This window comes from Reyranella sp. (genome assembly GCF_004297265.1).
GTDB lineage: Bacteria > Pseudomonadota > Alphaproteobacteria > Reyranellales > Reyranellaceae > Reyranella.
In genome coordinates this window covers 1-53,709 of record NZ_SCUT01000009.1, presented here as the reverse complement: position 1 = coordinate 53,709, position 53,709 = coordinate 1, and the positions used below count along the sequence as shown (strand labels likewise).

General features: G+C 65.8%; 65 protein-coding genes (1 of these 65 only partly in view). 46 read left to right on the top strand and 19 right to left on the bottom strand.

Going from position 1 to position 53,709, the window contains the following annotated elements:
- Both EPO41_RS03135 and EPO41_RS03130 read right to left on the bottom strand, forming a co-directional pair.
- Positions 1–476, bottom strand: the 5' portion of a protein-coding gene (locus tag EPO41_RS03135) for a DUF1062 domain-containing protein (protein ID WP_296320251.1). Its footprint begins 151 nt before the window's first position; only the first 476 of its 627 coding nucleotides appear in the window; it begins with the start codon at positions 474–476; the stop codon falls past the left edge of the window.
- 377 nt (positions 477–853) lie between these two features.
- Positions 854–1,102, bottom strand: coding sequence for a hypothetical protein (locus EPO41_RS03130; protein WP_296320249.1), 249 nt, complete (start codon positions 1,100–1,102; stop codon positions 854–856).
- Positions 1,103–1,349: 247 nt separating this feature from the next.
- Here EPO41_RS03130 and EPO41_RS03125 point away from each other — a divergent pair, with 247 nt between their 5' ends.
- A complete protein-coding gene (locus EPO41_RS03125; RefSeq protein WP_296320246.1) occupies positions 1,350–1,547 on the top strand; it encodes a hypothetical protein in 198 nt (65 codons plus the stop codon).
- A gap of 26 nt (positions 1,548–1,573) precedes the next feature.
- Here EPO41_RS03125 and EPO41_RS03120 read toward each other — a convergent pair whose 3' ends face one another.
- The 4 genes from EPO41_RS03120 to EPO41_RS03105 all read right to left on the bottom strand — a co-directional run bounded on the left by EPO41_RS03120 (position 1,574) and on the right by EPO41_RS03105 (position 5,007).
- Entirely contained in the window at positions 1,574–2,185 is a 612-nt protein-coding gene (locus tag EPO41_RS03120) for a YccF domain-containing protein (protein WP_296320243.1), read from the bottom strand.
- A 138-nt stretch (positions 2,186–2,323) separates the two neighbouring features.
- The gene (locus EPO41_RS03115; protein WP_296320240.1) at positions 2,324–2,446 is read right to left on the bottom strand and encodes a hypothetical protein; all 123 of its coding nucleotides are present in this window, start codon (positions 2,444–2,446) and stop codon (positions 2,324–2,326) included.
- 52 nt (positions 2,447–2,498) lie between these two features.
- Positions 2,499–3,323 carry a response regulator gene (locus EPO41_RS03110; protein WP_296320237.1) on the bottom strand — a complete coding sequence of 275 codons (825 nt, stop codon included), beginning with the start codon at positions 3,321–3,323 and terminating at the stop codon, positions 2,499–2,501.
- 202 nt (positions 3,324–3,525) lie between these two features.
- The gene (locus tag EPO41_RS03105) at positions 3,526–5,007 is read right to left on the bottom strand and encodes a hypothetical protein (RefSeq protein WP_296320234.1); all 1,482 of its coding nucleotides are present in this window, start codon (positions 5,005–5,007) and stop codon (positions 3,526–3,528) included.
- Positions 5,008–5,221: 214 nt separating this feature from the next.
- On the opposite strand from EPO41_RS03105, the gene EPO41_RS03100 reads away from it, so the two are divergent.
- The 4 genes from EPO41_RS03100 (at position 5,222) to EPO41_RS03085 (ending at position 11,054) form a co-directional block, all read left to right on the top strand.
- Positions 5,222–5,737 carry an RNA polymerase sigma factor gene (locus EPO41_RS03100; RefSeq protein WP_296320232.1) on the top strand — a complete coding sequence of 172 codons (516 nt, stop codon included), beginning with the start codon at positions 5,222–5,224 and terminating at the stop codon, positions 5,735–5,737.
- Between the two features lie 102 nt (positions 5,738–5,839).
- On the top strand, positions 5,840–6,814 hold the full coding sequence (locus EPO41_RS03095; RefSeq protein ID WP_296320228.1) for a FecR family protein: 975 nt from the start codon (positions 5,840–5,842) through the stop codon (positions 6,812–6,814).
- A gap of 258 nt (positions 6,815–7,072) precedes the next feature.
- A complete protein-coding gene (locus EPO41_RS03090; protein ID WP_296320226.1) occupies positions 7,073–9,520 on the top strand; it encodes a TonB-dependent receptor in 2,448 nt (815 codons plus the stop codon).
- A 22-nt stretch (positions 9,521–9,542) separates the two neighbouring features.
- Positions 9,543–11,054, top strand: coding sequence for a PepSY-associated TM helix domain-containing protein (locus EPO41_RS03085; protein ID WP_296320225.1), 1,512 nt, complete (start codon positions 9,543–9,545; stop codon positions 11,052–11,054).
- Here the strand turns inward: EPO41_RS03085 and EPO41_RS03080 are convergent.
- The 5 genes from EPO41_RS03080 to nthA all read right to left on the bottom strand — a co-directional run bounded on the left by EPO41_RS03080 (position 11,051) and on the right by nthA (position 13,536).
- The gene (locus EPO41_RS03080) at positions 11,051–11,350 is read right to left on the bottom strand and encodes a PRC-barrel domain containing protein (RefSeq protein WP_296320223.1); all 300 of its coding nucleotides are present in this window, start codon (positions 11,348–11,350) and stop codon (positions 11,051–11,053) included. The two genes, EPO41_RS03085 and EPO41_RS03080, sit on opposite strands and share 4 nt — an antisense overlap.
- Before the next feature lie 68 nt (positions 11,351–11,418).
- Entirely contained in the window at positions 11,419–11,841 is a 423-nt protein-coding gene (locus EPO41_RS03075) for a GFA family protein (RefSeq protein WP_296320221.1), read from the bottom strand.
- Positions 11,838–12,221, bottom strand: a complete 384-nt coding sequence (locus EPO41_RS03070; protein ID WP_296320217.1) for a nitrile hydratase accessory protein — start codon at positions 12,219–12,221, stop codon at positions 11,838–11,840. Before EPO41_RS03070 ends, EPO41_RS03075 begins: the two co-directional genes overlap by 4 nt.
- The gene (nthB, locus tag EPO41_RS03065; protein ID WP_296320214.1) at positions 12,221–12,880 is read right to left on the bottom strand and encodes a nitrile hydratase subunit beta; all 660 of its coding nucleotides are present in this window, start codon (positions 12,878–12,880) and stop codon (positions 12,221–12,223) included. The genes EPO41_RS03070 and nthB overlap by 1 nt, the downstream gene beginning before the upstream one ends.
- Positions 12,877–13,536 carry a nitrile hydratase subunit alpha gene (gene nthA / locus EPO41_RS03060; protein ID WP_296320212.1) on the bottom strand — a complete coding sequence of 220 codons (660 nt, stop codon included), beginning with the start codon at positions 13,534–13,536 and terminating at the stop codon, positions 12,877–12,879. The genes nthB and nthA overlap by 4 nt, the downstream gene beginning before the upstream one ends.
- Positions 13,537–13,805: 269 nt before the next feature.
- Between nthA and EPO41_RS03055 the strand changes: the two genes are divergently transcribed.
- The 4 genes from EPO41_RS03055 to EPO41_RS03040 all read left to right on the top strand — a co-directional run bounded on the left by EPO41_RS03055 (position 13,806) and on the right by EPO41_RS03040 (position 16,217).
- Positions 13,806–14,630, top strand: a complete 825-nt coding sequence (locus tag EPO41_RS03055) for a FecR domain-containing protein (RefSeq protein WP_296320209.1) — start codon at positions 13,806–13,808, stop codon at positions 14,628–14,630.
- A gap of 164 nt (positions 14,631–14,794) precedes the next feature.
- Positions 14,795–15,241 (top strand): Hsp20 family protein, encoded by a 447-nt coding sequence (locus tag EPO41_RS03050; protein ID WP_296320206.1) that lies wholly within the window; start codon positions 14,795–14,797, stop codon positions 15,239–15,241.
- Positions 15,242–15,333: 92 nt separating this feature from the next.
- Positions 15,334–15,852, top strand: a complete 519-nt coding sequence (locus EPO41_RS03045; protein ID WP_296320203.1) for a hypothetical protein — start codon at positions 15,334–15,336, stop codon at positions 15,850–15,852.
- A gap of 122 nt (positions 15,853–15,974) precedes the next feature.
- The gene (locus EPO41_RS03040; protein WP_296320201.1) at positions 15,975–16,217 is read left to right on the top strand and encodes a hypothetical protein; all 243 of its coding nucleotides are present in this window, start codon (positions 15,975–15,977) and stop codon (positions 16,215–16,217) included.
- 6 nt (positions 16,218–16,223) lie between these two features.
- On the opposite strand, the gene EPO41_RS03035 is transcribed toward EPO41_RS03040, so the two are convergent.
- Entirely contained in the window at positions 16,224–17,447 is a 1,224-nt protein-coding gene (locus tag EPO41_RS03035; protein ID WP_296320199.1) for an MFS transporter, read from the bottom strand.
- 107 nt (positions 17,448–17,554) lie between these two features.
- On the opposite strand from EPO41_RS03035, the gene EPO41_RS03030 reads away from it, so the two are divergent.
- A complete protein-coding gene (locus EPO41_RS03030) occupies positions 17,555–18,493 on the top strand; it encodes a LysR substrate-binding domain-containing protein (RefSeq protein WP_296320197.1) in 939 nt (312 codons plus the stop codon).
- Between the two features lie 48 nt (positions 18,494–18,541).
- Here the strand turns inward: EPO41_RS03030 and EPO41_RS03025 are convergent, their stop codons facing one another.
- Entirely contained in the window at positions 18,542–19,171 is a 630-nt protein-coding gene (locus EPO41_RS03025; RefSeq protein ID WP_296320195.1) for a M48 family metallopeptidase, read from the bottom strand.
- Between the two features lie 864 nt (positions 19,172–20,035).
- Here EPO41_RS03025 and EPO41_RS03020 point away from each other — a divergent pair.
- The 3 genes from EPO41_RS03020 to EPO41_RS03010 all read left to right on the top strand — a co-directional run bounded on the left by EPO41_RS03020 (position 20,036) and on the right by EPO41_RS03010 (position 21,928).
- Positions 20,036–20,401 carry a hypothetical protein gene (locus tag EPO41_RS03020; protein ID WP_296320190.1) on the top strand — a complete coding sequence of 122 codons (366 nt, stop codon included), beginning with the start codon at positions 20,036–20,038 and terminating at the stop codon, positions 20,399–20,401.
- A gap of 123 nt (positions 20,402–20,524) precedes the next feature.
- Positions 20,525–21,199: a nitroreductase gene (locus tag EPO41_RS03015; protein ID WP_296320186.1), complete on the top strand. Its 675-nt coding sequence runs from the start codon at positions 20,525–20,527 to the stop codon at positions 21,197–21,199.
- A 12-nt stretch (positions 21,200–21,211) separates the two neighbouring features.
- Entirely contained in the window at positions 21,212–21,928 is a 717-nt protein-coding gene (locus tag EPO41_RS03010; protein ID WP_296320183.1) for a sulfite exporter TauE/SafE family protein, read from the top strand.
- A gap of 16 nt (positions 21,929–21,944) precedes the next feature.
- Here the strand turns inward: EPO41_RS03010 and EPO41_RS03005 are convergent, their stop codons facing one another.
- The 3 genes from EPO41_RS03005 to EPO41_RS02995 form a co-directional block, all read right to left on the bottom strand.
- A complete protein-coding gene (locus EPO41_RS03005) occupies positions 21,945–22,523 on the bottom strand; it encodes a peroxidase-related enzyme (RefSeq protein WP_296320180.1) in 579 nt (192 codons plus the stop codon).
- 56 nt (positions 22,524–22,579) lie between these two features.
- Entirely contained in the window at positions 22,580–23,548 is a 969-nt protein-coding gene (locus EPO41_RS03000; RefSeq protein ID WP_296320176.1) for a hypothetical protein, read from the bottom strand.
- 98 nt (positions 23,549–23,646) lie between these two features.
- A complete protein-coding gene (locus tag EPO41_RS02995) occupies positions 23,647–24,123 on the bottom strand; it encodes a thioesterase family protein (RefSeq protein ID WP_296320172.1) in 477 nt (158 codons plus the stop codon).
- A 142-nt stretch (positions 24,124–24,265) separates the two neighbouring features.
- Between EPO41_RS02995 and EPO41_RS02990 the strand changes: the two genes are divergently transcribed.
- The 7 genes from EPO41_RS02990 (at position 24,266) to EPO41_RS02960 (ending at position 31,994) form a co-directional block, all read left to right on the top strand.
- Positions 24,266–24,682, top strand: a complete 417-nt coding sequence (locus tag EPO41_RS02990; RefSeq protein ID WP_296320169.1) for a hypothetical protein — start codon at positions 24,266–24,268, stop codon at positions 24,680–24,682.
- Between the two features lie 128 nt (positions 24,683–24,810).
- Entirely contained in the window at positions 24,811–25,302 is a 492-nt protein-coding gene (locus EPO41_RS02985) for a sigma-70 family RNA polymerase sigma factor (protein ID WP_296320167.1), read from the top strand.
- An 85-nt stretch (positions 25,303–25,387) separates the two neighbouring features.
- Positions 25,388–26,344, top strand: coding sequence for a FecR domain-containing protein (locus tag EPO41_RS02980; RefSeq protein ID WP_296320164.1), 957 nt, complete (start codon positions 25,388–25,390; stop codon positions 26,342–26,344).
- A 142-nt stretch (positions 26,345–26,486) separates the two neighbouring features.
- On the top strand, positions 26,487–28,979 hold the full coding sequence (locus EPO41_RS02975) for a TonB-dependent receptor (RefSeq protein ID WP_296320161.1): 2,493 nt from the start codon (positions 26,487–26,489) through the stop codon (positions 28,977–28,979).
- A gap of 46 nt (positions 28,980–29,025) precedes the next feature.
- Positions 29,026–30,531: a PepSY-associated TM helix domain-containing protein gene (locus tag EPO41_RS02970; RefSeq protein ID WP_296320160.1), complete on the top strand. Its 1,506-nt coding sequence runs from the start codon at positions 29,026–29,028 to the stop codon at positions 30,529–30,531.
- Positions 30,532–30,623: 92 nt separating this feature from the next.
- Positions 30,624–31,391: an aldolase/citrate lyase family protein gene (locus EPO41_RS02965; protein ID WP_296320157.1), complete on the top strand. Its 768-nt coding sequence runs from the start codon at positions 30,624–30,626 to the stop codon at positions 31,389–31,391.
- 213 nt (positions 31,392–31,604) lie between these two features.
- A complete protein-coding gene (locus tag EPO41_RS02960; RefSeq protein WP_296320155.1) occupies positions 31,605–31,994 on the top strand; it encodes a hypothetical protein in 390 nt (129 codons plus the stop codon).
- Positions 31,995–32,095: 101 nt separating this feature from the next.
- On the opposite strand, the gene EPO41_RS02955 is transcribed toward EPO41_RS02960, so the two are convergent.
- The gene (locus EPO41_RS02955) at positions 32,096–32,278 is read right to left on the bottom strand and encodes a hypothetical protein (protein WP_296320152.1); all 183 of its coding nucleotides are present in this window, start codon (positions 32,276–32,278) and stop codon (positions 32,096–32,098) included.
- Between the two features lie 245 nt (positions 32,279–32,523).
- Here EPO41_RS02955 and EPO41_RS02950 point away from each other — a divergent pair, with 245 nt between their 5' ends.
- The 7 genes from EPO41_RS02950 to EPO41_RS02920 all read left to right on the top strand — a co-directional run bounded on the left by EPO41_RS02950 (position 32,524) and on the right by EPO41_RS02920 (position 37,604).
- A complete protein-coding gene (locus EPO41_RS02950) occupies positions 32,524–32,856 on the top strand; it encodes a hypothetical protein (RefSeq protein ID WP_296320150.1) in 333 nt (110 codons plus the stop codon).
- A 291-nt stretch (positions 32,857–33,147) separates the two neighbouring features.
- Positions 33,148–33,345, top strand: coding sequence for a hypothetical protein (locus tag EPO41_RS02945; protein ID WP_296320147.1), 198 nt, complete (start codon positions 33,148–33,150; stop codon positions 33,343–33,345).
- Between the two features lie 21 nt (positions 33,346–33,366).
- Positions 33,367–33,825, top strand: coding sequence for a hypothetical protein (locus EPO41_RS02940; RefSeq protein ID WP_296320145.1), 459 nt, complete (start codon positions 33,367–33,369; stop codon positions 33,823–33,825).
- A 10-nt stretch (positions 33,826–33,835) separates the two neighbouring features.
- Positions 33,836–34,435 (top strand): cysteine hydrolase, encoded by a 600-nt coding sequence (locus EPO41_RS02935; protein WP_296320142.1) that lies wholly within the window; start codon positions 33,836–33,838, stop codon positions 34,433–34,435.
- Positions 34,436–34,635: 200 nt separating this feature from the next.
- Positions 34,636–36,810, top strand: a complete 2,175-nt coding sequence (locus tag EPO41_RS02930; protein ID WP_296320140.1) for a catalase — start codon at positions 34,636–34,638, stop codon at positions 36,808–36,810.
- Positions 36,811–36,866: 56 nt separating this feature from the next.
- Positions 36,867–37,406 (top strand): hemerythrin domain-containing protein, encoded by a 540-nt coding sequence (locus EPO41_RS02925; RefSeq protein ID WP_296320135.1) that lies wholly within the window; start codon positions 36,867–36,869, stop codon positions 37,404–37,406.
- 12 nt (positions 37,407–37,418) lie between these two features.
- On the top strand, positions 37,419–37,604 hold the full coding sequence (locus EPO41_RS02920; protein WP_296320131.1) for a hypothetical protein: 186 nt from the start codon (positions 37,419–37,421) through the stop codon (positions 37,602–37,604).
- 512 nt (positions 37,605–38,116) lie between these two features.
- On the opposite strand, the gene EPO41_RS02915 is transcribed toward EPO41_RS02920, so the two are convergent.
- Entirely contained in the window at positions 38,117–38,455 is a 339-nt protein-coding gene (locus EPO41_RS02915; RefSeq protein ID WP_296320127.1) for a hypothetical protein, read from the bottom strand.
- A gap of 165 nt (positions 38,456–38,620) precedes the next feature.
- Between EPO41_RS02915 and EPO41_RS02910 the strand changes: the two genes are divergently transcribed.
- The 3 genes from EPO41_RS02910 to EPO41_RS02900 all read left to right on the top strand — a co-directional run bounded on the left by EPO41_RS02910 (position 38,621) and on the right by EPO41_RS02900 (position 40,090).
- Positions 38,621–39,079, top strand: coding sequence for a hypothetical protein (locus EPO41_RS02910; protein ID WP_296320125.1), 459 nt, complete (start codon positions 38,621–38,623; stop codon positions 39,077–39,079).
- A 20-nt stretch (positions 39,080–39,099) separates the two neighbouring features.
- Positions 39,100–39,687, top strand: a complete 588-nt coding sequence (locus tag EPO41_RS02905) for a hypothetical protein (RefSeq protein ID WP_296320121.1) — start codon at positions 39,100–39,102, stop codon at positions 39,685–39,687.
- A gap of 133 nt (positions 39,688–39,820) precedes the next feature.
- Complete coding sequence (locus EPO41_RS02900) at positions 39,821–40,090, top strand: hypothetical protein (protein WP_296320119.1); 270 nt, start codon at positions 39,821–39,823, stop codon at positions 40,088–40,090.
- Between the two features lie 6 nt (positions 40,091–40,096).
- Here EPO41_RS02900 and leuC read toward each other — a convergent pair whose 3' ends face one another.
- Positions 40,097–41,509, bottom strand: a complete 1,413-nt coding sequence (leuC, locus tag EPO41_RS02895) for a 3-isopropylmalate dehydratase large subunit (RefSeq protein ID WP_296320116.1) — start codon at positions 41,507–41,509, stop codon at positions 40,097–40,099.
- 80 nt (positions 41,510–41,589) lie between these two features.
- Here leuC and EPO41_RS02890 point away from each other — a divergent pair, with 80 nt between their 5' ends.
- The 16 genes from EPO41_RS02890 to EPO41_RS02815 form a co-directional block, all read left to right on the top strand.
- Complete coding sequence (locus EPO41_RS02890) at positions 41,590–43,131, top strand: terminase (RefSeq protein WP_296320113.1); 1,542 nt, start codon at positions 41,590–41,592, stop codon at positions 43,129–43,131.
- A gap of 330 nt (positions 43,132–43,461) precedes the next feature.
- Complete coding sequence (locus EPO41_RS02885) at positions 43,462–44,325, top strand: energy transducer TonB (RefSeq protein ID WP_296320111.1); 864 nt, start codon at positions 43,462–43,464, stop codon at positions 44,323–44,325.
- 176 nt (positions 44,326–44,501) lie between these two features.
- Complete coding sequence (locus EPO41_RS02880) at positions 44,502–44,675, top strand: hypothetical protein (protein WP_296320109.1); 174 nt, start codon at positions 44,502–44,504, stop codon at positions 44,673–44,675.
- Positions 44,676–44,704: 29 nt separating this feature from the next.
- Entirely contained in the window at positions 44,705–46,735 is a 2,031-nt protein-coding gene (locus EPO41_RS02875; RefSeq protein ID WP_296320107.1) for a portal protein, read from the top strand.
- A complete protein-coding gene (locus tag EPO41_RS02870; RefSeq protein ID WP_296320104.1) occupies positions 46,728–47,336 on the top strand; it encodes a hypothetical protein in 609 nt (202 codons plus the stop codon). Before EPO41_RS02875 ends, EPO41_RS02870 begins: the two co-directional genes overlap by 8 nt.
- A 12-nt stretch (positions 47,337–47,348) precedes the next feature.
- Positions 47,349–48,368 carry a major capsid protein gene (locus tag EPO41_RS02865; protein ID WP_296320102.1) on the top strand — a complete coding sequence of 340 codons (1,020 nt, stop codon included), beginning with the start codon at positions 47,349–47,351 and terminating at the stop codon, positions 48,366–48,368.
- A 29-nt stretch (positions 48,369–48,397) separates the two neighbouring features.
- Positions 48,398–48,826 (top strand): Bbp16 family capsid cement protein, encoded by a 429-nt coding sequence (locus EPO41_RS02860; RefSeq protein ID WP_296320099.1) that lies wholly within the window; start codon positions 48,398–48,400, stop codon positions 48,824–48,826.
- Between the two features lie 14 nt (positions 48,827–48,840).
- Positions 48,841–49,104, top strand: a complete 264-nt coding sequence (locus EPO41_RS02855) for a hypothetical protein (protein ID WP_296320097.1) — start codon at positions 48,841–48,843, stop codon at positions 49,102–49,104.
- An 85-nt stretch (positions 49,105–49,189) separates the two neighbouring features.
- Complete coding sequence (locus tag EPO41_RS02850; protein ID WP_296320094.1) at positions 49,190–49,555, top strand: hypothetical protein; 366 nt, start codon at positions 49,190–49,192, stop codon at positions 49,553–49,555.
- A gap of 4 nt (positions 49,556–49,559) precedes the next feature.
- The gene (locus EPO41_RS02845) at positions 49,560–50,393 is read left to right on the top strand and encodes a hypothetical protein (protein ID WP_296320091.1); all 834 of its coding nucleotides are present in this window, start codon (positions 49,560–49,562) and stop codon (positions 50,391–50,393) included.
- The gene (locus tag EPO41_RS02840; protein WP_296320088.1) at positions 50,393–50,620 is read left to right on the top strand and encodes a hypothetical protein; all 228 of its coding nucleotides are present in this window, start codon (positions 50,393–50,395) and stop codon (positions 50,618–50,620) included. The genes EPO41_RS02845 and EPO41_RS02840 overlap by 1 nt, the downstream gene beginning before the upstream one ends.
- Positions 50,621–50,622: 2 nt before the next feature.
- Positions 50,623–50,886, top strand: coding sequence for a DUF6127 family protein (locus tag EPO41_RS02835; protein WP_296320086.1), 264 nt, complete (start codon positions 50,623–50,625; stop codon positions 50,884–50,886).
- A gap of 8 nt (positions 50,887–50,894) precedes the next feature.
- The gene (locus tag EPO41_RS02830; protein ID WP_296320083.1) at positions 50,895–51,368 is read left to right on the top strand and encodes a lysozyme; all 474 of its coding nucleotides are present in this window, start codon (positions 50,895–50,897) and stop codon (positions 51,366–51,368) included.
- Positions 51,369–51,911: a hypothetical protein gene (locus EPO41_RS02825; protein WP_296320079.1), complete on the top strand. Its 543-nt coding sequence runs from the start codon at positions 51,369–51,371 to the stop codon at positions 51,909–51,911.
- Positions 51,912–52,532, top strand: a complete 621-nt coding sequence (locus EPO41_RS02820) for a hypothetical protein (protein ID WP_296320077.1) — start codon at positions 51,912–51,914, stop codon at positions 52,530–52,532.
- Positions 52,529–53,709, top strand: a 1,181-nt coding sequence (locus tag EPO41_RS02815) for a ubiquitin-activating E1 FCCH domain-containing protein (protein WP_296320074.1), incomplete at its 3' end; no start/stop codon positions are given. The genes EPO41_RS02820 and EPO41_RS02815, both read left to right, overlap by 4 nt.

Below are 53,709 nucleotides of genomic sequence, written 5' to 3'. Positions count from 1 at the left end.
CGCAACTCACTCGCTAGAAGCCGGTCGGTGCGCAGACCGATCGGGTGCGGTACGCGGCACTCGATCTCCAGTCTCAGCACCGGCATCCGGCGTGGTTCTTCGAGGACGCACTGCGTCACCAGCACGTCGTCGAACTCCTGCATGCGATCGGTCCAGCGCTTCAGCGCGGCGACATCGAAGGCGAGGGTGCGAACGAGGGTGGGGTCGTTCGACTGCAGCGCCCGCAGGTATTCGCGGTCGAGCGTGCCGACGGCGCGGCGCTCGACGATCGGGCGGTTCCAGGTGCCGTCGCAGTCGGCGCATCGGTAGACGAGCCAGGCGTCGACGCGCCGGCCGTTGGCGTTGAGCCGAATGCGGCCGCTGCTGCGGAAGCCGCGCGGGCCGCGGCAGCGGCTGCAATGGAGCCAGGGTTGCGGCTCGGTTCGGGGAGTCATCGTCCACTGCACGCGCAGGGTCTGGGGATGGATATTGGACACGCCGGTTGGATCTTCCCGTTGGGAAGCCCGGCGAGGCGGCGGCTGGAGCGAGGCCCCCTCTGGTCAGGGGCGCGGCGTGGCAGGGATGATCTGAAGCGGACGCGAATGAATGAAGCAGTCCTGGAGGCGGTGGTCAGCGATGCCAAACCGGTCTCGAACCGCCACCCGACGGGCTCACGCGCGCAGGCACTCATGCGCATGCGCAAGGACAGGCGGCGTCGCATCGCGTCGCCGCACGATCGGGGAACTGCTGAGACCGGTGTTACTTAGGCAAGGTGAACTCGGACCGCTTCGTTGCTGGAGGGAGTTGCGTAGCCGAGGGGCATGGGGCTGGCAAGCTATCGTGCCAATCCCGGCCTGTTCTTGGTGTGGCGGGCTCAGTATTTCGTGTCGCCGCCGCCGCTGGCGGCGCCGCGCGCCGAATCTTCCTTGATCCGCTGCTCGAGCATGGTCGAGGAGCTGGTGGCGCCGGTCCAGGTCGCGTTGACGTTGGATCGGACGCCCATGTAGCGCTCCGACGCCGCACCGGTGGCGCCGGGGTTGCCGCCGGTGGTGCCGGCGCTGCCGCCGCTGCTGCAGCCGGCCAGGATCAGGAACATCGCCGCGAACGGCACTTTCATCGACATGGAACCTCCGCTGAAGACATGCTGGTTCCGCCAACAGGCGACCGTTGGCGACGTTGCATGTTTTTCGTTGGACAAGGCGTTGGCAAGGCCCTTGGCGGACCGGCTCTCCTCGGCGCTGCCTTCGGGGGCTGAACCCGGCGAGGCGCTGCCACCCACGCGTTTCGCATATCTGGCGTAGGCGTCTGCAGGTTGCGTCTTGCAGGCGTAGGGTATTGCATGGGGCTGCAGTCCAACGCCGGAGGGGCGCATGGCCATGCAGGACTTCATCCGCCGGAAAAATATCGAGAACCTGACGAAGCAACTCGCGAGCGGGCAGCTCGACGAGGCACAACGCCGCTATGTCCAGCAGAAGCTGGCCGAGGAACTCGCGGAGGACAGGGCTGCGGCGGACGTTCTTCGGCCGCCGGCGGACGGAAGCGGCGGCGGAGACGCGGCTTCCTGCTGATCGCGCGCTCGTTCGGAATGATGGTATCAGCCGCGGCGCCGGTCGATCTCGGCGCGGGCGTTGCGGCGCGCCATCTCTTCGGCGACCGCCGACGGCACGCAGACCTTGTTCACCGGGTTGAGCACGGTGCCGAGCGACTTGGCGATCACCAGGGCAACCGGGATGCCGACGATCGACAGGCACAGCGCGAACACCTGGATCGCGTTCAGGATCACGAACACCACGCCGAACGGCAGGTAGAGGATCATCACCAAGGTCGAGTAGGCGCGCCACACCGGGTTCTGCGGCATGTCGAGATCGGACCTGCTCACCATCTCGTTGCCGAACGGCGCCAGCAGGAACTTGCCGAACTCCATCAGCCCGAGCCCCAGCGGCGCGGTGACGACCAGCAGCGTGAGCAGCAGGCCAAGCAGCCAATAGAAGGCCGCTGTGAGGAACCCGAGGAACGGGATGTGCCACAGAATGTTGCCCAATGTCCGCACCGTCGCTCTCTCCCCTTCGCCGTCCACGGCGTGACCCACCATGCGCCGTCCGCCGGGAGGATGGCAATCGTCGCCGGCGGCGCGCCGCTCGCCGATGATGGCGCAGGGCGAGGCATACTCCGCGCCCGACCGAAACAGGGTCGAGATGCGTTGCATTCCATCACATCGACCATGGCAAAGGCTTCGACAACAAGGCCGCCTGGACTGTCCAGCGCCAGCACCTTGTGTCCGAGTACGTCGCGATCGGTCGAATCACAGCGCGACTTTCAGGCGGCCGGCATCGCCCTCGGCAACCTACCCCTCGGCCAGGACGATCCGCCGGCCCTCCGGAAGGGTGAGCGCCCAGAAAGTCATGGCGGAGGCCGACGGGCCGGTCCATGCGAGCAGCAAGACCAACAGCAGGGCGGCGATGCGCATGGTACGAACCGCCGGAGTATGCGCGCATCGTCCTGGCGCGTGCGCCGCAATGCTAGCCGTGTCCGGCTTCCGGGCGATCGCCATCTCCGGGAACGTCATCCGCCAGGATCACCTTCATTTTCCGGGCAAGGTCTCTCGGGCGATAGGGCTTCACCAGAAGGTTGGTGTTCGGCGTGATGTTGCCTCTCCGGATCAAAGCGTGGGCGAAGTAGCCTGACGTAAAGAGGACCCTGAGGTCGGGCCTGAGCAGCCGCGCCTGTTCCGCAAGCTCGCCGCCATCCATGCCGGGCATCACCACGTCGGTGAAGAGCACATCGATACTGTCGTCACGTCTCAGGATGTCCAGCGCCTCCGCGCCACTCGCAACTGCGAGCACTTCATAGTCCAGGTCCTTGAGCGTGGCCTCGGCCGTCATGCGGACCTGGTCGTCGTCATCGACCACAAGGACCTTGGGAAGCGAGGTGCTCTCGCCGATTGCCGACCCGCGGCCAGCTCGGGGTCCGCTCTGCAGGGCGGCTTCGAGCGACTGCATCATGAGGCCGAACGCGACCAGGTTGCGCCGGGAGTCGCGTAGGGAAATGACGACTTCTCTCAGTGCCCGACGCGCCCCGTTTCTGTGGGTCCGCTGGCAGATCTCTTCGTGCCGGCCCTTCTTGCGGGCTATGGCCAGCGACAGGGGTGCGCCGTCGCAGTCACAGGACTCAGGCGGGAGGATGCTTCCGTAGGCCCGCCCGACCGCCTGGGCCTCTTCGTAGCCGAGCAGGTTCGTCGCCCCGGCATTCCAACTCAAGACTCTGCCGTCCGTATCGAGCAGTACAAGTGCGCAATCCTTGAGGTTGTCGACCATAAGCTGTTTCAAATGATCGTTTGCCGGCATGTCTAATTCCAAACTCCGTAGACGGAACCTAAGGCGTCGCCTCGGGTGTACTACGCAGAGTGAGTGTGACTGGTTTCAATGCTACTGAAGGAACTCACGACGTTGTGAGAATGCCGAGAATGGTTGCGCCGGGATTCAAAGAAATCCGACGCTGCGGCTCCCAGGCTGGAGTGAGCCGGCAGCATTGCGGCCGGCGACCTCCCTACTTGCAGTGAACCTCGATGCGGCGCGGCGGCGTCTTGAACCAGGGCGGCGTGCTGTCCATCGCCGGCTGCGGCCTGGGCCAGGCGCCCGACTTCAGGCGTGCCTCGATCAGCGGAACGAGCTGCTGCAGGATCACCCAACCCTTCATGCGCGTGCCGGGATAGGTCGTGTGGACGCCGTCGGCATAGAGGTCGGGATCGAACGGCATGCGGCCGGCGACGTCGATGAAGTCGATGCCGTGTTCCTGCGTGTATTTCTTCAGCACCCGGTTCTGGAAGTTGGCCAGCCGCTCGAGGTCGCGATAGCGCCAAGGGTACATGTAGAGGTTCAGGTAATCCCAGATCATGCGATTGCGGACCGGGTCGAGCTTCAGCCCGTCCTTCACCATCCACAGGAACGAGGTGACCGCCAGCTCGGCATCGATGGGCTTCAGGTCGGCCTGGATCCGGTCGAGGTCACCCAGGATCTGAGTGAGCGACACCGGCAGGTCCTTGCGCGCGAGGTCGGGATCGGTCTCGGACAGATCCTTCGGCCAGGTGAGCTGGTAGTCGGGCTTGGGCGCCTCCAGTCCTGTGGACGGCAGCTCGTCGGAGGCGCGCAGGACCTGGATGCGGCGCACGATATCCGAATAGCGCGCCAGTACGTTGAGCCACGCAGGTCCAGGCGGCTCGCGCGGCTTCATCGGCTGCGGCTTCTCGCCCTGGGGCATCGACGCCACCAGGCTCTCCAGCCTGAACTGGTTGCCGCCCTCATGATAGATCACCAGGTCCGGCCGCGCCGGCACGATCTCGGTGCGGACGATCGACTCGATTCCCTCGGAGTTGATCGATTCGCGGGCCGCGCTGGCGACCTCGATCTTGAGGTCGGGTCGGTTCTTCGCCGCCCACAGGTTCAGCCAGTGCGCGATGAACTCCGGATAGGAATAGGGCATCTGGTGCGTGTCGGCCGTCGTCGAGGCGCCGGCGAACACGATGCGGATGGTCTTCGGCGCGCGCGCGAAATCGATCGGCGCGCCGCGCCAGCCCAGATCGTTGGTCACCAGCCCGATCGGCGAGGTGGTGTCCGGTCTGAAGCGGAAGGGCGGGTTGGGCTTGCCGTCCTCGGGATCGAAGAGTTCGAGCGAACCCGGCGCGTTGGCGAAGAACGGGCTCTTGCAGGGATCGCCCACCAGCACCGAGTTCCAGATCTTGAAGACCTCGGGGGATTGGAACGGGGTGCCCGCCTTCTGCAGGGTACGGTCGAGCTCCATCGCCTCGGGCGGCACCGGCTTGCGATTGGGCAGCGGCGGCGGATCGCTGAAGAACCAGGCCCGCTCGACCGACGGTGCCCGCGGCACGTCGTCGAGGCGCTCGGCCGTCGTATCGTTGCCGATGTTCACCAGGCGGACGGGCAGTTCGAGCTGGGTGAGGGGCAGTCCTGCCAGGACGCGCGCGGCGCCTTCGGCGAAGATCAACCCGATCAGAATGGTGACGGACACCATGATGGCATTCGCCAACGTTCGACCGTTCAAGGGCTTGTCCTCTGCTGCTGATGCTCCTCGGGAAGCCGTTCTAGGGGGACCGGCGTGCGAGGAAAAGGGCGACATTGTCGCCCGCAGCCGTAGCTGTCAGGGCGTCGACGCGATGCGGACCGATTGATTTCAGGTGACGATCCGCCTATAGGTGTTGCGAATCATTCGCATTTCTGGTCGACTTTTGGCACCCTCGTCCACGTCCCTGTCCGTCTACATCGAGCATCGCGACGACCTGCTGAACTATGCCAACAAGTTCCTGGGCGACCGGGCGGTCGCCGAGGATGTCGTGCAGGAAGCCTGGCTGCGCCTGTCGTCGCGGGACGCCAAGGGGCAGGAGATCGGCCATCCGCTGAGCTACCTCTATTCCATCGTCCGGAACCTGGCGCTCGACTGGGCCAAGCGCCGGGTGAGGGAAGTGCCGCAGTCGCCGGAGAGCGCGACTTGGCAGGTGCTGCCCGCGTCGACCCCGACCGCCGAGGACGTCGTGTTGCAGCGCGACGAGTTCCGGGCGCTGCTCGACGCGATCCAGGAACTGCCCGAACGGACCCAGCTCGCCTTCCGCATGTACAAGCTCGAGGAACGGCCGCTTCAGGAAGTGGCGGACCGTCTCAAACTCTCCGTCCCGCGCACCCACCAGATCGTGGCCGAGGCGCTGGTGCATGCCATGCAGCGCCTGCTCGGCGACGAGGACAGGTAGCGGCAACATTTTTTGCCGGGCGTTCTTAAGTTGGCGCCGCGACAACCGTCTAGGTGTCGGGGAGGATGGCAGCTTCCGCTGCCTCGAACCGGGGAAACCTTCGTGAACGGAACCAACAGCAAGAACAATCCGGTCCGGCTTCAGGCGGCGCACTGGCTCCTGCGGCTCGAAGGGTCTCCCGGCGACGGCGCGCTGCGAAACGAATTCGAGAGCTGGTTGCAGCAGAATGAAGCCCACCGTGCGGCGTTCCGTTCGGCCGAGCACACATGGGCGCGCCTGGGCAAGCTCCCGCCGGAATTGATCGCGACGCCGGCCACGCCCGCCGACATCCTGCCGCTGAAGCCACGCAGGCGACCGCGCATCTTCTGGGCGAGCGCCGGCGCCCTGCTGGCCGCCGCCTGCCTGCTGCTGGTTGCGGCGCCGGTGATTCAGCGCCATCTCGAGGCCGATCACATCACAGGCGTCGCCGAATTGAGCGATGTCGTCCTTCCCGACGGCAGCCTGGCGAGCCTCGATGCCGACAGTGCGATCGCCGTCGACTATTCCGGGGCCGAGCGGAAAGTGATCCTTCTCGCCGGGCAGGCCTTCTTCCAAGTCCATCCGAATCCGGATCGGCCATTCCGGGTGAACGCAGCCGATCTGTCGGTGCGCGTCACGGGCACCGCGTTCAGCGTCGACAAGCTCGCGAGCACGGTGACGGTCGCCGTCCAGTCCGGCACGGTCGAGGTGGCGTCGCCGGGCGTGGCCGAAGTCAGCCGCCTCGGCATGGGCGACCGTCTCGTCTTCGACCGGCAGGCGAGGTCCGCGCGGCAGGAACAGGTCGTGCCGTCCACGGTCGCCTCGTGGCGCTCGCGCCGCCTGGTGGTGCACGACGCCACCGTGGGCGACATGGTGGAGATCCTCGGCCGCTATCTGCCGGGCATGATCGTCGTTCGTGACGGTTCGATGAACGGCCGGTCGATCTCGGGCGTCATCGATCTCACCCAGCCACGCGAAGCATTGAACGCGCTGGCCGAATCCCAGCACGGCAAGCTCAGCCAGATCACGCCCTACCTGTCGGTCATTTCGAAGCGTTAGAGTCTTTCCGCTTCAAGTCGACCCGCACCAACTTATCCTGAGGAGTTCAAGACGCGCTCCGTCGGAGCGCTCCTCAGCATGAGGTTGGCATTCGTGATCCGATCGGACTCGGAATGAGGCTAGGCGCGGCGCGAACTTTTTTGCGATTTCTGCTTAAGTCGAACCGTCCCCATCAGTCTTGTTCCGCGAGTGCGGGCGTGTTGCCCGCGGCGTCGAGTTCCGTGACCCGCCGGCAACGGACTTTCGGGGGAGAAGTCTGTGTTTGCGAGGATCACGGTTGCCGCCGTAGCGGCAGGTTCCCTGATGGCCGGCGACGTGCTCGCTCAGGGCGTCGCGGCTGGCGGACCGCAACAGGCACAGGCCGGCCGCCCGGCGACCTTCAATGTGCCGTCACAGCCACTGGCGCAGGCCCTGACCGCCTTCGGCCAGCAGGCAGGCGTGCAGATCGTCGTCAACAACTCAGCCGTCGCCGGCAAGACGAGCACTGCGATCGGCGGCAGCATGACGGCCGAGCATGCCCTGCAACTGTTGCTCGCGGGAACCGGCGTGACCTTCCGCTTCACCTCGGCCAACACGGTCACGATCTCCGGTGTGCCGGACGCCGGCGGCGCCCTGCAGCTCGATCCCGTGCAGGTACAGGGTGCGTTCATCGTGCCGCCGCAGGCGATGATCGACAACGCGCCCCCGGTCTATGCGGGCGGGCAGGTCGCGACCGGCGGTCAGCTCGGCCTGCTCGGCAATCGCGCCGTGATGGACACGCCGTTCAATCAGTCGAACTACACCGCCAAGAAAGCGCAGGACCAGCAGGCAAAGACCGTGCGAGACGTGCTGATCGACGACCCGTCGGTCCGGATCACCCGGGGCGACAACAGTCCCGGCACCGATCAGGTCAAGATCCGCGGCTTTCCCGTCGACAATTCCGACACCTCGTATGGCGGCCTTTATGGAATGCTGCCCAACTCGTCGATCATGGCGGAGATGGCCGAGCGAGTGGAGGTTCTGAAGGGACCGAGTGCGCTGCTGAACGGCATCCCGCCCTTCGGGTCGATCGGCGGCAATGTCAACGTCGTGCCGAAGCGGGCGCCCAATGAGGATCTGACCCAGGCGACGGCGAGCTACATCTCCGGCAGCCAGTTTGGCGGGCACATCGATTTCGGACGCCGCTTCGGCGAGGACAAGGAATTCGGCGTGCGCTTCAACGGCGTGTTCCGGGGCGGCCAGACCGACATCCAGTACAATGCCGACCAGAGGGCGCTGGCAGTCCTCGGCTTCGATGTCCGCGGCGAGCGCGTGCGGCTCTCGGCCGATCTGGGATACCAGAACCAGTACATTTCGGGCATCACGCCCTACCTGACCCTGGCGCCGGGCGTGCAACTCCCGTATGCGCCGAGCGCCCGCAGCAATCCTACCGCGCAGCCCTGGGGCTTTCAGGGCCGCAAGGATGCCTTCGGCGTTTTCCGGCTCGAGATGGACATCACCGACAACGTCACGCTCTACGCCTCGGCCGGCGCACACGACTACCGGATGGGCGGCCTCTATTCGGCGGCGACGACGATCACGAATTTCAACGGCGCGGGCACGGCGCTGGCGCCGCTCAATTTCAGCCAGTACACGACGAGCCTGACCGCCCAGGGCGGCCTGCGCGCCCTGTTCAGCACGGCCGACGTCAACCACGAGCTTGCGCTCACCGCTTCGACCCTTCAGCAGGACAACGGCCAGGTCAACGTCTCGCAGCCGGGCGGCGCCTTCGCGACCAACATCTACAATTCGACCTTGATCGCGCGGCCGAACATACCGACGCCGGCGGCGAACAAGACCTCGACGTCCGGTTTCAACAGCATTGGCATCGCCGACACGATCTTCTCGCTGAACAACCGCGTCCAGCTCACGGCCGGCCTGCGCGCCCAGAATGTCCAGTCCGCCAATTTCAACGCCGTGACCGGCGCCCTGACGGCCAGCTACGACCAGACCGTCGTCAGCCCGGCCGTGGCGCTGATCGTGAAGCCGCTCGAGAACGTCTCGCTCTACGGCAACTACATCCAGGGCCTGCAGCAGGGTACCGTGGTGCAAGTGCCGTTCGCCAATGCCGGCACGATCCTGCCGCCCTACGTGTCCAATCAGATCGAGGTCGGCGTGAAGGTCGACTGGGGCACCTTCACGACCACCGCGGCGCTGTTCCAGATCACGCAGCCCAGCGTGATCACCAACACGGCGACCAACACGCAGAGCGTGAACGGCCAGCAGGTCAACCAGGGCCTCGAGCTGAACATGTTCGGCGAACCGGCCAAGGGGTTCCGGCTCCTGGGGGGCGCCATGTTCCTCAACCCGGTGCTCGCCAAGACGCAGGGCGGGGCGGCCGATGGCTGGATCGCGCCTTTCACGCCGCAGTTCACGCTGAACCTGTCGGGCGAGGTCGACCTGCCGTTCGTACCGGGCCTCACCCTCGCGGGGCGTGCCATCTACACCGGCCCGCAGTACATCGACACGACCTATCCACGGCGCATGATGCCGCAATGGACCCGCTTCGATCTTGGCGCGCGTTACACGTTCGAGAATCCAGGCGCGAAGGGCAAGATGCTGGTGGCCCGCTTCGACGTCGACAACATCCTCGATGCCAACTACTGGGCGGGCAGCAACCAGACGGCGACGTTCATGTTCCTCGGCGCGCCGCGCACCTTCCGCCTGTCGCTGACGGCGGATTTCTAGCGCTCGGAGGCGCGGGCTCGACATGGAGCAGACCTTCCGCGCCTCCATGAGCTGGCTGCACACCTGGGCGGGCGTCTGCGTCGGCGCGGTGCTGTTCGCGGTCTTCTGGATGGGTACCCTGTCGGTGTTCGACCGTGAGATCGATCGCTGGATGATGCCCGCCACGCGGCTGGTGCCAGCCGAGCTGAAATCGGTCGATGCGCTCGCCCGCGAACTGCAGCCCGTGATCGGTGCATCGCCACAATGGCTTGTTCTCTTTCCAGACGATCGCGAACCCGTCGCCCGGGTTGGCTACCTGGACGGCGCGGGCCGGCTGCGGTACCGCCACGCCGATCCCTCGACGTCGGCCCTTCTTCCGGACGCCGGCACGTGGGGGGGATCGGGATTCATCTATCCGTTCCACGTCAACCTGCACATCAAGGCCTGGTCGCTGGGCCTCTGGATCGTAGGCTTTGCAGGGATGGCGATGCTGGCGCTCTGTGTGTCCGGCGTGGTCATCCATCGGAAGATCTTCGCCGACTTCTTCACCTTCCGGTCCGACCGGAAGCCGCGGCGGGTCGTGCTGGACCTGCACAATGTCACAGGCGTGCTCGGGCTGCCCTTCCACTTCTTCATCACCCTGTCGGGTCTGGTCATCTTCTTCACGGTCTACTTCTCCGGTGCCTGGGAGATGTCCTATCGCGGCGACCGGCAGGCCTTCGTGCAGGAGTCCTACGGCATCTACGGGCGGCCGCGGCTCAACCGGCCGGGGCCGCCCTTGGCATCGCTGGATGCCATGGTCGCGGAGGCATCGCGTCGGTGGGAAGGGGGGACACCGCAATTGTTCCGGGTGTTCCACCGGGGCGACGCCAACGCCTATGTCGAGGTGCGCCGCTCGTTCGTCGACGATCGCGTGACCATGCCGGTCGACGCGCTCTACCTCGACGCCGGCACGGGCGCCATCCTTTCAAGCAACACGGGGAAGCCCGTGATGAACGTCCATCGCTTCATCACCGGGTTCCACTTCATCCAGTTCGATCACTGGAGTCTGCGCTGGCTCTACTTCGCGCTGGGCCTCGCGGGCTGTGTCCTGATCGCCACGGGATTCCTCTTCTGGCTGGAATCGCGCCGCAAGCGCCATACCCAGCTCAGTCTGCGTGGTGTACGCTTCGTCGAGGCGCTGACGGTCGGCTTCGTCAGCGGGATCGTGGCGGCCACGCTCGCCTTCTTCGTCGCCAACAGGCTGTTGCCGCCGAACGCCTCGGCATGGGGCCTCGAACGCCGCGAGCTCGAGATCTGGGCTTTCTACGTGATGTGGCTGCTGACGTTCGTTCACGCGTGGAGCCGTCCGCGCGTGGCCTGGCGGGAGCAGTGCGCGGCAATCGCCGCGCTGGCGGTCGTGGCGGTGACCCTCAACGGGCTCACAACTGGCGATCACCTGTGGCGCAGCCTCTCGCAGCCTCACCTCTGGCCAGTCGCCGGCATGGATTTCTTGCTTCTGTTCGGGGCTGCGGTGGCGGGTTGGACGGCCTCCAGGTTGCAGCGCGCGACCTAGCGGTCGCCGTGCTCGGGCATCGCCTTGAGCTGGTCCTTCGTCCAGCCCGTCACCGCATGGACGTCGCCGTCCTCGTCGCGCATGAAGTCGAGGCCGGCGATCAGGACACCCACCGGCTTGGCACCGATGCCGAGGAAGCCGCCGACATCGATCACGACCTGGGCCGTCGAGCCCGAGCCGTGCAAATGGGCGACCGAGCCGATCTTCTCGTCGCCCGGGCCGTAGATGGTGGCGTCCTTGAGGACTTCCGCGGTGAGTTCTTCGGCCGCCAGGCGGACATGCTTGCTGTGGTCCATGTGCCACTCCTCTCCGGATGGTCAGGATCCGAGTAACCCGCCGGGCGCACAGCCGTTCCCGGCAATCTTCAGTCGGCCGGGATGAACCGCAGTGTGCCGGCCCGCCGCGTGGGCTTGCCGGTGTCGTTGGTATGGTTGATGCCGTCCATGACGGGCACTTCGGCGAAGTCGAACGGGCTGACCCCGTCGAGACAGGCCACGTTCACGGCATAGAGGCTGGTGTCTGATCGCCGCTGGTGATGCGTGTAGATCCCGCAGCGCGAACAGAAGAAGTGCTGTGCCGTCCCGGTGTGGAAGCGGTAGCTGGTCAGCGCCTCCTCGCCCTGCAGGAATTTGATCCCGCCCATCTCCGCCATGGTCACGACGGCGCCACGCATGCGGCAGAAGGAACAGGTGCAGCGGCGGATCGAGTTGAAGCCGTCGCTGAGCGTCACCTCGAAACGCACTGCACCGCAATGGCATCCGCCGGTCCGGATCTTCGCGTCGTTCATCGAAAGTCGTCTGCCCTGAGCTCGATCGTCTGGCCGTGCGGCGTACGATCGGCTGCATGGTCCCAGGCGTGGTAATAGCGGTCGAGCGCTTCCGTCGACGCGATGCCCTTGCGCGCCACGAGCCGTTCGAGTGTCGCCAGCCAGTGGCGATAGTAGGTCGACCCGTCGTCGGGGTCGCCGCCCGCGATGGCGGACTTGATCTGCGCGCCAAGCTCCTCGGCCCACTCGTTCCAGGAAAAGACGCCGCGTTGCTGCAAGGTGAGCACCATGGCGAAAGCCTGGGCCTGCCACGGTTCCGCGAAGACCGGCGCCTCGCCTTCGCAGGGAATACCCGGCAGAGCGTTGAGTGCCTCGCGAATGGATGCGAGATCCGAAGCCATCACGCCGGCTCCAGGTACGGCTCGAACGCCTCGATGGAGACGGTGGCGCCGTCTTCCGCGTCCGGCCCCCACAGCTCCCGCCCGTCGAACACCACGGTGTAGAGCCATTCGCCCTGCTCGATACCCTTCTCGACCATCGCGTCGGGAAAGGTGTGGCAGCCCTGGATGCGCTCGATCGTGCCGATATGGCCGCGGGCGAAGCGCGGAAGGCGCGTGTGGGAGCGGGGATGGATGTTTCGGGCGCGCACCTTCTGGCCGATCTCGAAGACAGCAGGCGCTCGCGACGGCTGGTCGTAGTTCGGGCGGCTTATGCCGACGCCGGCCTTCGGGCCCGACAGCGGCTTGCGCTTCAGGGGGCGGCCCGGACCGCTCGAATGGCCGCTGACCAGCTCGGATTCTGAGACGAGGCCCCGGTCGAGGCAGAGGCGCTCGAGGCGCAAGAACCACTTCTTGTAGTAGGAAGAGGAGAGATAGACTGCCGGCGGCAAGGTCTCGATCCAGTAGCGGCCGACGTCGATGTTCCATTCGCCGGCCGAGCCCATGACCCGGTTGAGGGCGAAGGAACGCGCCTGCCAGTCGTCATGGAAGGGGACTTCGTGAGGATCGGGCGCGACATGGCCGAAGCCGTCCATGCCGCCCATGTCGTGCACGCCGTTCATGCCGCCACCTCGTTCACTTCCTTCGGTAAGCCGGTGCCGATCATCGAATCGCGGGTGACCAGCCCGGCGAGCTTCTCCTCGGACCATCCCTCGGTCGCAGCGGGCCGCATCGGCAGCACGATGAAACGCGTCTCGGCCGTGGAGTCCCACACGCGGACCTTCGTCTCGTCGGGCAGCGTCACGCCGAAATCGGCCAGCACCTTGCGCGGCTCCTTGACCGTGCGGGCGCGGTAGGGCGCGGACTTATACCAGGCCGGCGGCAGGCCGAGCAGATCCCACGGATAGCAGGAGCACAGGGTGCAGACGATCATGTTGTGCGTGGTCGGTGTGTTCTCGACGGCAATCAGGTGATCGCCGACCTTCTGCTCGAGCCCGAGCTGAGCGATCGCTTTGCTGGCGTCCATGAGCAGCGCCGTGCGGAACTCAGGGTCCGCCCAGGCCCGCGCCACGACCCGCGCCCCGATATGCGGCCCGATCTTCGTCTCGTAGGTTTCGATGATCGAGTCGAGCGCCGCCGGATCGACGTAACCCTTCTCGGTCAGAATGGTTTCGAGCGCGCGGACGCGAAGCTGCATCTCCGACAACTCGGACCCATGCTCGTGGTCATGCCTGTGGTCATGCCCGTGGTCATGAGCGTGATCGTGATTGCCTGACATTGCATCCCCTGATCCTTGCAGGAACAGACTAGTGCATTCCGCCGTGGCGAAACAGGCTGCGATGGCGGCTGTCGGCGCCGCGACGCCCACCCCGCCGCGGCGAGAGGGTGCGGGAGGCGATACCATGGTGTGACGGCCGTCCGCGTTGCTGCCGCGGGAGACGTCGACCGGCGCCCAGTCCTGGCATAGAACGTTGTCGGGAGTATTTGCCGGTTGGTGGGCCATGGTGGGATATGGCTCGACGTCGATGCCGGCTTGGATGAATGAAGATGACAACAAGCACGCCCGGCAGGGACCTCATTCGGCAAGCGAAGGCGCAGAAACGCCTGGCGCGCGATCTGTCGCGACCGTCCCGCAGTCGGCGCTGGGGGGTGGTGGGCGTTTCCCTCCTTGCGGTGCTGGTCCTGTCCTTCTGCGCGCCCTCGCTGGTGAAGAATTTCGGTGTGGATCACGTGACGACGACCGCCGAGCACCGGAATGTCGACCTGCCGGACGGGTCGCTCGTCGAGCTGGGGGCCGCCAGCGCCCTCGACGTGCAGTTCAGCGCGACGGACCGGCGGTTGAAGCTTCGTTCCGGAGAAGCGTTCTTCAAGGTGAAGTCCGGCGACGCGCGCCCTTTCATCGTAAAAGCCGGCGGCGTGTCGGTCGTCGTCACGGGCACGGCCTTCAACGTCCGGCTCGCCGACGAGGCCGTCAGCGTCGCGGTTGAGGACGGTTCCGTCGAGGTCAGGATGCCATCTCCGGAAACGGGGCAGGGAGTAAGGGGACCGGTGTTGCGGCGGTTGCAGGCCGGCGAACAGCTCGTTGCCCGGGCTGACGGAACGATCGAGCAGGGCCCCGTCAACGACTCCGGCGCGGGCTCTTGGCGCCGCCACAGGCTGAACGCCGATGGGTCGACGGTCGGCGACGCGATCGACCGACTGCGCCGGTACCATGGCGGCTGGATCGTCGTGACCGACGGCAATCTCTTGCGCCAGCGCTTCACCGGCTTCTACGACCTGCGCGATCCGGTGGGGTCGCTGCGGGCGGTGGTCGCGCCGTTCGGCGCGCAGGTGCGGCCCATCTCCACGTTGATCATCGTCTCGGTCCCCTGACTGCCGGTCTCTCCCGCCACACAGGTTGGCGGCGCGCGGAGGACCGACCGCAAAAAAATCTGGAGGCGGCGACTTGAAGGCCACCGGGCCGAACCTAGATCGTCAGCCGGTCGCCCTTCGGGGGACCGCTTCGCAAAACCATCGCTCAGGAGTGGAGGATGAACATGCGTACCGCTTTCGATTTTTCCCCTTTCTATCGTGACACGGTCGGGTTCGACCGGGTGTTCCACATGCTCGATTCCGTGGTGAGCCAGGGCGCCCAGGGCTATCCTCCGTACAATATCGAGAAGGCCGGCGACGATACCTACCGCATCGTCATGGCGGTGGCAGGCTTCTCGGAGGCCGAGCTCAGCATCACCCAGAAGGAGGAGGAGCTTCTCGTGACCGGCAAGGCCCAGCCCGGCTCGGAAGAGAAGGAGTATCTCTATCGCGGTATCGCCGCGCGGGAGTTCGAGCGTCGCTTCCAGCTCGCGGACCACGTGAAAGTGGTTGGGGCCGGCTTGGCGAACGGACTTCTGACGATCGAGCTGAAGCGCGAGATTCCGGAGGAGAAGAAGGCCCGCGCCATCCGCATCGAGTCGGGTTCCACGCCACGCCTTTCGAAGCAGTAGGCGCGGCGTCCGACAGGGGGAGAGGAGCGTTCGCCGCCCGCGCGGCGGGCGCTTCCCTTCCATCCAATCACGCAACATTTAGGAGGTTCGTCATGATCGCAAGGTCGGCAGCCTACCGGCCTGAATGGTCTTCAGACCTGGATTCCCAGGCCGATGGCGCTGAAGTCTTCCCACCCTGCGGATATGCCGGGACGGTCGACCGTCCCCCGCGCGGCCGTATCCTGATCGTCGAAGATCAGCTCCCGTTGGCGCTCGAAATGCAGAAGCATCTGCGCGATGCCGGCTACCGCATCGTCGGGCCTGCCGGCAGCCAGGGCGAGGTGGAACGGCTCGTGAGGAGCGGCCGCCTCGACGCGGCCGTGATCGACGTCGACTCCCGCCGAAGTGCGCCCTTCGCCGTTGCCGACTGGCTGGCCGCGGAACAGGTGCCGTTCGCGGTGATTGCCGACGACGCCAGCACCTTGCCGCACGAACTGGCGCTGCGGCCCCTGATCACGAAGCCGGTATCGCCGCGCGCATTGGTCGATACGGTCGACCAATTGGTCAATGGCGGGCCGGGGGCGATGGTGATCCCCTATGCGAGGGGGCCGCGGCTCTTCCCGCAGCTCTAGTTCGAGTGCTCCGAGCTGCTCCCGGTCATCGCCGCCGCAGCGGTGGCCGGCGCGGCAAGCGGCCTGCTCGAGGCAACTCCCACATCCGCTCGCCGTTGAGAAGTTCGCATCAGGAGGAATTCATGAGCAGCCTCGACGACGCCATCAAGGTGGCGGCTGCCCTGCGGAATCAGGGGAAATTCAGCGAGGCCATCGACCTCATCCAGCGGGCGCTGGCCGCCGCGCCGCCGGAGGATTTCGCGCGTCTCGACGCCAACCGCGAGGGCCTGCGCGTCGCCGAGGCGGCGGGCCTCCCCGTCGTGGCCCGGCGCTTCGCCGACGCGATCGCGATCAAGGACGTCGAGGAAGATCCGGACGAGGCCTAGCCAGTTTCAATCGCAGCCCGGCGCCTCGGCGGCAAGCTGCCGGCGCGTGACCTGCATCTGCGCCAGTAGGAGCACCAGGCTCACCGCCGCCAACATGGCGCCCGAGACCGCCACGGCGCCGTAGCCGAAGCCCGCCCGCAACATCTCGGCGCCGAGTGCGGCGCCCAACGCGTTGCCGAGGTTGAACGCGCCGATGTTCACCGACGAGGCGAGGCCTGGCGCGCCGGTGGCGGCGCGCATCACCCGCATCTGCAGCGGCGGCACCACGGCAAAGGCGGCCGTGCCCCAGACGAGTAGACCGATCGCCACGCCAGGCTTGCTGGCAGCGAACCACGGGAAGGCCAGCATCGAGACGACCAGCAACGACAGGAAGGCGATCAGCGCGCCGTCGACCGAGCGGTCCGCCAGCTTGCCTCCGACGGCATTGCCGATCGTGAAGCCGACTCCGATCAGCATCAGCATCGCGGTGATGAAGCCCGGCGAGGCATTGGAGAGGGTCTGCAGCGACGGGCTGATGTAGGTGTAGAGCGTGAACATCGCGCCGGCGCCCATCACCGTGGTGGTGAGCGCCATCAGCACGGCGGGCCGCCTGATGACGCGCAGTTCGGCACGCACGTCGACTCGCTCTCCCGCGCTTCCCGCCGGCAGAGCGAGCCGCAGCGAAGTCATGGCGAGGAGGCCCAGCAGAGCGATGGCGGCAAAGGATGCGCGCCATCCGATCGCCTGGCCGAACCAGGTCGCGGCCGGCACGCCGCCGACATTGGCGATCGTCAGGCCCATGAACATGGCTGCCACCGCGCTCGCCTGCCTCTCGCGCGGCACGAGGCTGGCGGCGACCAGCGAGCCCAGGCCGAAGAAGGCACCGTGGTTGAAGCTGGTGATCAGCCGCGCGAACAGCAGGCTCGTGTAGTCGGGCGCCACTGCCGAGAAGAGGTTGCCGGCGGTGAAGATGGCCATCAAAGCGATCAGCGCCCGGCGGCGCGGCCAGCGCGCCAGCAGCAAGGTCATTACCGGCGCGCCGACCAGGACGCCCACCGCATAGGCCGAGACCAGCAGGCCGGCAGTCGGGATGGAGACATCCACGCCCTGGGCGATGGTCGGCAGCATGCCCATCGGACCGAACTCGGTCGTGCCGATGCCGAAGGCACCGATGGCGAGGGCGAGGAGAGGCCAGAAGGCGCTGATACTCGAGGCGCTGGTGTTGACGGGAGACGCGGCGGAAGTCGGCATGCTGGGGCACTACGCGTTGGGGCTGAACGGATACCGCCCAATATTGCGTTCCCGCTTTTGCCGATAAGCACCTGCAGCCCGCAAAGACTTTTGCTAAAAATGGCAAGATGAAATTCTCCCTGGAAGAGATCGAGGTCTTCCTCACCGTGGTCGACACCGGCTCGCTGACCGCCGCGGCGCTGCGGCTGGGGCAGCCCGTTTCCACCACCAGTCGCCTGCTGCGCCGGCTGGAGAAGTCGCTGCGCACGACCCTGCTGCGCCGCACGACGCGCCGCCTCGACCTGACGGACGAGGGCTGCGGCTTCCTCGAGGATGCGCGGGCCATCCTCGCGTCGGTGCAGGCAGCCGAGGAACGGCTGGTGCAGCGGCATGGCCAGCCCTCCGGCCCGCTCCGCATCGACGCTTCGACGCCGGTCATGCTTCATGTGCTGGCGCCGCTGATGGACGGCTATCGGCGGCGCTACCCGCTGGTCGAGCTGGAACTCAGCAACAACGAGGGCTATGTCGACCTGCTGGAGCGGCGCATCGATCTCGCAATCCGCATCGGCCCGCTGAAGGATTCGACTCTACACAGCCGGTTGCTGGGCCATTGCCGCATCCGCCTTCTGGCCAGCCCCGCCTACATCAAGCGCCACGGTCTGCCCGACAGCGCGGACGAGCTTCTGGCACCCGGGAGCGGGCACATGCTGCTGGGCTTCAGCCAGCCCGACAGCCTGAACGTTTGGCCACTGCGCCACGGCAGCGACAAGGCGCTGCACATCCGCCCCGACATCGCTGCCAGCAGCGGCGAGGTCCTGCACCAGCTCGCCCTGAACGGGCAGGGGATCGTATGCCTGTCGGACTTCATGACCGACGGCGACCGCGCCCGCGGCGCCCTGGTCGAAGTGCTGGCCGACCAAAATCCGGGCACCACACAGGCGATGCATGCGGTCTACTACAAGAACTCCGCCGTCTCGCTGCGCGTCTCGTCCTTCGTCGACCACCTGGTCGAAGCGTCCCGCACCTGGCGCTGGGTGGACAAGCCCTCGCGCCGGCAACGTGACTAGTCTGGCGCGTCGCTGCGAGTGACGTCCGTCGGAGGTCACAGGCTCCGCTTACGCCCGCGCCGGCAACGCACCCTGCGATGCGCGTATCTCCGCGACAGCGCGGTCCCAGCTCGCAAGGCGGTCGGGCCCCGCGGGATGGGTGTCGAGCATGCCAGTGTCGCGGCGTCCCGACGAACGGGCCAGGGTCACCAGCATGCCGCGTGCCTTGTCGAGGTCGATATCCGAGCGATAGAGGATCACCGCGGCGAGATAGTCGGCTTCGCGCTCCTGCTCCTTGGAGAACGAGATGCGGCCGACCGCGCCGCCGAGGTTGGCGCCGGCATCCATCGCCGAGCGCGTCACCTGGCCGACATAGGGGCTGCGATAGGATGCGGCCGCGCCGGCCGCACCCAGGAGGATTGCGCCTATCAGCGCGCCTGTCATCTGGTTACGCTGGCTCGTGGCGATGTGATTCGCCGCCTGGTGGCCGATCTCGTGTGCGAACACGAGGCAAACTTCCTCCTCGTTCGAGGCATATTCGACCACGCCGCGATTGACGAAGATCAGGCCGTTGGCGCCCGCGCCGGCGTTCATCGAGCGGTTCGCCGACCCCATGAAGCGCCAGTCGCATACGCCGACGTTCATCTCGCGGCACATCCGGTCGGCCGGTGGCCGGATGCGGGCGAGGGCGGAACGCATGATTTCGTCGACCTGTTCGTCTGTCAGCACCCGGCGTTGGGGTGGGCCGCCAGCGCCCTGCACTTCGCTCTGAGCGAGGCTGAGATGACTGTCGCTGACCTGCGGTAGTTGATGCACCGCGCCTGCGCAGCCGCACAGCGCGCAGGCGCCTCCAAACGCCAGAAGCGATCGCCTTTTCATTCGTTCCCCTCGACGCTTCCTCAGGTTGTAGCGCCTGTAATTATGCTACCGATAGATATGTGGAGGAGTCAACCGGCCGCGAAGTCGTTCCATCGGAACCCGTGTTACTGTCATGGGGAAGGGGTGAGAATGAACGCGCTCAGAATCTTTCTGGAAAGCCCGGGTGCGGTCGTTGCCTGACGGGAGTCACGGGATGCGCCGACAGTGAAGCGGAAGCGTTGCAGCCGGAGTACGGGCCGCAGCATGGCAGCCCGGTCCGCAATTACGTGCGTTCTCCCTGTTCACCGGCGTGGCGCTTGTCTATGCCCTGGTCGTCGGACTTCCGGCGGCATTGTGCGCCCGTCGCCAGGGCCGGATCGGTCTTTGTGCCGCTGCGACTGGCGGGCTCCTCGTGGGGGCTCCGCCAACGGTCCTGCTTTTGGCACTTCCCTCGGCGCCACTCTTTTCGTCCAGCACCGGCCGCGTCAGCTCGATCGGCAGTATTCGGACGGCTGAGGGTTGCAGGATTACGTTCGAGATGGCCGGATTTGGCGGCACAGCCGGGCTCGTTGGCGGATTCTGCGCTTGGCTGCCCTGGAGCCGGACGGAACTCCGATCGGGACGCTGAGTGCGTTCATGGTGCTGAATTCCTCGACGACGAGTCTTCGCACTTCACAGACGCGCTTGAATGAGTATAACGCGCCGATGTCCGAAATCGAATCGCTCCGCAAATCGCTCGCCCTCTCATCCGAAGGTCTGTCTTCCGAAGACAAGAAGAGGTTGGCCGTTTCGGCCATCACCACGATTCTCGCCGCACTGGGCCGCGGAGTCGGCACATTCGGCGAATGGGAACAGCGCTGCCTCGCGGCGTCGATCATCGCGCTGCGGGCCAGCAAATACGACGATTCGCGCTCGCTGGCGCGGCGCGCTCTGTGGCCTGAGGAGAACCGCCGCAATTCCGGCGTGGCCCGCCTGCTGCTGCGCCCGGGAATGCTGACGATTCCCGAACTCACCCGCGAACTGAAGATCGCCCAGGCAATGCCGCCCCGGCGCTTACAGGCCGCCGCGTAGCTCAGATTCTGCTCGAATCCGTCTATTCTTGGGGTCGCCCGGCATACGGAACCCGCCGCGCGGCCTGGGTTCGCGAATAGGAAGCGCCTGTTATCCTGTTTCCAACACGGCGTATGAGGAAACATGGACTTCCGGGAACTGGTGCATAGTCGCCGCAGCACGCGCGGCTTCGCGAAGAAGGCGATCTCGAAGTCGGTGATCCAGGAGATCATCGAGGATGCCAAGCGTGCGCCGTCGTCGATGAACAGCCAGCCGTGGCACGTGCATGTGCTGACCGGCGCGCCGCTCGACGAGGTGCGCCGGCGCAACATGGAGGAGATGGCGGCGGGCAAGCCCTCGAAGCGGGACATCTTCACCCACGGTCCCTATGAGGGCGCCCATCGCCAACGCCAGGTCGACATCGCCAAGCAGCTCTTCGCCGCCATGGGCATCGCGCGCGACGACAAGGCGATGCGCCAAGACTGGGTGATGCGCGGCTTCCGCCAGTTCGATGCGCCGGTCTCTCTGGTGCTCACCTACGACCGCGTCCTCGATCCCGGCGCCACCTGCCACTTCGACCTGGGCGCGCTGTGTTACGGCATCGTGCTGGCGGCGTGGGATCGCGGCATCGGCGCCGTGGTGAACGGGCAGGGCATCGCCCGGTCAGATATCGTGCGCGAGGTCGCGGGCATTTCCGACGATGAGGCGATCATGACCTGCGTCGCCTTGGGCTATCCCGACGACTCGTTTCCCGCCAACGCCGTCCGCTCCGAGCGGACGCCCGCAGCGGAATTCGTGAGGTACGTCGGCTTCGACTGAGGGGCGATCATCATGCTCATCGCGCTGGCGCTGTTCGCCATTTCGGTCGTCTACGCCACCGTCGGCCAAGCTGGCGGGACGGGCTTTCTCGCAGTCATGGCCATGGCCGGCGTTCCGGTCGACCAGCTTCGGCCAACGGCGCTCGCCATGAATGTCGTTGCGGCGTCCTATACGAGCTGGCGGCTCCACGCGGCCGGGTTGATCGACTGGCATATGTTGATGTCGCTGGCCGTCCCTGCGCTTCCCGCTGCGTTCGTCGGCGGCGTGATCGCCCTGCCGTCGGGACTCTATACGTCCGTGACCGGCGCTCTGCTGCTCGCGGCGGCCGTGCTGATGGTCGTGAGGCCCGCAACTGCCCTCCTGCCGGGCGTCGCGGCCTCAAGGGTAGGTCTGGCGGGCATCGGGGCGGCGGCGGGTTTTCTCTCCGGACTCTCCGGCATCGGCGGCGGCGTCTTCATCGCGCCCGCACTGATCGTGCTCGGCTGGGCCCGGCCCAAGGAAGCCGCTGGCCTGTCGGCGCCGTTCATCCTCGGCAATTCGTTGACCGCAATGGCGGGCACTCTCCTCACCGGCCAACAATTCGCGCCGGAGCTTCCGCTCTTCGCCTGTGTCGCGCTCCTGGGCGCAGCCGTCGGCACCGCCGCGATTCTTCGCATCTCCGACCGCATGGTGCGATTCGTCCTGGCGGCCGTCATGGCCGTTGCCGGCCTGCGGCTTGCGGCGAGGTGAGAGCGGGCCTCGCCCTTCAGCCGCGCCCCATCGCATAGAACTCGGAGTTCGGGCGCATGCTGGTGACGTTGGCCATGCGGTTCGACAGGCCGAAGAAGGAGGCGATGGCCGCGATGTCCCAGACGTCTTCCTCGTCGAAGCCGTGCTGCTTCAGCGTCTCCATGTCGTCGTCGCCGACGAGATGGGCGGACTGGCTCACTTTCACGGCGAAGTCGAGCATCGCCTTCTGGCGTGGCGAGATGTCGGCCTTGCGGTAGTTGATGGCGACCTGGTCGGCGATCAGCGGGTCCTTGGCGCGGATGCGCAGGATCGCGCCATGGGCGATCACGCAATACTGGCACTGATTCAGGTTCGAGGTCGCCACGACGATCATCTCGCGTTCGGCCTTGCTGAGGTTGCCGGGCTTGTCCATCAGCGCGTCGTGATAGGCGAAGAAGGCGCGGAACTCGTCGGGCCGATGCGCCAGCACGAGGAAGACGTTGGGGATGAATCCCGACTTCTCCTGGACCTTCTCGATGCGCTCGCGGATGTCGGCGGGCATATCGGTAAGGGCGGGGACGGGGAAGCGACTGACGGCGGGATCCTTGGCGGACATGGTATTCTCCCGAAATTGATGAAGGGCGATATCGCGATCTCCCGGCGCCGCCGGCATCACCGGACGGAATAGACGAAGTTGGCGCCGCCCGTCGACTTGCCGCTCCCCGAACCGCCGGCTGGCACGGTCATGGCTTCATAGACGAACAGCACGAAATCGCTGAAGGCCTTGCGCCCGTCGAATGGTTCCTGCTGGGGCGCGCGTCTGCAGTCGCTCTTTCGGGAGGCGCAGACGTAGAAGGAGGTGAAGCCGTGCTCGCCCACCTTGACCATGTCGTCCGTCTTGTCTTTCCCGCTGTGGATGAAACGGTATTTCAGGTGCGGATTGACATAGAGCCGGGGGAACTTCGACTTCAGGTCGTCCACGCAGATCACGCAGTTGGGCCCCTGCGTGAAATTTGGGTCGGCGTACATCAACCGCGAACGCGGCCCGTGCCCGTTTTCCGGGCAGCCTTCGAGACGATAGGCAATGTTGTCGCCGGGCGGCGATGACGGCACCGCCAGGGCCTGCAGGGGATACTCACAGAGAAAGGCCTTCTCCGCCTCGTCCTCGCTGATCTCCCGGCCCGGTTCGACATGAGGAAAGGAGCCGGTCGCGTATTGATAGAGTGCCCGGAGACGCCTGAGCTGATTGGATCCGTTCGCGGGCACCATGGTCCAGCTCTGGTTCCACGAATCGACGAGCTGGATACCCAGCCCGGTCGCGGCCGTCGTGAACGTTCCCGTGAACTGATTGCCCGCGTTCCTCCCCCCTTCGGTGATTCGGGCCGCAGAGGCGAAACCCGAGCCCAGGGGAATGCTGAGGTTCGGATTGACCGCGTTGGCCGTTTGGGCGGTGCCGATTGAGATCGTCACTTGCGAAGGGATGAACTCGGGATCATCGAGGGCCTGCGCCAGATTGTAAAAGATCTGTCGTTTTTGGAGGGAGCCAAGTGAAGAGGCGAGATCTGCCGTGTTGTAGTTGAGCTGGGCGCTCGCGCAGCCCGTCAGGAGCGCTCCCAATCCCAAAACCAGAAACCAACGCATATACCCCCCAAGGTCGTGACAACAGGCTAGGCCGTTTCCCCCTCTCGCTTCAACGCATTTGCGGGTTGTGTCTGATCGCATGTCGCGCCGGTTGAATCTCAAGCCGCCAGGAGATCAGTCACCGCCGCCTTCTGGGCCTCGGTGAGGGACACGCTCGCGCGGGTCGCGACGTCGACATAGACGTGGACGAAGTGGCCGACGGCGGCGGGCGTCTCACTCTCCCGCGTGAAGATTGCCAGCTCGTAGCGCAGCGAGCTGTTGCCGATGCGGCCAAGCCGGATTCCGACATCGACCGTCTGGGGAAAGTCGACCGGCGCCAGGAATTCGCAGCCGCTCGCGATGCACAGGCCGATCGAGGTCTGGCCCGGCGCTCGCAGGATGCCCCGCTCGATGGCGAGCGTCGTGAGCGAAGTATCGAACCAGCTGTAATAGACGGCGTTGTTGACGTGGCCGTAGGCGTCGCAGTCCGACCACCGGCTCGCGACCGGCATCGACCACTTATAGTCCCCGCGCCGCTCGTCCTTCGCTGCCTTCACGCCGGTCATCACGATCTCCCCACCATTGGCGGGTGTCATCTACGGGTGACCCATGGCTCATTGCAACGGAGGAAAATCTGCTCACGGCGATGCGGAGACGACGCGCGACCCTTGCCAGGACTCAGTCCGCCGATCATTGTCGGTAGCGCTTGTTTTCGTGTGCGTTGCGGACTTTCTGTAGATGCCTTTGCACTGGACCATCGACTCGCGACTGCAGATCTTCGTGGCGACCTGCGATGGCAACGTCGACCTCGCCGAAGTGAATGAGATGCTCGATGCGATGGTGGGTGCGAACGGGCTCCGCTATCGCAAATTGTTCGACGGTACCAACGGCGACACGCAGATGAGTTCGATCGACATGCTGGGCATCGGGGTGCGCATGCGAGCGCTGCAGGACGGCATCCAGGATCACGGGCCGCTGGCCATCGTCTTGCCGGACGACAGGTATGCGATGATGTCGCGCGTGCTCGGCATCCTTGCTGCTGCCAAGCGGCCAATGCGCGTGTTCACCGATGCCGGAAAGGCCCGCAAGTGGCTCGATTCGCCCGCGATCCGCGCCACCCTGCCGTCATTCGAGGCGCCCGAGGTGTCGGCGTAGGGCTTCGGCTACGATAACGGGCGCATCATCTTGCAAAGCCGGTCGGCACTCGGTAAGGGAGAATGCGAACCGTTCGCATTTGGGAGCGAAGCCTATTGGCGCCCGCGGAGTCATCGCTCGCCGTCTATATGGCGCATCGAAACGAGCTGCTGAACTACGCCCATCACCTGCTGCGTGACCGGGCGAGCGCGGAGGATCTCGTCCAGGAAGCGTGGCTCCGCTTCTCGTCGAAGGTCGGCGAATCGGGCGATCTCGCGCAGCCGACCAAATATCTCTTCTCCATCGTGCGCAATCTCGCGGTCGACTGGCTGAGGCGCAGGTCCGTCCATCTTCCCCATCCGATCACCGCCGAGACGATGGAGAGCGTGCCCAGCGAGGCACCGTCGGCAGAACGCATCCTCCATTTCCGCGACGAGCTGCGCTCGCTGGAGAGGAGCCTGGCCGGATTGCCGGAACGCACCCAGGTCGCCTTCGTCCTGTATCGTGTCGAACGCCGTACTCTCCAGGAGATCGCAACCCATCTCGGCGTCTCGGTGCCGCGCGTGCACAAGATGATCAAGGACGCGCTGCTCCACTGCACACTGAACCGGCCTGGAGCCGAGGGATTGATCTTCGATTGACACGCACGGGCCATTAAACTCGTAGGCGGCCATTCGTCGTTCAGGGAGAATCTGCCCTGCTGCTCCGTACTGAGGAACAAAGACTGTGAACCCGGCGCCCGCCAAGGGTGAGTCCCTTCAAAGCCAGGTAATCGACTGGCTCATGCGGCTGGAGAATGCGCCCGGCGATGCCGTCCTGCGTGCGGAATTCGAGAGCTGGCTATCCCGGAGCGAGATGCGTCGGCGGGCCTATGCGGAGGTTGGGCCCGTATGGGATGCTTCGGCCAGCCTTCCCCCGCTCACGCCCGTGCGCCGTGAAGCGACGCGTGCCGGGCGGTCCTGGTATCGCAGGCCCGTATTGATGACGGCCGGCGCGGCCCTGGCCGCGTGCGTGGCCCTGTTTGCCGTTCCGGCAATGCAGCTGCGCCTGACGGCCGATCACATGACGGGGATGGCCGAGACGCGCGATGTTGCTTTGGAGGACGGGAGCCGGATCGCCCTCGACGCCGGCAGCGCAGTGGCGGTCGAGTATGCGGAAGCCCGCCGGTCCGTCCGGCTGCTGTCCGGCCAGGCCTTCTTTGAGGTCACGCCGTCGCCGCAGCGGCCGTTCGTCGTGAGCGCGGGACAGGTCGATGTCACCGTGACCGGTACGGCGTTCGATGTTGCGAAATCGGAAACCGGCGTCACCGTGTCGGTCCAGAGCGGTAGCGTGAATGTCACGCGGAGCAAGGCGGGCGAGGTGGCGGCGCTGACCGCCGGACAATGGATCCACATTTTCAGCGACGGACCGGTCGGCCGTGGAACGATGATGCCGGGCGATGTCGCCACGTGGCGGGACCGCCGGCTGGTCGCCTACGATGCCGTCATGCGCGACGTCGTCGGGCAGGTCGGCCGCCGTATGCCAGGTATGATCGTCTTCGCCGATTCCCGGATCGCCGACAGCCTGGTGTCGGGCATCATCGATCTCGATCGTCCCGACGATGCCCTGCGCGCACTGGTCGATCTCCAGCAGGGCCGTGTCACCAGGCTCTCACCCTACCTGACGGTGATTTCCTCTCGCTGAAGAACGGACGAGTGTCATCTTTTGTGACGAAGCAGCCGTTAAGTTTCCCGCTGTCCGTTCGTTTCCTCAGTGAGAGCCCGGCGCAAGCGTGCGCCGGGCGAGCCCGTGTACCCGCCGGCACAGAAATTTGGGGAGAGTTTTCGTGCCTGCGAATGTTGAGACGGCGCGGCTGCCGGGCGTCCTTTCGGTCGCCTATGGTTCGGCGCTTGCTTTCGGTACGGCTTCAGCGATCTGCGTGAGCCTGTGCGCCCCAGCGTGGGCGCAGACACCGGCAGAAGAACTGCAGGCGCAGGCTCCCGCGCCGCGCACGGCTTCGTTCGACATACCGGCCCAGCCTCTGGCCGCGGCGCTCACGAGTTTCGGCCGCCAAGCCGGACTTCAGATCGTCTTCGATGCCGGTTCGGTGGCCGGCAAATCGACCGCGGGCGTCAGCGGAACGATGACCGTCGAGCAGGCGCTGCAGCGGCTCCTTTCGGGAACGGGTGCGACCTTCCGTTACTCCTCGCCCACATCGGTGACGATCACCACGATGGGATCGTCGGCCATGATGCTCGATCCCGTACAGGTGCAGGGCGTCTTTCCGGTGCCGTCGCAGGCGATGATCGACAACATCCCGCCCGCGTACGCCGGCGGACAGGTGGCGACCGGCGGCCAGCTCGGCCTGCTCGGCAACCGCGACGTCATGGACACGCCGTTCAACCAGACGAGCTACACCGCCAAGAAGGCGCAGGACCAGCAGGCGCAGACCATCCGCGACGTGCTGATCGACGATCCGTCGGTGCGTGCCGTCCGGCCGAGCGGCAACAACGGCGCGCAGAACATGATGATCCGCGGCTTCACCGTCGAGTGCACGGACATCGCCTATGGCGGGCTTTACGGCCTGCTGCCGACCTATGCGATCGGTGTCGAACTGGCCGAACGCATCGAGGTGCTGAAGGGGCCGAGCGCGATGCTGAACGGCATGCCGCCCACCGGCGCGATCGGCGGCACGATCAACGTGGTGCCCAAGCGTGCCCACGACGAGCCGATGAACCGCGTGACGGCCGCCTATAGCTCGGCCGCGCAGTTCGGCGGCGCCGTCGATATCGGCCGCCGCTTCGGCCCCGAAAAGGAAGTGGGTGTGCGCATCAACGGCGCCTATCGCGCCGGCCAGACGGCGGTGATGTGGAACGCCGAGGAGCTGGGGCTGGCGACGATCGGCGTCGATTATCGCGGCGACGGCTTCCGGCTGTCCCTGGACGGCGGCTACCAGTCCCAGTACATCAGCGGCGGCATCGGCTACGCCACTGTCGCGCCGGGCGCGCCGGGCGCGCCGGTGCCGGGCGTGCCGGATCTCAACAACAACTTCATCCTGCCCTGGAGCTTTACGAGCGCCCAGGACCTGTTCGGCGCGTTGCGCGGCGAGGTCGATGTCTGGCCGGGCGTGACGCTCTACGGCGCCATCGGCGCACACGACAATCGCTGGTCGTCGCTGTGGTCGGGTGATCCCATCGTCAGTGGGCTCAGCGGCAACAGCACGCAGACGCCGTTGTACAACACCTCCTACGAAACAAAGTGGACGAGCGAGATCGGCCTGCGCGGCGAGGCGACCACCGGTCCGGTCGGGCATACATTTGCCGTGAGCGCGATGCGCTACCAGCAGGTGTTCGGCTTCGGCCGCGGAATCGGCACCGCCTATGCCTCGAACATCTACACGCCGAACGTCGTCGCGCGACCCAACATCACGACCATGTCACCGAACAAGTCGAGCACGCTCCAGCTCACCAGCCTGGCGATCGCCGACACGCTATCGCTTGCCGAGAAGCGCGTCCAGCTCACGCTCGGCGCGCGCTACCAGCAGATCGTGGGCGAGAATTTCAATATCGTAACCGGCAACCGGACGTCGGGTTACACCCAGGATGCGATCAGCCCGTCGGTGGCGCTGGTCGTGCGGCCTTGGAAAGAAGTGTCGTTCTACGGCAACTTCATCCAGGGCCTGCAGCCCGGCACGGTCGTCGGGCCGACCTTCGCCAATGCCGGGCAGATATTCGCGCCCTACCAGTCGACCCAGTTCGAAGTCGGCACCAAGATCGACTGGGGCAAGTTCACCACGACGCTCAGTGCCTTCCAGATCAGCCAGCCCAGCGCCATCGCCAACGCGGCGACCAATATGCTCACGCAGAACGGCCTGCAGCGCAATCGCGGCATCGAGATCAACATGTTCGGCGCGCCGACCGAGGGCGTGCGGCTGCTGGGCGGTGCGATGTTCCAGGAGGCGATCCTGGTCAGCACGGCGGGCGGCGTGAACGACGGCTGGCAGGCCGCCGGTGCGCCCAACGTACAGGTCAATCTGGCGGCCGAATGGGACACGCCCTTCGCCCGCGGCCTGACGCTCGACGGCCGCGTCATCTACACCGGCACGCAGTATGTCGGGCTCACCGATCCGCGGCTCAGCATCCCTGAGTGGGTGCGCTTCGATGTCGGCGCGCGCTACGTCCTGAGCGATGCACAGAGTCCGACCGGCAAGCCGGTGGCCATCCGCTTCAACGTCGAGAACCTGCTCGATACCAACTACTGGTCGATGGTGTCGTTCAACACGCGCCTCAATGTCGGCACACCTCGCACGTTCCGGCTGGCGCTGACGGCGGACTTCTAGGCGTCGGCAGCGGTTGGTTGAGATGGAGACCGGCTTCCGCGCCTCCATGAACTGGCTTCATACCTGGGCGGGGATCGTCTTGGGTGGATTGCTGTTCGCCATCTTCTGGATGGGAACGCTTTCGGTGTTCGATCGCGAGATCGACCAGTGGATGGCGCCGATGATCCGGCTCCCCTTGACGGACGGGTCATTCCCCGCGGAGGCGCTGCGGCCTTCCTATGACGCAGCCGCGGCCGCGAAAGCGCGGTCGTGGCTGGCGATCCTCCCGACCGACCGCGAGCCCGTTATCCAGGTGATCTCACGCGAAGGTTCGCGCTCTGTTTTCGGCCTGATCGATCCCACGACAGGGGCCGCTCTACCCGAGCCGGGCACATGGGCGGGCACACGCTTCCTCTATCCCTTCCACTACATGCTGCATGTCGATCTCGGCTACTGGATCGTCGGCTTGGCGGCGATGGCCATGATGGCGATCTGCGTCTCCGGCGTGGTGATCCACCGCAAGATCTTCACCGACTTCTTCACCTTCCGGGCCGACAGGCAGCCGCGCCGGCTGGTGCTAGACCTGCACAACGTGACCGGCGTGCTGGGCCTGCCGTTCCATTTCGTGATCACCCTGTCGGGCGTGATCATTTTCTATACGGTGTATTTCCCCGGCACGATCAAGTTCGCCTACGACGACGAGCCGCGCGCCTTCACCCGCGAAGCGTACGGAATCTACGATAAGCCCAAGGCCGGAAGGCCCGGCGAGCTCGCTTCCCTCGATGCCATGACGGCGGAGGCGCGGCGGCTCTGGGACGGCGAGACGCCCCGGTACCTGTTCGTCCGCAATCCAGGCGATGCCGCCGCCGTGGTGCAGTTCGCCCGCCACGGCGTGGACCGCGTGTCGTTCAGCGACGACATCGTCTACTTCGACTCGAGCACCGGCGCACTGCTGCACCGGCGCATTGCACCCAAGCCGATCTTGTCGGCCCAGCGATTCATTTCCGGGCTTCACATGATCCAGTTCAGCCACTGGACTCTGCGCTGGATCTATTTCGTGCTGGGCCTCGTCGGCTGCGTCCTGATCGCAACCGGCTATCTGTTCTGGCTGGAGTCGCGCCGCAAGAGGCACGAGCAGCTGGGTCTTCACGGCGTGCCGGTCGTCGAGGGCCTGACAGTGGGCTCGGTGACGGGCATCATCGCCGCCACGCTCGCTTTCTTCGTCGTCAATCGCATCCTTCCGCTCGGCGCGACCTTTGCCGGCTATGATCGGGCGGCGCTGGAGATCTGGATCTTCTACCTGGCGTGGCTCGCGACCTTCGCGCATGCGTGGCTGCGGCCGGGCGGGGCGTGGATCGAGCAGTGCTGGACGATTGCCGCTTTGGCGGTAGCGGCGGTTCTACTCAACTGGATCACGACCGGTGACCATCTCGCCTGCAGCCTTGCCCTCCGGCACCTGTGGCCGGTGGCCGGCATGGATGTCCTGTTGCTGCTGACGGGAGCGGTCGCTGCACTCGCCGCTCGCCGCCTTTCCCGCAGTCGGACTCTTGGCCAGCCGCCGTTGCGGCGTTGATCGCTCAGCGATTTTGGGCTCTTGATGCAGGGTGCCTGATCGTGCCCAATTCCGCCGCTTCAGCGACTCTTGGACGAATGAAAGGTCCGGCCATGCGAAAGAACAAGATCAAAGAGATTTGGGCCGCGGGGAAGTGCGCGACCTTGGGCTGGCTCTCGGTGCCGAACACCTTTACCGCCGAGGTGATGGCACGGCAGGGCTTTGACGCGCTGTGCGTCGACCTGCAGCATGGCCTCTCGGAGATGAAGGACGTGGCGCCAATGCTGCAGGCGATCTCCCAGACCGACACGGTGCCGGTGGTGCGCGTGGCCTGGAACGAGCCGGCCGCGATCATGAAAGCGCTCGATCTCGGCGCCTACGGCATCATCGTGCCACTGGTCAACAATGCCGAGGAAGCCGCCAAGGCCGTCGCGGCATGCCGCTATCCGCCGGTGGGCATGCGCTCGTCTGGCCCGGTGCGCGCCGTTCACTATGGCGGCGCGGACTACGTCGCCAAGGCCAATGACGAGATCATCGTCATGGCGATGATCGAGACCAAGGAAGGCATCGCCAACCTCGAAGCCATCTGCGCGACGCCGGGCCTCGATGCCGTCTATATCGGCCCGGCTGACCTTTCGTTCGCGCTCGGCCTGCCGCCGCGCGGCGACAATCCCGATCCGCTCCACATCGCGACCTGCGACAAGATCCGTGATGCGGCGCACAAGGCCGGCATCAAGTGCGTCATGCATTGTGCCGCCGCACCCTTCGCGGCCGGCGCCGTGAAACGCGGCTTCGACATGGTGATGCTGACCGCCGATCTCTCCTGCATGATCGCGGGCGCCCGTCAGCAGCTCGAGGAGCTGAAGGCCAAGTCGGCCTGACGCAAAACGACGGCGAAGGCGCGGCAGCGGTACCCGGGGCCGTCACTGTTGCCGCTCCAAAGCATTTGTTGCAGCTCGAACATCGCGGGAGGAGGAAATTTCGCGTAAACGCCGGCCAGAGTGCAAAAATCTCGTCCTTTTGGCGAGGCGACGCCAACTATTCCCGAAAAAGTGGTGACTGCTTTCGGGAGGATGTGGCGAAAGCTGCTGCCAATGTCCACGTTGATTCCAGCCGATCGAGATGGCGTACATGATTTCGATAATTGTCAGAGGATGGAAATGGCCGATGAGCGCACGCGAAGCTTGCAGCTTTCCAAGTATTACTGCACCGAAAGGACGCTCGAAATAAAAGCAGAGCTCCTTCGGCTTGCGGCCGAAAGCGCTGAACTCAAGACCGAACTCGACATGACGGCCGAGCCTCGGCGACAGGGGGCAATCCGTCGCCGCCGGGCTTACCTCAATCGTCGCAACGATGAACTCAAGGGGGAGCGTGCCGCGCTGGCGGCTGAGCTACAGGTTGCTTCGGATGGGCTCAGGTCCGCGTCTCAGTCGGCGGAAGCTGCGACCTCCAAACAGCTCGACGGCCGCACTCCGGAAGCCTAGGGCGCCGACGACCGGAGCAGGCTTCCCGCGCTGTACTGGCGGCCACCGCCCCTCATCAGCGGGCATGCCTCCTGTCGTGTCAGACTAAATTGTTCCGCGCTCTAATGGGCCTCGAGTGCGGCGAGTGCCTGGCGGATCTGTATTTCCGCCGCCGGCCAGCGCCGGATCGCTTGCTCGGGCTTCAGCACCTCGGTTTGCAACTCCGATTTCATGTAAACGAGTTCGCCGTCGTCATTGACTTCGAGCGAACCTTCGATGCCGGCGACTGCAATTTTTCTGGCCATGCCATCCTCCGCACGCTGTGACATGAGCGACTACGCGCGCCAGCCTTTTCTGTTGCATCACGCGCGACCCGGGCTGCGCGTTCCGACAAATCGACTATTCCCATCTCGAATGCGGCAATTCGCGAACAAAACTTCGTGAACAATTTGCATGCTCGAAGCGTTCCATTCACAATTTACCGACTCGCATATCACCGCGGCGAATCGAATGCTTGGATGCCAATCGATGTTGCGATAGTGGTGAAGTCATGACGGATTTGGCGGACGCGACACGTCACTTACTTTGCCAGCGTATCCATCGATTCGTGCTCGTCTTGGAACGCTTCCGGCGCAATCCAAATCGGCGGGAGGCCTACCACATCCTCTCGGCCATAGAATTGCTTCGTGAGGGCCGGTATGAGGCGGGATTAGAAGCCGTCCGCGCTGCCGAGCATGTCGCCCCGATTCCCGACGGGCTGGCGTTGTTGCCGGGCCTCCACGACGATATGACTGCCGTCGAATTGCGCCAGGCCCTGCGTGCTGAGGTGCGACCCGCCAGTACGACCGAGGCAACTGGCACGGCGGCTGAGGCGGGCAAATAAACCGCGTCGCCGGCTGTCTGCCGGCGAGAATAGAAACTTTGCAACCTTTTGCCGGCGGTGGCGTTTATTCAGCCTTCCGCGTCCGTGTGCGGTACCAGGTTGCAGTGCGCTTCTTATGAAGATTGTTCGCGCGCGGTTGAGCAGATCCTGAAAAGGCGCGTTCGATGAACCTTTTCGGTCGGCCACGCGTCCTCCCATGATGCGAATTTGTCACAACCCCCCTGCAACCGCCTTGAAGAAGTCCCGTTGGCAAAGAGGTGACGCGATGTTCGCCAGCGTGAGGAGGAGAGGATGCCGTTCGACGCGACCCATGCGGAACTGGGGTTTGAACTGGCCTCGTTGCGCGCCTTGGGAGAAGGGCGCCGCCGGCGATCGCTTGCCGATCGGATGTTGCGTGAGCGGCGGGACATGTCGACCGACTCCGACGCGCGCGTTGGACGAAAGATGCCGCAGATTCCCGTGGTTCCTCCATCGCGAACCGAACCGTAGTCGCTGCGGGGATAATCGCCGATGCCGCGCATCGCCTGGGCCGACCTGGCTGGTTCCCCTGATGCCGCTTTCCTCTTGGCGGGCGAACTCGCGCCCTGTTTTGCGGGAGGGCGGCGCGACGATGATCCCTTCGACAGTGCGCGGCTCAGGTTTGCCGCCAATTTGATCGTGCGTACCTGCAGCCAGCTCAAGCTCAAGGGGCCATTCGCGGTGCAACCGTCCCGCGACGGCAACAGCCTGGTGATCCACTGCGCGCTGACCGAACAGGATGATTTCGAGCGTCTTACCGAAGCAACCGGCGCCACCGAGGTCGAGGCCCTGTTTTGGCGCGGTCGCCGCCAATTCCAGCTCGACGAGGCGCGCCACGAGGCGTTGCTTGCCATCGCCGGACCGCCCGATGGGCGCGGTGCCGGCCGTCGTGCCCGTGTAGCTGCCCGCGAGGCGGAAGAACAATCGCGCTATCGCTGGGGTCAGGACTGAGGGGCGTGGCGTGAAGGATGCGGGCTTCCGGCTGGAGGCCGACCGTACGCTGCATCTCTGCATTGACATGCAGCGGCTCTTTGCGGAGGAGACGGCGTGGCAGGTACCGTGGCTGCCTCGCGTTCTGCCGGCCGTCACCGAGATCGCGAAGTGGCATGTCCGACACACCGTCTTCACCCGATTCTCGCCGCCTCTTGCGCCCGATGCCGCCCAGGGCGCGTGGCGTACGTATTACGAACGCTGGCCGCAGATGACGCGCGAGGTGCTGGAGCCACACCTGCTCGAGCTGGTCGAGCCGCTGGCCCGACTGGTGCCGCCGGCCCGCACGGTCGACAAGCCGGCCAACTCCGCGTTCAGTCGCGCCGGCTTCGCCGCAGCTCTGAAGCGACGGCGCGTCACCACCCTGGTCGTCACTGGCGGTGAGACGGATGTCTGCGTGCTGGCGACGGTAATGCAAGCGATCGACTTGGGCTTCCGCATCGTGCTGCCAATCGATGCTCTGTGCAGCACCAGCGACGGCGCACATGATGCGCTTGTCGACCTGTTCCGCACGCGCTTCGCCGCGCAGGTGGAGGCGACAACGACCGAGGATCTTCTGCGCCGCTGGTAGTCGTTGAGCGTCCGAAAGCGGCCGCTGCTGCGCGCCAGCGATCCTTGCGATTCGCAACACTGCGCCGGCAAAGAGCAGGGCGATGGGGCGACGCTAGGTCCTCTTTGCTCCCTCGCGCGCACAATGTCGAAAGGAGGGCAACCGTTCTTCCTGCGGCTGCGTTGGCAGCGCTCCTCACGCACAACCGAACGGAACCTCCCATGGCCAAGAAGCCCGTACCGCCGACGATGGCTCCTCCCTCTCCCCGCACGGCAGGACAGGACACGGCTCTCGACAGGAAAACGGCAACGCGGCAGGACACGGCCAAGACGAGTGATCTTCGCCCCGATACGGCCGCTCCCGGTGACCTGCTCACCACCAATCAGGGTGTCGGCGTCAGCGATGACCAGAACTCGCTGAAAGATGGCGTGCGCGGGCCGACGCTGCTTGAAGACATGCTGATGCGTGAAAAGATCACGCATTTCGACCATGAGCGAATCCCGGAGCGCGTGGTGCATGCGCGCGGGGCGGGGGCGCACGGTGTGTTTCAGGTCTATGAAGACCTCTCGGCATTGTCCTGTGCGCAGGTCTTTCGCGACCCGCAGGTCCAGACACCGGTCTTCGTGCGCTTTTCGACGGTCGCAGGCTCGCGGGGGTCGACCGACACGCCGCGCGATGTTCGAGGCTTCGCGGTCAAATTCTACACCCAGGAAGGCGTTTGGGATCTGGTCGGCAACAACATGCCGGTGTTCTTCATCCAGGATGCCAACAAGTTCCCCGACCTGATCCATGCGGTGAAGCCCGAGCCACACAATGAGATTCCGCAGGCGCAATCGGCTCATGACACGTTCTGGGACTTCGTATCGCTGACGCCAGAGAGTGCCCACATGCTGATGTGGCTCATGAGCGATCGCGCGCTGCCGCGCAGCTACGCGACCATGGAGGGGTTCGGCGTCCACACTTTCCGCCTCGTCGATGCCGAGGGTGGTTGGCGCTTCGTCAAATTTCATTGGAAGCCCCTGAAGGGTGTGTGCTCGCTCATCTGGGACGAGGCGAACCTTCTGGGCGGTCGTGATCCGGATTTCAACCGGCGCGACCTTTGGGAAGCCATAGAGCGTGGCGACTTCCCGGAATGGGAGCTCGGCCTGCAGATCGTCGAGCCGGTCGATGAGCACAAGTTCGACTTCGATCTGCTCGACGCGACGAAGCTCATCCCGGAGGAGCTCGTCCCGATCCGCAAGGTCGGGAAGCTCACGCTCAATCGAAATCCGGACAATTTCTTCGCCGAGACAGAGCAGGTGGCCTTCCATACCGGGCATATCGTGCCGGGCATCGACTTCACCAACGATCCACTGCTGCAGGGAAGGCTCTTCTCCTATATCGACACGCAGTTGCGCCGCGTCGGGCCGAACTTCCACGAGTTGCCCATCAACCGCTCACTGCGACCGGTGGACAACAACCAGCGCGACGGGTTCGGGCGGATAACGATCAATCCCGGCAAAGTCTCATACTTCCCCAACAGCCTGGGCGGCGGCTGCCCGATGCATTCGCCCACCGCGGCGGGGGCGTTCCGTTCGGTCGCGGTGCAGGAGGCTGGCGCCAAACTGCGCCAGCGCAGCGACAGTTTCAGCGACCACTTCAGCCAGGCGACGATGTTCTGGAACAGCATGAGTGACTGGGAGAAGGACCACATCGCCGCGGCTTTCGCCTTCGAGCTCAATATGGTCGTCGACCAGGGTGTGCGGCACCGCGTCATGAACGAGCTGCTGTGCAACATCTCCCCGCAACTCGCCGACATGGTCCACGGGGCGACCGGTATCGAGGTTGCTCCAGCCGGCACGCCCGAGGCGCCGACCCCCTCGGCCCCGACTCCGTCGGGACCGCTCAATCCTAAGGCGGACGAACTTCGCTCCCCGGCACTTTCCATGGACCGGGCCCCGCCCCTGGTGCGCGGGCGCAAGATCGCCATCCTGGTAGGGGAGGGGGTCGACTCGGCCCTCGTGAAGACGATGGTCGGCGACCTCACAAAGGCCGGCCAGGTGCCCGAGCTGATTGGTCCGACTGCCGGCGCCGTCATCGACTCCACGAGCAAGCCGCTGCCGGTCAACCGCGCCGCGCCCAACGCGCCATCGGTGATCTACGACGCCGTACTGATCCCGCCCGGCGTCGCCGAGGGGCTGATGGCCATGCCGCTGGGCCAGCGCTTCATCGACGAAGCTTTCCGGCACGGCAAGCCGATCGTGGCGGCGGAGGACGCGCGCGCCCTGTTCGAACGGATCGGCATCACCGATGCGGAAGGGGTGGTTGTCGGCGCCACCAAGCTCACGACCCTCCTGCTCGACAACCTCGCCCAGCATCGCTTCCCCCGGCGCCTCTCGAATCTTGCGCCGAACTGATTGCAACTGAACCCGGGGCAGCCCGTTTCGCCGACAAGCCAACCATAGGAGACTTCATGGCTACGAAAGAGAATGCGGTTGCTCTGCTCAAGGCCGACCATCGCAAGGTCGAGGAGCTGTTCGAGTCGTTCGAGAAGGCCCGGTCGGAGGACCGTAAGGTCGCGCTGGTGAAGGAGATCTGCACCGAGTTGACGGTACATGCTACCATTGAGGAGGAGATTTTCTATCCGGCCTGCAAGGGCAAGATCGAAGACGGAGAACTGCTCGAAGAGGCCTATGTCGAGCATGACGGCGCCAAGGTCCTGATCGCCGAACTGCTGGAGGGTTCGCCGTCGGACGAATTCTACGACGCCAAGGTCAAGGTCCTGTCCGAGATGATCAAGCATCACGTCAAGGAAGAGGAAATGCGTTCCGAGGGCCTGTTCGCCGAGGCGCGGGACGCCGGCATGGACCTCGACGATCTCGGTGACCGGCTGAAGGCCCGCAAGGCGCAGCTCCTCGCCGAGTTCAAGGAAGCGGGTGCCCTACCGCCGCCACAGACCCGCTCCTTCACCGGCCATAAGCTCGCCCAGAGCCAACCGGTGCAGATGCAATGATCTGCTGACCCGATGAACGCCCAGCAGGAGCATCGCGAGAGTCTCGAAGAGGAAGCAACCCACGCGACCGACGAGGCTCGCATGGTTCTGCCGGGCGTTCAGGCGATCATGGGCTTCCAGCTTATCGCCGTATTCAATCAGCGCTTCGAGACCCTGGCTGCAGGAGACCCGTCGCGTCACTCGCGGTTTCTTCCTTGACCTGGCTTCCAGGCTCATGACCTGGGCTCTACTGCCCCTCATGACTGGCCTCGCAGCCGACACCTACATTCTCGTGTTCATGGTGGCAGACGACAGGATGACCGCCCTTGTCGGCGCCCTCGTCCCAGCTGCGTTGGGATCGTTGTGGTTCGTGATGCCGTGGGTTGTGCAGAAGTTAGAGATGCGACAGTGCCGATCGATCTTGCGATTTCCAGGCGGACCGCTACCGCTCGTGCTCGACAGGGACGGCGTCGTGCTCGTCAATCGGTCGAGGAGCGTGAAAAGCGGGCGCCATGAGCCGCGAGCAACTCAACCGCGTCCACGCCGCCCCAGCTGGCGGCAAGGGGCGGCGTGGTCGACATGGTTCTGTGCTGTACACGCGCGGGCCAGGGCCTGGAATGATCCGGAACGTGTTGGCGCACGGGTTGCGGGCAAAGACGCTGGAGCAAGGCCTGCCCGATTATGCCGCGCCGGTCATTGTCTGCCGGGACCTGCATTCGATCGGGGAGCGATCAGCGTTTACCGGCTTTCACTGCGGTGAGCGACTCGTCGCCGGGCTGGACGGGAGTGGCCTCGATGAACGATACAGGATCGGACCCCGGGAAACTGTCCTTGAGAGCGGCATCCAGCTTCTTGTCCATCTTCTCGGCCAGGGAGGCCGGCTTATTGCCGGAAGCGCTGGCTTTGCCCGTCTCTTCCCGGGCAATGCGCTGCTCGAGCGCCAGGAGTTCCTGCTCCATCATCTTGAGATCCGATGTCTCGCGCTTCGATGCCCCGCCGGTTTTTCCGGCGCTCGCGATCTTCGCCTTCAGGTCGTCGCGCTCCTGCATGAGCTGTTCCGTCTTGGTCATGGCATTCCTCGGGCTGAATCTCGTGTCGCTCCCGGAGATAACGCGGCACGTCCAGTCGAAGTTGCAGCAAAAGCCGAGCCGTTCGCTGGCGTACCGCAACCATTCGCGCGCGGCCCGTTGAAGCGGCGGCTGACTTGATCAGCTCCATCTTGGAGGAACGAAGAAATGAAGAAGATGTGTGCCCTTGCGGCCATCGCGGCGTGGGCTGTCAGCGCCCCCGCATTCGCCGCCACGGACGCCGAGTGCCAGGACATGTGGAAGAAGGCCGACGCCAACAGCGACGGCAACGTCTCGGGAGGTGAGGCCATCCGTTACATCTCGTTTATGCGCGTTGCCGGCATGACGGTCGCGACGGAAGGTACGATTACGCAGGGCGAGTTCATGAACGCCTGCAAGGCCGACGCCTACAAGGCAAAGAAGGCCGATGCGGGTGCGCCCCTGAAGGGCTCCAACTCCTTCACCGAGGGGCAGGCGAAGGATCGCATCATTGCTCAGGGCATGGACGGCGTGACGGGGCTCAAGAAGGACGCTGACGGCATCTGGCGTGGCACCGCCCAGCAGGGCGGCAAGTCGGTCGAGGTTGCCGTGGACTACAAGGGCAACGTCGTCACAGCCAATCAGTAACCGCGAGGAGGAACACGACCATGAAGACCATAAGCCGAGCCTATGACAGCTATGCCCAGGCACGTGCGGCCGTCGATGCAGTGGAGCGGGCGGGTGTCCCGAGCAGCGACGTGAGCATCGTGGCCAACAAGTACGTCAGCGCCGAGTACGCCGATGTCGACGACGTGAACAAGACAGCGGCCGGTGCCGGTATTGGTGGCGCTGTCGGCGCGGGCGCAGGGCTCCTGGCAGGCCTCGGCATGTTGGCAATCCCGGGCCTCGGTCCTGTCGTGGCCGCGGGTTGGCTCGCCTCGACCGCCGCCGTCGCGGCGGGTGGCGCGGCCGCTGGCGGAATCGTGGGTGCGCTCGCCGATGCCGGCACCGACCGCGACCACGCCGAGGTCTACTCGGAAGCCGTGCGGCGTGGCGGAACGCTTGTCACTGCGCGCGTACCGGACGGCGATGCGGCGCGTATTGAGGCGATCCTTGCTGCGTCGAGCCCAATCGACCCGATGGCGCGCGGCGCAGAATATCGCGCTGCCGGCTGGAAGAGCTTCGATCCCAAGGCCCCACCGTATCGTCCGAGCCAGGCCGAGATCGACCGCATGCGTGCCAACTGGCCGGGCTGAGCGGCGCCAAATTCTGGAGAAGAAGGGGCCCTCTCGGGCCCCTTTTTGTGACATTTTTGTCACCAGCGAGGCGCGGTCACGCAACAACCACAGCGCCCAGGAGTTGACTCTCCAACAGGACGGAGAGTGAAGAATGGAAACGGCACGTACACTCCTTGACGATTTCACCAAGTATTTGGTCGGCCCAACGGATCCACGGGAGCGGCTGGATATTCTGGAGCGCGACCGGCTGGGCGCCGAGGCCGAGATTCGGGCGGTGCTGGATAAGCTAGCGGCCAAGTACGCCGTGACCGGTGATGATGTCGATGACGCAATGGTCAGCATCGGTCTCGCCATCGGAGACATGACTTACGAGCGCGAGATCGAATATCTCGAGGAGATCGACGTCACGCCGCCCGTCTAGACACGTTCAGGCCAGCTCCCGCACGTCGACCAAGGCGCCCATCACCGCAGCGGCCGACGCCATGGCTGGCGAAACGAGGTGGGTGCGGGCCGCCGCTCCCTGGCGTCCCTCGAAGTTGCGGTTCGACGTGCTGGCGCAGCGCTGTCCGGGCGACAACCGGTCCGGGTTCATGGCAAGGCACATCGAGCAGCCAGGCTGTCGCCATTCGAAGCCCGCGTCGATGAGCACGCGGTCGAGCCCTTCTTCTTCCGCCTGCCGTTTCACGAGCCCGGATCCTGGAACGACAAGCGCTCGCACGCCGGGCGCCACCCTGCGGCCTCGTAGCACGCTCGCGGCAGCGCGGATGTCTTCGAGGCGCCCGTTGGTGCATGAGCCAATGAAGACGGCATCGACCTTCAGGCCGGCGAGCTTCTGCCCCGGTATCAGTCCCATATAGTCGAGCATGCGCCGGCGTTGGGTGCGGCGCTGGAGATCGAGCTCGTCGTCCGGATCGGGCGCGGCGCCGGTGATCGCCAGTGCTGTCTCGGGGTTGGTCCCCCACGTCACCATCGGGGCGATTTGTGTGGCGTCGATCGTCGTTACCCGGTCCCACGATGCGCCGGCATCGGAGGGCAGGGTACGCCACCACTGGATGGCGTGGTCGAGCGCGCCACCTTCGGGCGCCCGCTCGCGGCCCCGCACATAGGCGAAGGTCGCTTCGTCGGGCGCGATCAGGCCCGCGCGAGCCCCCATCTCGACCGCCATGTTGCTCACCGTCATACGGCCGGCCATGTCGAGCGACGCAATCGTGTCTCCGCAGAATTCGATCGTATGGCCGCTGCCGCCCGCCGCGCCGACCTGTCCGACGATCGCGAGCGCCAGGTCCTTGGCCGAGGTGCCGAAGGGCAGGCCGCCCGTCGCCTCGACCTTCATGTTGCATGCCTTCTCTTGCACCAGCGTCTGCGTCGCCAGTACCTGTTCGACCTCCGATGCGCCAACGCCGAAGGCGAGCGCGCCCAAGGCCCCGTGCGTGGAGGCATGAGAATCGCCACTCACGATGGTCTGTCCTGGCAATGAGAAGCCGAGCTCGGGCCCGATCACGTGGACGATGCCCTGGCGTTCGTCGAGCAACGGTATGTAGGGCACGCCGAACGACGCGACATTGGCTTCCAGCGCGGCGACCTGCGCCCGCGACTTCGGCTCCGTGATACCGTTGCGTCGGCCTTCGGTGGGGACATTGTGATCGACGACGGCAAGCGTCGCGGCGGGCCGCCGCACCGGACGCCCGGCACGCCGCAACCCATCGAAGGCCTGCGGGCTGTGCACCTCGTCGAGCAGGTGTCGGTCCACATAGAGCACGCATGTCCGCCCGCCCAGCCGCTCGACGACATGTGCGTCCCAAATCTTGTCGTAGAGGGTGCGTGGATACGGCGCCGTCATGACCTGTCCTGCTTTGGGGGAACTTGGAGGATGTGCTTTCTCCTTGCAAACGCAGAATCCGGTCCATCAGAACCCAGATCGTGGCCGACGTTCCGGATTCCCCATCCTTCTCGCAGGCCGCCGCCCTCGATCCCCTGGCTGTCGAGATCGGGACCTATGCGCACGATCCGCTTGGTTTCGTGCTGTTCGCCTTCCCCTGGGGCGAGGCGGGGACGGTGCTGGCGAAGGACGCGGGGCCTGAGCTGTGGCAGCGTGAGGTGCTTCAGGAGATCGGGCGGTCCCTCGACAGCGCCTCCGCCGCGATCCGCGTCGCCGTCGCCTCGGGCCATGGTGTCGGCAAGTCGGCGCTGGTGGCGTGGATCATCGTCTGGGCACTCGCCACCTTCCGCGACACGCGCGGGGTCGTGACGGCCAACACCGCGACGCAGCTCAAGACCAAGACCTGGCCCGAACTCACCAAGTGGCTGCGGCTGGCTATCTGCGCCGGCTGGTTCGAGATCGGGGCCACGTCCATCGCCAGCACGCAGCCCGCGCACGAGCGGACCTGGCGCATCGACGCCGTGCCCTGGAGTCTGCGCAGCACCGAGGCTTTCGCCGGCCTGCACAACCAGGGCCGGCGCCTGTTCGTCGCCTTCGACGAGGCCTCGGCCATTCCCGATCCGGTCTGGGAAACCATCGAGGGTGCTCTGACCGACCACAACACCGAGATCCTGTGGTTGGCTACCGGCAATCCGACGCGCAACACCGGCCGCTTCCGCGAATGCTTCGGCCGCTTCCGGCATCGCTGGCAGCGGCACCAGGTCGACGGTCGCAAGGTCTCGCTCACCGACAAGGACGAGATCGCGCGCTGGGCCGCCGACTATGGCGACGACAGCGATTTCTTCCGCGTCCGCGTGAAAGGTGAGTTTCCGAGAGGGGGCGCCATGCAGTTCATCGACGGCGAGACGGTAGAGGAAGCCGCGCGGCGCCCAGCTGAAGGCCATCTGCGCCAGCCGCTGGTGATGGGCGTCGATTGCGCGCGCGGCGGCGACGATCAGAGCACCATCTGGTTCCGGCGCGGTCGTGACGCGCGCACTGTCCCCGCGATCAAGCTCCGGGTCGGTGATTTAATGGTCCTGTCGGGCAAAGTCGCCGAGCAGGCCATCCGGCATCGCGCGACGGCGGTGTTCATCGACGAGGGCGGCATCGGCGCCGGTGTCGTCGACCGCGTGCGCCAGATGCTGGGGGGCCACCTCGTCGTCGGTGTCAATTTCGGCGGCCGTGCCGATCGCTATACTCTGGGCGACGGCATGCCGCTCACCGCCAACAAGGCTGCCGAGATGTGGGCGTCGATGCGCGCCTGGCTGAAAACCGGCGCCATCCCCGACGATCCCGAGCTGTTGGCCGAACTCACGGGGCGCGAATACGGCTTCAACCTCCATAACGCGATCCAGCTCGAGAAGAAGGAGGACATGAAGAAGCGCGGCCTGGCCTCGCCCGACAATGCCGACGGTCTCGCGCTCACCTTCGCCTATCCGGTGGCGGATCTGCCGCAGGAGACACGGTTCGTGACGGTCGGCGGGACGGGCGCGCCGGCCGCCGTCACGATCGAGTCCGACTACGACCCGCACACGGATCTCTGAGCGCTGGACTCACACAGACTGCATTGGCATGGTCGAGGCCAGTCGCACGAAGAGGCGATTTGGGAGGCATCCCGGGCGACCGATCGATCGGCCGACACGATGTCTGGAGGCCCGCCGTTCCCCTCGTCTCCGAGGGAGCGGCGGGCCTTTTCAGTTCTCCGACCAAGGCGGCGCGCCGCAGGCGATGCCGTCGGACTGTGGCGACAGCGGATGCGGCATGCCCGCATTGGATCCGGATTTGTATACTATCCTGCGGGTGTCGTTGTACCGCCGTGGCCGAACAAGCTACCGTTGCGGCCGGCGGTGCGGAGGATCGACATCAGACATCCGATGGTTTTCTGGCGTATTTGCCGTGCGGCGATGGCCATATCCATGGCTGTTGTGCCCATCGCGGTGGGAACTGCCAGTGCCGACACTTTTCCGGATTCCGTCGCTCAGGTGGGACCTTGGCAGTTGCGGGCGACGACGCGCGGCACGAACCCGGCGTTCGACGGGTGCGGAATCCGACGGATATTTGCCGACGGCTTCATTCTGTACCTGGGTCAAGGGTACAGCGGCAGCCGGGGGATGTCTGCCGAGGTTCCGAGCTGGGGATTGAAGGCCGGTGAGACCTATTCGGCCACCTTCGCCATCGGCGGGCGCACCTTCACCTTCATCGGAACCGCGAGAACGCCCACCTTGATGACATTCCGAGCGGCGCCCGAGTTCTTCGAGGAACTGAAATCGGATCGACCGCTGGAGGTCAGCGCAAACCAGCGCAACTTCACCGTCAACCTCGCCGGCGTAGAAGAAGCAACGAAGCGGCTGGCTACCTGCGTCAAGGAATATAGCGGCCGCATCTTGCCTCCTGCGTTGCGCACGCCAGCACCGCAGAATGCCAGTCCCGCGACACACCCGGCGTTGCCCCTGGCTGTTCTTGCGCCGCCTCGACCGGTCTACCCGGCCGGTTCCAGGCAGGCGGGACACGAGGGCTCGACCCTCATCGACGTGACTGTCGATGTGAATGGTCTTCCGAGCATCATCGTCGTGGAAAAATCATCCGGTCATCCGGCGCTCGATGAGGCGGCGATCGAGGCTGTGAAGGTTGCGCGATTTCAGCCGTATCTTGTCAACGGCAAGCCTCAGCCGGTACGAGTGAAAGTGCCGATTCGCTTCGTGCTGGACGAATCGGAAAGGCCGGCACGCAGGAACTAGTTGCTGGATGCGCAAACGGGCATGGGTGAACGCTATCGCCTAAAAGGCTGTCGCGGCCACTTCCCAAAACTTCCCGCTTGCATCCCCAGAATCCGGTTCGTCAGTAACTCAAGGGCTCGCTCACAGGAGAGACGCCCTTGGGAATTTTTGGTGGCGGACAGGCCGCTTATCCTCCGATGTCACCGCTGGCCCTCCCGCCGGCGCCCGATCCCGTCCCGTCGATGGCCGATCCGTCGGTGCGAGAGGCGCGGGAGGCGCAGAAGAAGCGCGCCGCTGCGATGGCGGGCTATGCTTCGACGATCGCGACGGCGGCCTCGGCCTCACCGGCGCTGCTTCCACGACCGCCGTAAGCGGCAAGACGATGCTGGGGGCCTGAGCAATGGCCCACGATCCTGCCCTCCGCCGCCACATCGACGCCCGTCTCAACGTCCTGAAGCGCCAGCGCCAGTCCTGGGAGCCGGGTTGGCGCGAGTTGTCGCGCTTCGTCAATCCGCGGCGCGGCCAGTTCTTCACTTCGCCCAACCAGGGGGGCCGCGGCGCGCAGGCCAATGCCGCCATCCTCGATCCCACGGCACTCTTTGCGTTGCGGACCCTGGTGGCCGGGCTGATGTCGGGTGTCACCTCGCCGGCCAGGCCGTGGTTCCGCCTCTCGATTCCCGACCGCCGCGTGGCGTCGCTGACGCCGGTGAAGGTGTGGCTCGACGAATGCGCCGAGCGCATGCGCATGGTGTTCAACGCCGGCAATCTCTACTCGGCGTTGCCGTCGATGTACGAGGAGCTGGGTCAATTCGGAACCGGCTGCGCGATCGTCGAGTTCGACCGCGAGGACGTGATCCGCCTCTACACGCTGTCGACCGGCGAATACTGGCTGGGCCTCGACTGGCGTGGCCGGGTCGACACGCTGGCGCGACGCTTCATGTATTCGTATCGCCAGATCCAGGAGCGCTGGCCCGGCCACGGCGTTTGCGAGATCGCCGAGCGGGCGCGCGGCGCCGATGCGGATACCGAGATCGCGATCCTGCACATGATCGAGCCCAACACCGACTTCGAGAAGGGCCGGCTCGACCAGGCGGGCAAGAAGTTCCGCTCGGTTTACTGGCGCGAGGGCGGCGGCCAGGCGGAAGGCGAGTTCATCCACCGCGGCGGCTATTCGCAGTTCCCGGCGCTGACGCCGCGCTGGTCGCCGATCGGTAACGACGCCTATTCGAAGGGGCCCGGCCACGACGCGCTGCCCGACGTGAAGTCGCTGCAGATCCTGAAGAAGCGGGAACACAACGCCGTCGACAAGCACGTGAATCCGCCGATGGGCGCGCATGTCAGCCTGCGCGGCTCGGCCTCGTCGGTGCTGCCCGGCGCCATCAACTACTTCACCACCCAGGAGAGGGGAGCGGGGATGTGGCCGCTCTACCAGACGGCTCCCGGCGCCATCGCCGAGGTCGAGCGTCTCGTTGTGCGCACCCAGGCCGCCATAAAGTCGGCGTTCTTCGCGGACCTCTTCCTGATGATCTCCGACATGGAGGGCGTGCAGCCACGCAACCAGCTCGAGATCAGCACGCGTCGCGAGGAGAAGATGCAGATGCTCGGGCCTGTGCTGGAGAACCTGCACGATGACCTGCTGCAGCCGCTGGTCCAGCGCACCTTCACGATCATGGCCGAGAACGGCCTTTTCACCGATCCGCCGCCGGAACTGCATGGCTATCCGCTCGACGTCGAGCTGATCTCGATCCTGGCGCAGGCCCAGAAGGCGGCCGACCTCGGCACCGTCGAGCGGTTGTGGGCCTTCGCCGGCAGCATCTCCGCAACGCGACCCGAAGTGCTCGACAAACTGAACGCCGACGAGAGCATCGATGTCTACGCCGACAAGCTCGGTGCGCCGGCCGCCATCACCGTGGCCGACGACGTGGTGGCAAAGCTTCGCGCCGCGCGAGCGATAGGCCCAGGCGGCGCAGGCGTTGCAGATGGCTGGCGCCGTCGCCGAGGGCGCCAAGACCCTGAGCGAGACCGAGGTCGGCGGCGGCCGCAACGCCCTTCAAACCGTACTGGGAGTCTAGAGATGCACGATCCAAACGATGCCCGGCAGGTCCGCGAGGCCGAGCGGCGGGAGAAGCTGGCGCAGGAGCGCGTCGCCGACGACCTCTGCGCGGTCATGGCGACGGAGGCCGGCCGCCGTTTCGTGCACGGACTGCTCGGCCTCTGCGACATCCGCAGCGATGGCTACGTGCCGGGCGGCCCCGAGGCGCAGCGTCACCAGGACTACCGCGCCGGCCGCCGCAGCATCGGCATCGAGCTGCTGGGCGAGCTCGAACGGCACACGCCGGAGATGACCGAGCTGATGAGCGCGGAAGCCCGCTTCAGCGAGATGGAAGCCGAATTGGCGGCCTGGGCCGCGGAGGAGCAGAACGATGGCTGACGCATTCGACACGACACCCCCACGGCAGGTTGCCGACACGGAGGGATCTGGCGCCGCCAACGCGGAAGTAACGCCGACGATCGGGCCCCGCGACGAGCCAGCGGCTCCTGAAGCTGGAGCGGAAGCGGCTGCCGAAGCGCCGGCCGACTATTCCGGCCTCCGCCTTCCCGAAGGTTACCGCGCCGACGATCCGGTGTTCGGCGAAGCGACGAAGCTGTTCGGCAGCGAGAAGATCGCGCCGGAGACGGCGCAGAAGCTGATCGACTTCACCGTCGAGCGCGACAGAGAGATCGCGCGGGCGGTCAACGACCACGCCGCGTCTTCGTGGACGAAGCAGACGACCGAATGGCGCGCGACGTCCGAAAAGGAGTTCTCGCCCGAGGCGCTGGGCAATGCCCGCACCGCACTCGCCAAGGTCTTCGATCGGCAGACGATCGCCTATCTCGAAGGGCTGGGCTTCACCAACCACCCGGGACTCATCCGCGGGATGGTGAAGGTCGCCAGCACCATCAAGGACGACTCGTTCGTGGGCGGCAATGCCGGCCGCGGGACCGGCACGATGGACCCCAAGGCTCTCTATCCCAACTCCCAGCACAACTAGGAACCAAGCTCCATGGCAACGCTTTCCGTGACCAATCCGACCCTGGCCGACTGGTCAAAGGTCATCGATCCCGATGGCAGCATCGCGCAGGTCATCCAGCTCCTGTCGCAGATGAACGAGATCACCGACGACATGGTGTGGAACGAGGGCAACCTGCCCACCGGCCACCGCACCAGCGTGCAGACCTCGCTGCCGACCGGTACCTGGCGCCGCTTCAACGAGGGCATCGTGCCGACGAAGAGCACGAGCACGCAGATCACCGATTCCTGCGGCATGCTCGAGACCTACTCGGAGATCGACAAGGCGCTGGCGGATCTCAACGGCAACACGGCGACCTATCGCCTGAGCGAGGACCGCGCCTTCCTCGAGGGCCTGACGCAGCAGCTCGCCGGCGTGCTGTTCTACGGCAACACCGCGACCAATCCCGAACGCTTCATGGGATTCGCGCCGCGCTACAACACGACGTCGACCTCGACGTCGCAGACCGCCAACAACTTCATTTCCGGCGGCGGCTCGGGCTCCGACAACACGTCGATCTGGCTGGTCGGCTGGGGCGATCTCACCGTGCACGGCATCTTCCCCAAGGGCAGCAAGGCCGGACTGTCGATGAAGGACCTGGGCGAGCAGACGCTGCTCGATGCCGCCGGCAATCGTTACCAGGGTTATCGCACGCACTACAAGTGGGATGCGGGCCTGACCGTGCGCGATTGGCGCTACGTCGTTCGCATCGGCAACATCGACGTGTCGGATCTCGCGGGCTCGACGCCGGCCGACCTGGTCAAGCTGATGATGCGGGCGATGAACAAGATCCCCAACATCAAGATGTGCCGGCCGGCCTGGTACATGAACCGCACGACCAAGCAGTGGCTGGACATCCAGCGCAACCTCGGCGCCTCGGTCGCAGCCACCACCAACAACACCAACATCCGCCGCACGCTCGACGAGAGCGACGGCCGCATCTTCGACTCGTTCGGCGGCATCCCGATCCGCAAGTGCGATCAGATCACGCTGGCCGAAGCGACCGTGTCGTAGTCGACGCCACAGGAAAGGACACAGAGACCATGATGTACGACAAGCTCAACACCTTCGGCACGGACCAGGCGGTCACCACTACCGTCGCCTCGACCGACATCGTCGATCTGGGCGCGGCCCGCGACATGGGCAACGGCGAGCCGCTCGAGCTGGTGATCCTTGTCACGCAGGGCGTGACGGCCGCCGGCGCCGCGACGGTCGCCTTCACCCTGGAGACCGACGACAATGCGGGCTTCTCCTCGCCCGTCGTGCTCGCGAGCTCCGGCGCGATCGGCAAGGCAGCACTCCCGGCCGGCACCGAGGTGCTGCGCGCAAAGGTACCGCTCGATGCCGAGCGTTACCTGCGCACCAACTACACGGTGGCGACCGGTCCGCTGACGGCGGGCACGTTCACCGCCTTCCTCACACACGACCGCCAGGCCAGCAGGGCCTACGCGTCAGGCTTCACCGTGAGCTGAACGGAGACATCGTCATGGCCCTCAAGAGCGACAAGCACGACAAGTCCGCTGAGTACATCGTCGTCGACAATCCCTTCTACGACGGCGTCCAGCTCCATCCGATCGGCGCTCGTATCCTGTGGTCAGGCCCGCCGGGCCTCTCGTTGGCGCCGGTCGACGCCCCGCGCCGCCGCAGTGCGGCGGAGGCGCCGATTTTCGGCGACCCGCTGGGCGGTCGCGGCGACGGCACCCCGGTCAAGGCCGCCAAGCCGGGCGATCAGGTCGTCCTCGTCCAATGATCGTCGAGCGGTGATCAACGGGCAGTGAGCACAGAAGAAGGGGCCGGTCGTCCGGCCGGCCCCGGCATCGCGAGGAGCAGAATTCATGGCACAAGACATCGCCTATCAGTCCGCCGCCCAGCGCAGCGCCGTCCCAGTCTCGGAGGTAAGGCCGCTGCCGGTCGTGCTGACGACCCTCACGGGGGCGGCGCTCACCAGGTCGACCGTCATCATGACCGGCGCCTCGGCCGAGCTGGTCCCGGCAGATCCCACGCGACGCGTCGTCATCGTGAGCAGCGCGAACGCCAACGGCGATGCCGCGTTCGATCCAACCGGCGGCCTCTGCGCGCTCGATGCCGGCATCTCTCTTTCGGGCGGCGACACCGTGCAGATCACGGGCAAGGAGGCGCAGAGCGCCATGACCCAGATCGGCACCAACGGCCAGAAGCTCACCGTCTATACGGGGGCGTGATCCCATGCCGATCACCTTCCTGAATCGGGTGCGCGGCGGCAGCCCGCGGGCCTTCGATGCCGACGTGCTGGCGTGGCGCGATGCAGTCATCGCCAACGGCGGCCCGGTCTCGCTCGCGCGCCTGATCGTCGTCGACCAGTTCGTCTTCGGCGAGAAGGCGGCCGGTCTCTGGGCCCTGACCGACGACTACCTACCTCTCTGCGGAGAGAACGCGGTGCAGGCGTTGACCTCGCTGAAGCAACGGCGCCTCGCCACGGCGGTCAACTCGCCGACCTTCACGACGGACCGCGACTTCGTTACGAACGGCAGTACCAGCTACATCGATACGGGCTTCATTCCGGCCTCGCACGGCGTCAACTGGACCGTGTCCGCCCAGCGCCTCGCCGTCTACGAGCGTACCAACGTCGTTAACGCCGCTTCGGTATCGGCTGGTGCGTACACAGGTGCCGTGAATAAAGGTTTCATCACCAATCAGGTCGGCTCAGGCATGCTTCGGGGTGGCTTGAACACCGCCGATGGCTCGCCTGGAAACTTCGCGATCTCGCCGGCTGACAGTCGGGGACTGAAGTCCGTCAGTCGCGCCGGTGGCGGCACTACCATGCTGGGGTATGACCGGGGCGTCCGGCTTACGGACGCGACCGGCCTCACCGTGAGCAATGCTTCCCGCCCGACGCACAGCGTCTTCATTGGCGGCCTGAATTTCGTTGGATCACTCACGAACACTCGCGCCGGCGCCTTCAGCTTTGTCGTTCTCGGCGGCCCTCTCAGCGACGCGCAGGAAGCGGCGCAGTACGCCAACATCCAGGCGTTGCATACGGCGGTAGGAGCGCAGGTCTGATGGCTATGTTCATTCTCCTCACAGCCGGGCAGGCCGATCATGTCCGCGGCCCGTCGACCAGGGTGCCTTCGGCCGCCCTCGAGCCGGTCGAGCATCAGGGCGGCGTGTTCATCCTGGGCGTCGACGTGCTGGCCGACCCGGCGCACGAAGCACACTGGGCGTACCTCGCTGCGCTGCCGCAGATGGATAGCGGAGACCCGGAGTTTCCGCAGACGATCGAGCCCTAGGAATGAGCGGCCGCGATCCCGTCACGATGCCGAAGGCCGCCCTCGAGGCGATGCTCGAGGACGCGGCCGAGCGCGGCGCCAAGAAGGCGCTGGCCGGCGTGGGTCTCGGCGACGAGGACGCGCCCGAGCACATCCGCGGCCTGCGCGATCTCTTCAACGCCTACCGCACCGTGCGCAACGGCGCGCTGAAGCAGATCGGCCAGGCCGTCGTCATCTGCCTCATTGGCGCGCTGATCATGTTCGCCGGCCAGAAGTTCAAGCCATAGGAGCCATCTTGAGCCACGTCGCCAACTCCCTGATGGTCACGTCCGATGTCGGCCTGTCCCTGATCAAGGTTTCGGAAGGTCTGGAGCAGGAAGCCTATCCCGATCCGGGAAACAAGGTCACGGGCGAACCCTGGACCATCGGCTACGGCCATACGGCCGGCGTTCGCCGTGGGGACACCTGCACGGAAGAACAGGCCAGCGAATGGCTGCGGCAGGATCTCGGCCTGGCCGAGGCCGCGGTGCGGACCCGGGTGGAGGTGCCATTGACGCAAGGCCAGTTCGACGCGCTGGCAAGCTTCATCTTCAACGTCGGCGTCCACGCCTTCGTGCACTCGACGCTGCTGCGGCTGCTGAATGGCGGGGACTACGAGGGCGCGGCCGGACAATTCGAGCGCTGGATCAACGGCGCCTCCGGGCCATTGCCGGGCCTCGTCGCGCGCCGCGCCGCCGAGCGCGATCTGTTCCTTTCACAGGAGGCCTAGATGCCCTTTCTCCCTCTGCTGCTCGGCCTCGCGCCGACCGTCGCATCCTGGATCATGGGCGACAAGACCGGCGCCGCGGTGTCGAAGGTCACCGGCATCGCTCAGGAGATCCTGGGTACGTCGGATGCCGGCGGCATCGAGCGCGCGATTTCGGCCGATCCCAACCTGGCTCTGCAGTTCAGGATGGCGGTGATCCAGGCCGAGGCGGACGCGCGGCGGCAGGCGTTCGAGACGCTGCAGGCGCAGCTCGCCGACGTGCAGAGCGCCCGCAACCAGACCGTTGAACTCGCGAAGGCGGGTTCCGCCATCGCGTGGGGCGCTGTCGTCGTCAGCATGCTCGTGACGGCGGCTTTTATGGCCGCGCTGTGGTTCGTCGTCCGCCAGGAGATCCCGTCCGCTTCGCGCGAGATCGCCTACATCCTGCTCGGCACCCTGGGGGCGAAGTTCGGCGATATCGTCGCCTATTGGGTCGGCTCCAGCTCGGGCTCGGCGCAGAAGTCCGCGGCACTGGAGAAGGCCGTCGTGGCGGGGGGAGGGCGCTAGATGCCGGCCGACACCGATATCGGCAACATGGCGCTCAGCCGGCTCGGCACGCGCGCCACCATCGCCGATCTGACGGAGAACAGCACCGAGGCGCGGCAACTCAATCTCTGGTACGCGACCGTGCGCGACGAGCTCCAGTCGCTGGTCGACTGGAACTTCAACCGTGTCTCGCAGGCGCTTGCGGCCTCGGGAACGCCGCCGGCGCGCTGGGCCTCGAGCTACGCCTATCCGTCCGACTGCCTCAGGATGCGGCGGCTTGATTTCGGCGGCGCGAGCTGGGTCGCCGGCTCGCAGGCGACCGGCTTCGAGATCGCCTCCAACGGCAGCGGGACCTTCCTCTACTGCAACGAGGACCAGGTATCGGCGGTCTATGCCCAGAGGGTCACCGATCCGGCACGCTTCACGCCGGGCTTCATCCTGGCCTTCGTCGACTGCCTCGCGGCGTCGGTTGCGCATGCCATCACGCAGAAGGAGGACCTCGCCGAGCGCCTCGCACGCCGGGCTCAGGAGCGCATCGAGCGTGCCCTGGCCGACAGTGCCAACGAGGGCATGCTGCCGGGCGACGCGGACCGGTTGGCGCAGAGCCTCGCAGTGCGCGGCCTCGACGGGAGCGTGCCATGACCGTGCCGCTCGTCCTCCCGAGCTTCGCCGCCGGGGAGCTGTCGCCGGCGCTGCACGGCCGCGTCGATCTGGCGAAGTACCAGGTTGGCCTCGCGACCTGCCTCAACTGGTTCATCCATCCGTTCGGCGGGGCCAGCACGCGGGCGGGGACGGCGTTCGTCGGCACGGTCCTGGACGCCACCAGGCGCTCGCGCCTGGTGCCCTTCGCCTTCAATACCGAGCAGACCTACGTGCTGGAGTTCGGCGACCAGAAGATGCGGGTCGTCAAGGAGGGCGGCTACGTCCTGGAAGGGGCGGTGACGATCGCCGGCATCAGCCTGGCCAATCCCGGCGTCGTCACGACCTCCGGCGCGCACGGATACTCGACGGGCGACCGGGTGTTCCTCGACGGCATCGCCGGCATAACGGCGCTGAACCGCCGCACCGTGACCGTGACGGCGCTGGGCGCTAGCACCCTCTCGATCGGGATCGACACGTCGGGTTACGGCGCCTGGACCTCGGGCGGCACCGTGGCGCGGCTCTATACGCTGGCGACCCCCTACGTCGAGGCCGACCTGCCGCGGCTCAAGTTCGTGCAGAGCGCCGACACGATGACGCTGACGCACCCGTCCTACGCCCCGCGCAACCTGACACGCACCGGCCATGCGGCGTGGTCGCTGACGGCGATCACCTACGCCCCGACCCAGCAGCCGCCGACGGCACTGGCCTCCAGCTCAGCCGGGTCCGGCTTCGACTATGTCGTCACGGCCGTGAGCGAAGAGACCGGCGAGGAGAGCGTGGCGTCGGCGTCCGTGAGCGCCACCACGCAGACCTCCAAGATCACCTGGACCGATGCCGCGGGCGCGAACTCCTACAACGTCTACAAGGGCAAGAACGGCGTCTATGGCTTCATCGGCCGGGCCGGGGACGGCACCACGGGCTTCACCGACACGACGGTGGCGCCGGACACATCCGACACGCCGCCCGAGGACAAGAACCCGTTCGACGCGACGGACAAGTATCCCGGCTGCTCGACCTATCACGAGGGGCGCCAGTGGTACGCCCGCACCAACCAGAAGCCGCAGACGCTCTATTCGTCGGCCTCGGCCGCCTTCAACAACATGAACACCAGCTCGCCGTCCAAGGACAGCGACGCCATCACCCGCACCATCGCCAGCCGCGAGGTGAACGAGATCCG

Excerpts from the sequence above, each read along its gene's own strand:
- EPO41_RS03130 (WP_296320249.1), bottom strand. The coding sequence starts at position 1,102 with ATGTCGATGAAAGTGCCGTTCGCGGCGATGTTCCTGATCCTGGCCGGC.
- EPO41_RS03125 (WP_296320246.1), top strand. The coding sequence starts at position 1,350 with ATGGCCATGCAGGACTTCATCCGCCGGAAAAATATCGAGAACCTGACG.
- EPO41_RS03120 (WP_296320243.1), bottom strand. The coding sequence starts at position 2,185 with ATGCAACGCATCTCGACCCTGTTTCGGTCGGGCGCGGAGTATGCCTCG.
- EPO41_RS03115 (WP_296320240.1), bottom strand. The coding sequence starts at position 2,446 with ATGCGCATCGCCGCCCTGCTGTTGGTCTTGCTGCTCGCATGGACCGGC.
- EPO41_RS03110 (WP_296320237.1), bottom strand. The coding sequence starts at position 3,323 with ATGCCGGCAAACGATCATTTGAAACAGCTTATGGTCGACAACCTCAAG.
- EPO41_RS03105 (WP_296320234.1), bottom strand. The coding sequence starts at position 5,007 with ATGGTGTCCGTCACCATTCTGATCGGGTTGATCTTCGCCGAAGGCGCC.
- EPO41_RS03085 (WP_296320225.1), top strand. The coding sequence starts at position 9,543 with ATGGAGCAGACCTTCCGCGCCTCCATGAGCTGGCTGCACACCTGGGCG.
- EPO41_RS03080 (WP_296320223.1), bottom strand. The coding sequence starts at position 11,350 with ATGGACCACAGCAAGCATGTCCGCCTGGCGGCCGAAGAACTCACCGCG.
- EPO41_RS03075 (WP_296320221.1), bottom strand. The coding sequence starts at position 11,841 with ATGAACGACGCGAAGATCCGGACCGGCGGATGCCATTGCGGTGCAGTG.
- EPO41_RS03070 (WP_296320217.1), bottom strand. The coding sequence starts at position 12,221 with ATGGCTTCGGATCTCGCATCCATTCGCGAGGCACTCAACGCTCTGCCG.
- nthB (WP_296320214.1), bottom strand. The coding sequence starts at position 12,880 with ATGAACGGCGTGCACGACATGGGCGGCATGGACGGCTTCGGCCATGTC.
- nthA (WP_296320212.1), bottom strand. The coding sequence starts at position 13,536 with ATGTCAGGCAATCACGATCACGCTCATGACCACGGGCATGACCACAGG.
- EPO41_RS03055 (WP_296320209.1), top strand. The coding sequence starts at position 13,806 with ATGACAACAAGCACGCCCGGCAGGGACCTCATTCGGCAAGCGAAGGCG.
- EPO41_RS03050 (WP_296320206.1), top strand. The coding sequence starts at position 14,795 with ATGCGTACCGCTTTCGATTTTTCCCCTTTCTATCGTGACACGGTCGGG.
- EPO41_RS03045 (WP_296320203.1), top strand. The coding sequence starts at position 15,334 with ATGATCGCAAGGTCGGCAGCCTACCGGCCTGAATGGTCTTCAGACCTG.
- EPO41_RS03040 (WP_296320201.1), top strand. The coding sequence starts at position 15,975 with ATGAGCAGCCTCGACGACGCCATCAAGGTGGCGGCTGCCCTGCGGAAT.
- EPO41_RS03035 (WP_296320199.1), bottom strand. The coding sequence starts at position 17,447 with ATGCCGACTTCCGCCGCGTCTCCCGTCAACACCAGCGCCTCGAGTATC.
- EPO41_RS03030 (WP_296320197.1), top strand. The coding sequence starts at position 17,555 with ATGAAATTCTCCCTGGAAGAGATCGAGGTCTTCCTCACCGTGGTCGAC.
- EPO41_RS03025 (WP_296320195.1), bottom strand. The coding sequence starts at position 19,171 with ATGCGTTCCGCCCTCGCCCGCATCCGGCCACCGGCCGACCGGATGTGC.
- EPO41_RS03020 (WP_296320190.1), top strand. The coding sequence starts at position 20,036 with ATGTCCGAAATCGAATCGCTCCGCAAATCGCTCGCCCTCTCATCCGAA.
- EPO41_RS03015 (WP_296320186.1), top strand. The coding sequence starts at position 20,525 with ATGGACTTCCGGGAACTGGTGCATAGTCGCCGCAGCACGCGCGGCTTC.
- EPO41_RS03010 (WP_296320183.1), top strand. The coding sequence starts at position 21,212 with ATGCTCATCGCGCTGGCGCTGTTCGCCATTTCGGTCGTCTACGCCACC.
- EPO41_RS03005 (WP_296320180.1), bottom strand. The coding sequence starts at position 22,523 with ATGTCCGCCAAGGATCCCGCCGTCAGTCGCTTCCCCGTCCCCGCCCTT.
- EPO41_RS03000 (WP_296320176.1), bottom strand. The coding sequence starts at position 23,548 with ATGCGTTGGTTTCTGGTTTTGGGATTGGGAGCGCTCCTGACGGGCTGC.
- EPO41_RS02995 (WP_296320172.1), bottom strand. The coding sequence starts at position 24,123 with ATGACACCCGCCAATGGTGGGGAGATCGTGATGACCGGCGTGAAGGCA.
- EPO41_RS02990 (WP_296320169.1), top strand. The coding sequence starts at position 24,266 with ATGCCTTTGCACTGGACCATCGACTCGCGACTGCAGATCTTCGTGGCG.
- EPO41_RS02985 (WP_296320167.1), top strand. The coding sequence starts at position 24,811 with ATGGCGCATCGAAACGAGCTGCTGAACTACGCCCATCACCTGCTGCGT.
- EPO41_RS02970 (WP_296320160.1), top strand. The coding sequence starts at position 29,026 with ATGAACTGGCTTCATACCTGGGCGGGGATCGTCTTGGGTGGATTGCTG.
- EPO41_RS02965 (WP_296320157.1), top strand. The coding sequence starts at position 30,624 with ATGCGAAAGAACAAGATCAAAGAGATTTGGGCCGCGGGGAAGTGCGCG.
- EPO41_RS02960 (WP_296320155.1), top strand. The coding sequence starts at position 31,605 with ATGTCCACGTTGATTCCAGCCGATCGAGATGGCGTACATGATTTCGAT.
- EPO41_RS02955 (WP_296320152.1), bottom strand. The coding sequence starts at position 32,278 with ATGGCCAGAAAAATTGCAGTCGCCGGCATCGAAGGTTCGCTCGAAGTC.
- EPO41_RS02950 (WP_296320150.1), top strand. The coding sequence starts at position 32,524 with ATGACGGATTTGGCGGACGCGACACGTCACTTACTTTGCCAGCGTATC.
- EPO41_RS02945 (WP_296320147.1), top strand. The coding sequence starts at position 33,148 with ATGCCGTTCGACGCGACCCATGCGGAACTGGGGTTTGAACTGGCCTCG.
- EPO41_RS02940 (WP_296320145.1), top strand. The coding sequence starts at position 33,367 with ATGCCGCGCATCGCCTGGGCCGACCTGGCTGGTTCCCCTGATGCCGCT.
- EPO41_RS02930 (WP_296320140.1), top strand. The coding sequence starts at position 34,636 with ATGGCCAAGAAGCCCGTACCGCCGACGATGGCTCCTCCCTCTCCCCGC.
- EPO41_RS02925 (WP_296320135.1), top strand. The coding sequence starts at position 36,867 with ATGGCTACGAAAGAGAATGCGGTTGCTCTGCTCAAGGCCGACCATCGC.
- EPO41_RS02920 (WP_296320131.1), top strand. The coding sequence starts at position 37,419 with ATGAACGCCCAGCAGGAGCATCGCGAGAGTCTCGAAGAGGAAGCAACC.
- EPO41_RS02915 (WP_296320127.1), bottom strand. The coding sequence starts at position 38,455 with ATGACCAAGACGGAACAGCTCATGCAGGAGCGCGACGACCTGAAGGCG.
- EPO41_RS02910 (WP_296320125.1), top strand. The coding sequence starts at position 38,621 with ATGAAGAAGATGTGTGCCCTTGCGGCCATCGCGGCGTGGGCTGTCAGC.
- EPO41_RS02905 (WP_296320121.1), top strand. The coding sequence starts at position 39,100 with ATGAAGACCATAAGCCGAGCCTATGACAGCTATGCCCAGGCACGTGCG.
- EPO41_RS02900 (WP_296320119.1), top strand. The coding sequence starts at position 39,821 with ATGGAAACGGCACGTACACTCCTTGACGATTTCACCAAGTATTTGGTC.
- leuC (WP_296320116.1), bottom strand. The coding sequence starts at position 41,509 with ATGACGGCGCCGTATCCACGCACCCTCTACGACAAGATTTGGGACGCA.
- EPO41_RS02885 (WP_296320111.1), top strand. The coding sequence starts at position 43,462 with ATGGTTTTCTGGCGTATTTGCCGTGCGGCGATGGCCATATCCATGGCT.
- EPO41_RS02880 (WP_296320109.1), top strand. The coding sequence starts at position 44,502 with ATGTCACCGCTGGCCCTCCCGCCGGCGCCCGATCCCGTCCCGTCGATG.
- EPO41_RS02875 (WP_296320107.1), top strand. The coding sequence starts at position 44,705 with ATGGCCCACGATCCTGCCCTCCGCCGCCACATCGACGCCCGTCTCAAC.
- EPO41_RS02870 (WP_296320104.1), top strand. The coding sequence starts at position 46,728 with ATGGCTGACGCATTCGACACGACACCCCCACGGCAGGTTGCCGACACG.
- EPO41_RS02865 (WP_296320102.1), top strand. The coding sequence starts at position 47,349 with ATGGCAACGCTTTCCGTGACCAATCCGACCCTGGCCGACTGGTCAAAG.
- EPO41_RS02860 (WP_296320099.1), top strand. The coding sequence starts at position 48,398 with ATGATGTACGACAAGCTCAACACCTTCGGCACGGACCAGGCGGTCACC.
- EPO41_RS02855 (WP_296320097.1), top strand. The coding sequence starts at position 48,841 with ATGGCCCTCAAGAGCGACAAGCACGACAAGTCCGCTGAGTACATCGTC.
- EPO41_RS02850 (WP_296320094.1), top strand. The coding sequence starts at position 49,190 with ATGGCACAAGACATCGCCTATCAGTCCGCCGCCCAGCGCAGCGCCGTC.
- EPO41_RS02845 (WP_296320091.1), top strand. The coding sequence starts at position 49,560 with ATGCCGATCACCTTCCTGAATCGGGTGCGCGGCGGCAGCCCGCGGGCC.
- EPO41_RS02840 (WP_296320088.1), top strand. The coding sequence starts at position 50,393 with ATGGCTATGTTCATTCTCCTCACAGCCGGGCAGGCCGATCATGTCCGC.
- EPO41_RS02835 (WP_296320086.1), top strand. The coding sequence starts at position 50,623 with ATGAGCGGCCGCGATCCCGTCACGATGCCGAAGGCCGCCCTCGAGGCG.
- EPO41_RS02825 (WP_296320079.1), top strand. The coding sequence starts at position 51,369 with ATGCCCTTTCTCCCTCTGCTGCTCGGCCTCGCGCCGACCGTCGCATCC.
- EPO41_RS02820 (WP_296320077.1), top strand. The coding sequence starts at position 51,912 with ATGCCGGCCGACACCGATATCGGCAACATGGCGCTCAGCCGGCTCGGC.